We start from the raw sequence: 57,671 nt of genomic DNA on the forward strand, positions 1-57,671 counted from the left end.
ATTTTCCACAGTCTCGCAACACAAATTTATTTGTTCGCTGTCGCTCACATAAATTTGGTGCTCGTTGCGTTTGACCTACCATCGATTTTCTGATAAAAGCGTTCAGAAAATCGGGTTAGGTCATAAAAAATCCCTAGGTCAAAAATACCTAGGGACGATTGTTTACCGTGTTACCACCCAAATTATAGGATAGCTTAGCTTTCCTATCACTCATTACAGTTTAACGCATATAAACGTAATGCTTTACTTTGTTTCAAGCATTAAGCTCGAAGGTGATATTCATAAAAGGCTTAATAATAATCTCTCACCAATGATTATTTCTCTGTATATTACTTCCCTTTACTACTGTCCTCGTCATAGCTTTTAAATATTATATTGTCTAAATAATATACTACAATATCAATATTTAATAATATACCATATTATCAATTTTTGTCAAGTCAACATTTGCTAATTTGTATTTATTGAGTGACTTCAATCTTAAGCTTTACGTGTTTTGACTAAATTGTTGGATAGTTATTTAATCATATAGTCCTTTTATTATTTCTGTATCAGAGTTTAGTTTATATACTATATCTTTTCTTTCTACTATTATTGTAGTTTTTTTAGAAAGTTCTGAGTCATTCTTTATTGCATTAAATAGCTCTTTGTTAGGATTAATTGCTATAGGATTTCCTACCATTCTGAGCATAGATAAATCTCCTTGTGTATCTCCATAGGCAAAACTATTTGACAAGTCTACATCATACTTATTAACAAATTCATCTATAGTCTTTTGCTTATTATCAGAATCCCACATTTTAAAAATATCTCCTGTAAAGTTATTGTTTTTGTCTACTTGGTATACCGTTCCTCTAAATTCAGTTACACCATATTTTTCTGCCATCTTAGATACTAAAAAATCAGGGCTTCCCGATATAAAGAAAATCTTATGTCCTTGCTTCTTATGCCAGTCAATTCTTGTTCTAGAGTATTTGTATACCTTATCACCATTGAGATTTATAACTTGGCTTGCTATAAATTCAATATAGGATTTATTTACTCCTTTTAATTCTTTGACATACACGTCTGCTAATTCCTCTAAATAATCTTCAAAGTCTCCATATCTTTTTTCCCATTCATTATAAGTGTGTTTCACTCTACTGTGCCATATATATGGGTCTATAACCTCATATTTTATTAGCTTTTTAAAATGTTGAATCATCAATGAGTTTCTGTAAATGGTACCGTCTATATCAAAAAAAGCTGCTACATTACCCATTTTAATCACCCCTTTATGAAATTAAATAATACTATTATATTCTGTTAATTCTGAAAATGCAATTGCTTTTTATATTATATATACCCATTATAATATTTCTTCCCTATTATATATGTACTATTCAAAAAAATTTACTTCTTTTTCACCAAAAGAACTACATTACATATAATGTATTAACAACATAATAAAATGTTTGATTTTAATATAAAGGAGGTCTTCTTATGACAGAAGCAACTGGCAAACAAGGATGTGGATTCTTTGGAGGAGAATTTATATGGCTAATCTTCATCATCATAATTATCTGTTTCTGTTTCTCTGGTCCTAGCTGTGGGTTTGGTAAATTTTAATTACTAAAATAATAAGGAGGTTATATTATGGTAGAAACTAATTGGAAAGGTGGCTGTGAAAGTAGCGGAAGTGAACTTTTGTTTTTCTTCATACTACTAGTAATTATATTCTGTTCATGTGGAACAGGTAGAGGATTTGGTAAATTCTAAGCTATAAAAACAAAAGCTTTCAGATGTTACATCATGGTTGAATAAACAATATAGGAAAAGAGGTGTCTTAATGAGACTCCTCTTTTCCTTTGTCATTAAATATTAATTCTTTGAATCTAGCACATCCTCCACAAGACCAATTACAAGTACTATTCTTACAATAGCATTCGCCATCTAAAAAATATAAGTCTGTTCCACATAAAGGGCAAAAGGCAGTGCAATGCTCAAATTCATTGCTGGTATTTTCCCTCATTTAAATACCTCCTCTACTTGTTAAATTAATATCTATTTGTTTACTATTATGTTCTTAGATATTCATATATGTAGAAATGTACAAAAAAGTTAGAAAAGAGATGACAAGCCACCTCTTTTTTCAATAAACTAATAAATCTATATATAAAAAAATAACAAGTACTGTAAAAAACTAAAGCTGACAACACATAAAGAGCGTACTTCAAGAACTTTGATTCAGGCTTAATCTCTTTTCCAAACCATTTTTCATATGTTTTCTAAATTGGTAAAAAACTTATTAACTGAAACTATTGTAAATTATTAATAATTTTGTGCTTACTAATTTCAGTCTTCACGTAACTATGGTTAAAATGTGATGTATTTGCAGCAGACAATATAAACTCTTTTTTAAAGCTTCTTATTACACCTTTATCAATATCAATAGCTTTAATAAGGTCTTTTTCAATCTTGTAAACCTTTATTCTTCTCCGAGTTATTTCCATACCCTTCATATATATAATATCTATTGGTCTACGATTTTTAAGTGAATAATTGATAACTTTTTCTATCATAATATCACTCCTCGTAATATCCTTTTATTACATTATATCAGAACATATGTTCTGTGTAAAGGATAAAAGGTAGATCTTTCTAGTATATCTAATCAAAACTCTATACCCACCATATTATTACAAAAATATTTATATGAGTGAAGCACAAAGACTATGATATAATAAATATAATACTTTAAATATTCAAACAACTTTTTAGCCAATGAGGGGGATAAAAAATGAAAATTCAATTTTTTGGAGCTGCTAGAGTAGTAACTGGTTCATGTTTTCTATTAACCACTGAAAAAAGTAAAATACTGATTGATTGTGGACTATTTCAAGGTAGCAAGAGCCTTGAAAAGCTAAATTATGAAGAGTTTCAGTTTAACCCTGCTGAGATAGATTTTTTGATTTTAAGTCATGCACATATTGACCATAGTGGTAGAATCCCTAAGCTAGTAAAAGAAGGTTTTGAAGGAAAAATAATATCTACTAAAGCAACTAGTGATTTGTGTGAAATAATGCTAGTAGATAGTGGCCATATACAGGAATCTGATGCAAAATGGGAAAATAAAAAAAGAAGCAGAGCTGGTAAACCTTTAGTTGAGCCTCTTTATACTGCAAAGGATGCTTCTGCAAGCTTAAGATATTTTAGACCTATACTGTATGACCAAAAAATCGAACTAAATGATGAAGTATCAATTAGATTTAAAGATGCTGGCCACATATTAGGATCCTCTATAGTAGAACTTTGGATAAAAGAAAAAAATAAGACAGTAAAGATTGTATTTTCTGGTGACTTAGGATTGCCAAATAAACCTATACTAAGAGATCCAGAGTTTATTGAAGAAGCTGATTATCTCATAATTGAATCTACCTATGGTAGTAGAGAGCATGAAAATGTGGAAAACAGAGTGCATGAACTTACCGATATAATAAACTCTACTATTACAAGGGGAGGCTCAGTAATAATCCCTTCTTTTGCAGTTGGCAGAACTCAAGAATTAATATATGAGCTAAATCAGTATTATGAGTATAATAACGATATTGAAACTTTTATGAAGATACCAATATATATTGACAGCCCTATGGCAGTATCTGCAACTAAAATTTTTCAAGAAAACTCAGACTGCTTTGACAATGAGGCGAAAAAGCTAATATTAAGTGGGGACAATCCTTTTGAATTTCAGAACCTTCATTATATTAGATCACAAGAAGAATCTATGAGACTTAATTCTTATACCTTTCCTAAAGTAATCATCTCAGCCAGCGGTATGTGTACTGCTGGAAGAATAAGACATCATCTCAAATACAATCTTTGGAAAAAATTAAATAGCATAGTATTTGTAGGATACCAAGCTGAAGGTACTTTAGGTAGGATACTAAAAGATGGAGCAAAGAAGGTAAAATTACTAGGAGATGAGATAGCTGTAGAAGCTGAAGTCCATAGTATTGAAGGATTTTCAGGGCATACTGATAGAAAAGGCCTTTTAAACTGGATAAGAGGTTTCAAAAAGATTCCTAATAATATTTTTATTGTCCATGGCGAAAAGGAATCTACTTTAGGTCTTGCACAAGCCATTGAGGAAAACTTTAATATTAAGACTACTATTCCAACTTTGAATTCAATATATGAATTAGATACCAATATAATTAGAGATAACCCATATGACATTGTAGAAACTATTAAACTAAAGGATGACATAAAAGAGGAGCTACAGCAAGTATATGACCAATTTGAAGGACTTGTATCAAAGACTGGAAAGATAATTGATGATAAAACATTAAAAGAAGACTATGACTCAATTAAAAATAATCTTATTGAGCTTCAGAAGAAGCTAATGGATTTGAATATTCTAATAAGTGAATAGTATATAAAAGGGCGCCCAACGAGCGCCCTACTTCTATTTATTTTCATCATTGTTTACAATTTCTTTTAGTGACATAGCTAATCCAGCTAGGTTTTGTATTTCAGAAGGAATGATTATTTTTGTAGCCTTGCCATCTGCTACTTTAGCTAATGATTCTAAACTTTTTAGAGCAATTACTGATTGGTCTGCTCCAGCTTCTTTTATCATTTTTAATCCTTCTGCAGTTGCTTGTTGAACTTTCAGAATAGCCTCAGCTTGACCTTCTGATTCTCTAATAGCTGCTTCTTTCTTTGCTTCAGCTCTTAGTATAGCTGCTTGTTTTTCAGCTTCTGCTTCTAATATAGCTGATTCTTTTTTACCCTCAGATACAAGAATAGCTGATTTCTTTTCTCCTTCTGCTCTTAGTATAGATTCTCTTCTTTCTCTTTCCGCCTTCATCTGTCTTTCCATTGCATCTTGGATTTCTCTAGGAGGTATTATGTTCTTTAACTCAACTCTATTTACTTTTATTCCCCATGGATCAGTAGCTTCGTCGAGTATTGAACGCATCTTAGTATTTATTGTATCACGGCTAGTTAATGTCTCATCTAGCTCAAGATCTCCAATTATATTTCTCAAAGTTGTAGCAGTTAAATTTTCAATTGCTGCAATAGGATTCTCAACACCATAAGTAAATAATTTTGGGTCAGTTATTTGAAAAAATACAACTGTGTCTATTTGCATAGTTACATTGTCTTTAGTTATAACTGGTTGTGGTGGAAAATCTGCTACTTGTTCCTTTAAAGATACTCTTTTTGCTACTCTATCAATTAGAGGTATTTTAACATGTAGACCTACTTTCCATGTATCCTGATATGCTCCTAGCCTTTCAACAACAAAAGCATATGCTTGAGGTACTATTCTGATGTTTGTCATAATTAAAATTAAAGCAATAAAAATTAAACCAATAAGTGTTATAAATCCTGTCATTATAATTCCTCCCCTTTATTTTTTTGTGTAACTACTAGTTTTACACCTTGAATATCTAATACTTTTATTATACTTTCTTCAGGTATTTTTTCATCATCAAAAGTCTTTGCTGACCATATCTGACCTGAAACCTTAACTTGGCCAGTTCCTTGTATATTATCTATTTCTTTAATTACAATTCCAGTTTTTCCCTTCAAAGTCTCGGCATTAGTTTTAGTATGCCCTATTTTCAGAACTTTTTGTGCAATAGGCCTAGTGAAATAAAGCAACACACTTGATGAAATCAAAAATACTAGAATCTGAGCCAATAATGGTGCATTAAACATTGCAAAAACCCAGGCAATCAAAGCTCCTATTGCAAACCATATTGTAGCTATTCCAAGAGTTATTGCTTCAATAAATCCACATGCTATTGCCACTATCAACCATAACGCACTATTAGTTAGTTGAAAACCCAACTTTAAGCCCCCTTTCAACTATAAGTATAAAATTAGTTACATTAATAATATACCACATTTTTATTAGATTAAAAACTTTTTGATAAAATTATAACAAAGAAAAAAGCTGAAAATCACTTCAGCCTAAATCAATCCTTATTTATTAACTGCTTTTGTCCAATTTCAACTAGATTTCTAGTCATCATTCCGCCTACTGGCCCAGCAGTAAAAATATTATTTATTGGATTCATATTATTTAAATCATTTATCAATCCCATTTCATTTGCTATTTCTAGTTTCATCTCTTCTAACGCTTTTGCAGCATTAGGATTTAATGGTTTTCTTGCCACATAAATCACCTCAATATAAAAATTATTAAGAACTTTTTCATTACTATTTTGTATATTTTAGTGATTTTAGATACTAGGTAATTTTATGAAAGCTAGTAATTATGTTTAGCAAAATAATCAAAAACATCAATTTTTTATAGTATATAATAATAGCTTTATTGCAGATAATAATTGTGTAAGTTATAATACTTACTAAAACTTTAATTGGAGGAGTGAGCTAATGAAAAATACTACAGGTAGAGTTCCTAGTTTGAAAAATTCTCAAACTGTAAACCAAGGCGAGCTACAAAATGCAAAGCAAAAGATGAATACTAGTATGAATATGGGGCAAAGCTTCTCTACTGGTATGACATCAGGTATGGTTCCAAGTCTAAGTAATTCTACCTCAATAGGACAAAATGAAAAGCAAAAAGTAAAGCAAAAAATGCAAAACTCTAATAGCTCAAACTCTAATAGGTTTTATTAGTAAACAAGTTGTGAGTAAAATAGATTTCAGCCCTCTAGTCAAGTAGAGGGCTTTTAGCATTATATATAATCAAAATGCAGAGCAGGCTCCTAGAAGAAGGGCCAAAACTAATCCAATTCCTATAAGTATTAAAGCAGCTTTTCCATAATTTCTTATGTTTTCATTATCTACTCCAAAAGCCATAACAAGTACTGATATAATATTTACAATAGGAATACCTGTCAAAATCAGTATTAAAACCCATGTACCAATAGATACAATCTCATCACTGCCTCCACCGCCTCTGTTCCCACTATCATAGTAATTTGGTTTATTGTGGTTATTCGAGTAGTTCCCTGGATCATAAAAATTATTATAGCTCAATCCTATTCCCCCTCAATTTATTTATTCTCTATTGTTATGATTTTCTATAATAGATATGCTTTTTCCTTCTATTTTTGTTCAATAACTTTTTTCTTCTTAATATTCGAAAATGAAATCTATTAAAGTATTTTACTATTATAATTATATTATTGCACAGATATTATGATATTCGGTTACAATGTATATATTATTATACTCAGAAAATTAGGTATAAACATTTAAAACTATAGTAAATATGTAGAAATAATAGCTTAGCTTGAGAAATATGAGTTTAAGGAATTTATAGGAACTAATAAGAAGAAAGAATCCTGCTTGTTTTTTAAATAAAATCTATAAGAGGATTGCATCAGATATGCAATCCTCTATTTGTTTAATATGAAGTAATAACCTAGTTCCCTTGCTTCATATTTCACTTATTTATTATTAGTTATTTTACCTATATTTTTTATTAATATGGAAATGGTTCCGTCCGCATTGTTAATAAATTCAACTCTGTTATTGCTCCCGTAGTATTCTATTGGTAGGCTAATCTCTATACCTGTATCTGTTTTTATTTTCTGTTTTCTAAAGTTTTTTTCTACTATTTTCTCATTATCAACAGGAATGCTTTTTTCTTGTAGCCCAGCTTTTTCTACATGTTCTATATACTCCTGTTTTAGCTGCGGATTTTGTGTAAATACGGATTTAGCAACCTTTTCAATGTCTATTGCCTCATTTTCCTCTATACTTTCAACTACAGCTTTTTTTATTTCTGCATGAATAACTGGATCTTCATCGAAATATGTTTCACTAAATTTTTTTGTAGCCTTTGTGAAAATTTTTACTTTTTCATTTAAGGAAATTTGACTGCTACATTTTAAAAACATAGATGAAAAGTAAAATATTTTCTCATCATTTATGCTGTATTTCTTCTCATAAAGATTTAAAGAAAAGTTCTCTAAGTTAATTAGAGCACATTCATCTACTCTTTGGCTTATTGAAGGTAAGGTAGTTTTTTGCTTAATAATTGAATTTAATATTCCGTCTTCTGTAGTTTCAACATGATGTATATAGGAATGTTTATAATTAAGTTTCAATATTCCAAGGTGCATTACATTATCAAGACTAAATAATACGAATATTACATCTGCTGGTGGTATCTCTACATTTTCATGCATTATTTTGAATAAAGTATTTGCCATGCTAATTGTACCATCTAGAAAAAATTCATGTTCTATTGATATTTTCTCACAGATGGCTTTAATTTTATTGTCACCTTCAATGAAAGTAGCGAGTTTAAGATTATCATCATTAATTGTTTTTTCAATATGTTTGCTAACAAATTCAATTATATCATCGTTAAGCTGGCTCTCCACTTCCGAAAAAACAGGCATTTGTAAATTGCTATCTAATATATGTACAGCTATCTTTTTGATAATCATATTTTCTACGACCACTATATCATACCTTTCGCAAAAAATTTTTCCTACATTATTATATACCTGATTATTATACGATATTTGTTTTTCATTAGCAATTGGCTTTAGTGTATATTTATTGCAAGAAACTCACCGATAATATTTTATGTACCTTTCCGCTAGACAATAAACCTAATAAAGATATATTATATTACTTGAATAATATATGATATCATAAAATGAAGTAAGACTTTTTGCTCTAGTTTAAATTGGAGGTCTGCAAATGTCGAATGATAAACAATTAACTATATATGAATTAATAGAAAAATCAAAAACAGTTAAAACAGAAAAAATACCTGAAAATATTAATTTAAAACTAGGACAAAGTTGGTGCCCATATTGCAGCAATATAGTTGTATTTATCAAGGATAAAAGATTGAACGTTAAGAGATGTCCCCTTTGTGGAATTTCTGAAAACGATTTTTGGGTTAAAAAAGTTAATTGTAAAGTAAAATATCGAGTAGCTAGAAAATAGGATAATACATCCTATTTTCTTTGCTCTCACAGAACCGGACTTACATTTGCCGTATCCGGCTCCTGAAATTTCTCTCCTAACTAGTAATAGTTAGACAACAATCCAACTTCGTATTTGCTAAATCAATGAGTCCAAGTTCTTCAAATAATTTATTTGAAAGAAGAATATGCATGATGTGGGTATTGGAGTTCTTCCACTTTCTCATGGACATCTTTTCATCATTTCTTTTATGCCTTGTCTTCTCATTTCTTTGTGCATAACTTTGTAGGTTTTCCAATGTCTAATCCTTATCATACGTAATCGTCTTCTTATCCATCCCATTAAATCCCTTATCAGGGATTTGATATTGGCTATCCTGTAATAGTTCATCCAACCCCTTAGCAACGGATTTAATTCCTTGATGATATCTTCAATCTTTCTTCCCGTGTTTCGTTTTGTCTTTTCTCGAATTTTATCCTTAAATCTTTTTATTCGTTTAGGGTTTACTTTTACCCATGTTTCATGAATGATAAATCCTAGAAACTCCACTCCTTCGTAAACACTTGTGGTTTTTGTCTTATGCCTTTTGCCATCATCTTTTGGTCAAATTTGTTTAGATAGATGTTACTAATTAATGGAGATATGACTCCACATTGTGGGCTTCCAACTTCAGTTTCACTAAATTTTCCATCTTGTAGCACTCCTGAATTTAAGAATACTTTAATTAGATTTAATACCCTACCATCGCTTATCTTTTCTGCAATTGCATCTATGATAATTTTATGGTCTAGGGTGTCAAAACATTTACTTAAATCCATATCTTCCACATGTACTAAGCCATATTTATTCATAAATCGTTCTGCTTTTGCTACTGCTTGATGTTGTGAACGATTAGGTCGATACCCATAGCTGGATGGATGAAATGTTTCGTCAAATATTGGTTCTATTACATTTACAACAGCTTGTTGCACTACCCTGTCCTTGACAGTGGGAATTCCTAAGGGTCATTTGACGTCTCTAGCTCTGTGCCAATCTTATCTTCGTTTTCCCTAACTACTTCATATCTGTGTCGTCATTATCCCTCGCAAGTTATTTTATACCAAGAATACGTACCTTTAAGCATTTCAGCTTTCTTTTAACACTTTCATTCTCGCTTAAAATCCCTTTTGATACACTTTGAAATTTCTTCCGCCCTTCACATCTACCATAAACTTTTGGTCTATGGCAGTCACACCAACTCTGTGATGTGTCTCCTATATTTTCTCCTCCAGTCTATTGCTAGCCTTCATTGGTATAGGTTTAATCACTACTACGGCTTCATCTGCATACTGCACCCTAATTTCACCTCTTACTTTCGCTTGTAAATGAAATCTACAGCTTCGAGTACAGTAATTCCGAGGTTAAGTTACTCCGCCTGTTATTAATACGACCATCAAAACATATGTAGTTCGGCTAATTTTAGGACGTTCCCATTTTTCGGAGGGTTATCCACTACATCTGCCAACACTGGTTCGCTTTCGCTTCGTTCCAATAACCGCCATCAGCTCCCTTCAGACCCTTTCGTCACCGAAAGCGCCCTTGCTTACAGCTTATCTTCCCATTAGCTAGGTGATAGGTTTTCTTTCAAACCATCGGCTCGGCAACATGCCTCGCAAACAAAAAAAGAGCCATTTAAGGCTCTTTCAAAAATAACATACGCTAAATACTAAAATACTATTATAACTCAATAATAGTACATAAAGGTACTCTAACTAGAATAAGTTCATCTGTGTCATTTTCAATATTGAATACTAAGAATACATTTTCTCCTACTACGAATGCACAGATAAGATTTACTTCTGTTCCTGGTGTCGAGGTTGGAATTCTGTTCACTATTTCACAAAGTTCAACTCCTGAGCTTAATAATTGTGCTGCAAGTGCTGCTGATATTCTAATTACAAATACCCGTTCCAAATTTCCTATTTCTATTTCAATTAACAGAAAAAACATCCCGTTTATTTCAGCAATACAGCTTGCTCCTATACCTGATATTTCATTAATAAGTGTTTCTTTACTGCTCATTTGTTCAACAACCTGATTAAGTTCATGATTAAAATTCACCTTTTAAACATCCTTTTTTTTATTATTTGGAAAAGTTTTGTCACTTTCCGATATAAATATATTCAAAAATATATAAAAGGTTACTTAATTCACATCACAGGATCATATTTTACCTTAGTTTACACTAATCCTATGTTCCTTTGATTTTGCTTATTTTGGTGGTAAAATAAAAAAATCCCAATGCCTTGATAGCATTGGGATTACTTATTGTTTACTGGTGCATCTTCAGGGACTCGAACCCTGGGCCCACTGATTAAGAGTCAGTTGCTCTACCAACTGAGCTAAAGATGCATTATTGACCACAAAGAACATTATACTACTATTCTTTACACTTGTCTATAGAAAATTTTAGAACTTTTAAAGTATATAAAAAGCCCTAGAATATGTACTTCCTAGCTGTTACTAAATAAAATTACATATAATATCTTTATTTATTGACACTATCAGGTTTTTAATGCTAATCAAGTTTCTAGAAAATATGAAATTGAAAGTTTGATAATCATAATTATTAAGTGCTTTTAATTAATTTTAATAATGTTTTAATAAAATCTACATACATATGTAATGAGACAGAATTGATTGACTATTCAATAAAAGTATTATAAAATATATATACTTAAATTATCTAAAAAAAAATAGCAAACATTTAATATAATACTATTGTATGTAATATTTTTTAAAATTAGTCGAATGTTACAATTATATTACATAATAAAACATTGAATTTTTCCAGTTTATGAACCATATTCTTGATTACTGCCAAAAATGAGTTGAATTATTTTAAAATATGTATTAGAATATAACAAAGCTACCATAAACAAGCATTGATGGCTTATGTAGGTATACAAGTTTCCACTTTAATTAAATAAATCATAAAAAAACAATTTGTTTTATGTAAGACTTGTTTTTGAGCATCGAAGATAACAAAATAATATTAAAAATAAGACAAACTATGAAAGCGGAAATATTATTGTGGCTTGATTCAATAATAGGGGAATAATCTGCTTTTTGTCTGTATAAGTACTTACATATCATTAGTTTTTAGAAGTAATATGAGCTAATCATATCTACTTTTAAAATAAAATAATAATTTATTAAGGGGGAAGAAAAAGAATGATGAAAAAAAGTTTTATCTTTTTACTAGTGCTAACACTAGCATTTTCAGCGTTTTTAGTTGGATGTACTCCAAAGGATACAACAACTGACACACCAACTGACACACCAACTGATACACCAGCTGATACACCAGCTGATGACACACCAACAGCTCCTACAAGTCCAACCGGACAAATTACAATTGGAAATACTACAGAATTATCAGGTGACTGGGCACCTTACTGGCAAAACAATGCTGCAGACTATGATATCTGGAATTTCATTAATGGTTATAGCACTGTTGATATGACATTTGGCGGTGAGTATGTAATTAATGAAACTGTAGTAGAAAAACATGAAGTTACAGAAAATGAAGATGGTTCTAAGACTCATGCATGGACTATTAAAGATGGCTTAGTATATAATGATGGAACTCCTATCACAGCTAAAGACTATGTTGCATCAGTAATGTTCTGGTCATCACCTGTTGTAGGTGAAATGGCTGCAAGTAACGACTACGGCTATTACTTTACAGGATGGAAAGATTTCTCTACAGGTGCAAAAAAGGAATTTACAGGCGTTAGATTAATTGATGACAAAACTTTTGCTGTTACTATATCTGCAGAAAATCTTCCATACTTCTATGAGTTACCACTTGCAAGTGTTGCTCCTACAAAGTTATCATTCTGGACTGATGATTCAGTAGAAATCAAAGATGATGGTAATGGTTGCTACTTCTCAGAAAACTTTACTAAGGATGCTTATGAAGCTAGAATTTCTGAAGCAAGAATGTCAATACTTTTCCCATCAAGTGGTGCTTATGTAGTTGAAAGTTATGATGAAGCTGCTAAGACTGCTGTTCTTCAAGTAAATGATAAATTTGCTGGAGATTATACAGGTCAAAAACCTATGATTCAAACAATTATTTATAAGAAAGTTAACCAAGAAACTTCATTAGACGAGTTAGCTACAGGCTCAGTAGATTTATTGTCAGGTATGGCAAGTGGGGATGAAATCAATGCTGGTCTTGACCTTGTAGATAAAGGTGGATTTGCTTTTACTGAATACCCACGTTCAGGATATGGAAAGTTAGTATTTGCATGCGACTTCGGGCCTACTGCTGATGTTAATGTTCGTCAAGCAATCGCTCACCTTCTAGATAGAAACGATTTTGCTAAGGCTTTCACTGGTGGTTTCGGTTCTGTAGTTAACGGACCTTATGGTGAGTCAATGTGGTTCTATCAAGAAACTAAATCTCAGTTAAATGAAAAGTTAAATCAATATCCATACAGCCTTGAGAGTGCAGTTAAGCTTCTAGAAGAAGGCGGATGGATATACGATGCTAATGGAAATGAATATAAAGATGGTATTCGTTATAAGAAATTAGAAGACGGCACATTAATGCCACTTATTATAGAATGGGCTTCTACAGAACAAAATGCTGTATCTGACCTGCTAGTAGTTAAACTACAAGAAAATCCTGACGTAGCAGCAGCAGGTATGCAAATTAATCAAACTGTTATGACTTTCACAGAGTTATTAAACTATATGTATCGTGATAGCAGTGTAGATGCTAAGTATGGAGTTCCTACATATGGAATGTTTAACTTAGCAACAAACTATACTCCACGTTATGATTTATCTACAACATATACAACAGACCCAGATATGATTAAACAAGGATACAACAACAACTATATCATCGACGAAAAACTAGAACAACTTGCTAAAGATATGGTATTAACTGATCCAACAGATAGAGATGGATTCAAAGCTAAATTTGTTGAATTCGTTGATAGATGGAATGAATTATTACCTGACGTACCACTTTATTCAAATATGTATCATGATTTCTATAATGAAAAATTACAAAATTACAATATAAATTCACTTGTAGAAATAACTCAAGCAATTCTTTACTCATATGTAACAGAATAATTATAGTAATCAACAAAAATAAATATAATAAATCAGTAGAAATAGGGTATGAAAATACCCTATTTCTACATAAAAAATAAACGCTTTAATGTAATAAAACGTTAAAAGTCTATTATTAAAGTCTATTATTCATGATGTTCAAATATATATACATTAAAACGATTAAAATAAATTTTGAATAAGGCAGGTAATAAAATGACTAAATACATTTTAAAAAGAATTTTATATATGATATTTGTATTTGCTGTTATGTCTGTCCTCCTGTTCTTCTTATATAATATGATACCTGGAGACCGAGCTAGAGCTGAAGTAGAACCTCTAAAAGACAAACTAACACCGCAAGAGTATCAATTTAGGTATCAACAAGCAAGAGAAAGATTGGGATTAGACGATCCTACTATAGTAAGATATGGTAAATGGATTAGCGGAGTACTACAAGGAAATCTAGGAATGTCTTCTAAGTTTAAGCAACCAGTCGTCGAAGTAGTAAAAACACCTCTTAAGGTAACCGTATTTATAAACATATTTTCAATTGCTTTAGCATTTATTATAACCATCCCATTAGGGATAATATGTGCAGTAAAGAAAAACTCTACATTCGATAAAGTAGTACAAGTACTTACCATCATAGGTTATAGTATTCCTGTGTTTATATTTGGATTGCTATTCATTTTCGCTTTTGCTGTAAAATTAGGATGGTTCCCTGTTAGTGGTATGAACACACCTAATTTCAAAGGAACAGAGTTTCAATTATTCTTAGATACTATGTATCATTTAACTTTACCTTTAATGGTTTTAACTTTAGCTTCTCTTGGTGGATTAACTAGGTATGTGCGTGCAGCAATGGGCGATGCACTTACAATGGATTGTATAAAGACTGCAAGAGCTAAAGGATTAAAAGAAAAAGTAGTAATACTATCACATGCGTGGAGAAACGCACTTCTTCCAGTTGTCACATTGCTTATCGGTTGGATTATGAGTGTATTCTCTGGTGCAATGATTACTGAAAGAATGTTTAACATAAATGGTATGGGAAAATTCTTTTATGATTCATTAGTGAATCAAGATTATGACGTCACTATGGCAATTCAGTTGTTTTATGTTGTACTCGCTTTACTTGGTAATTTAATTACTGACATAAGCTACGGATTTGTAGATCCACGTGTAAGAGTAAATCGTTAAGAGGAGGTAAATAGATATGAGCGTAAAAGAATTTAACGAAAATAAGAAAGACAATAAAAAGAAGCCTAGTTTTCTATCCCTCCTCTTTTCAAATCTGTTTGGAGGAAAGAAAAAATTATCTTTACTTGAAGAAGAACAAGTCCAAAGTCCCTTACGAACTATTGTAAAAACCTATAGAGATAATAAAGTAGGTATGTTTGCCCTAGGAGTATTCTTATTAATGTTAATTACGGTAATAGTAGGACCATTGATCAAGCCAGTTGACTTGTCTTTCTCTGAAACAAGTCAGCTAAATGTGGCTCCAGGATTTGATATGATGTCTGTTCCTAAAGAGTTAGTGGGAAAAGTACAAGACATAGCTATTGGACCTACATTTAGTATTGGAGTATCTACAGATGGAAAATTATACATGTGGGGTAAAACAAGGATAAGTAGTGCTATAAACATTAAAAATTTGCCTATTGATGAAGCTACAAAGAAACCTGTAGACATGGGTAAAATTACAAATATTGCAGCAGGCTACGACCACGCTCTTGCATTAAATGACCAAGGAATATTATTTGCTTGGGGTAACAATAGACAGAAGCAAGCATCTATTCCAATGGAAGTAAAAAGTCTTAAAAATATAAAAGATATTTATGCTGGTTATCAATGTTCAATAGTTTTAACTGAAGATGGTCGTAGTATCTACTTTGGTAATACAATGAATAATGATTATAACGAATTCCATCCTTACCAAGGAAAGCTACAAAAAATTGCAGTTACTGCAGATGCTGTAATGGGTTTAACTATTGATGGTCAGGCAGTTTATCTTGGCTCTCAACAAAATAGTTACTCTAATGTACCTGCCAATATGGGAAAAATAGTAGATATAGCTACTACGGCTTCAACTATGGCTGCTGTAAATGACCAAGGTAAAGTATTTGTTTGGGGTAATGTTTCTGTTGACAAAGGAGAAGGTAAAGTGCCTGAAACAGAGAGCAAAATTGTATCAATCAAAGGCGGTAGATATCACTACACTGCATTGACAGAAAATAAGGATGTTGTTGCTTGGGGTGCAAATTATTATAATCAATCAACTGTTCCAAAAAAAGTAATAAATGCAGATATCCAACAGGTTTATACAGGATTTTATCAAAATTATGCTGTTACTACACAAGGAGATGTGCTTACCTGGGGATTAAAAGGATATTTATTTGGCTCTGATGACTTAGGTAGAGATATTTTTACCAGACTATTAAATGGTGGCCGTATGACCATGACAATAGGAGCTGTTGCAGTTATTATTTCTACAGTTATTGGTGTAGTTATCGGAGGTATATCTGGTTATTTTGGCGGTAAAATAGATATGTTTTTCCAAAGAATTTCTGAAATGGTATCTTCGTTACCATTCTTACCATTTGCAATGATTTTATCTGCATTGATTGGGAACTCTATGGGAACAAATCAAAAGATATTCTTAATCATGGTTATTCTAGGAGTATTATCATGGCCAGGACTTCAAAGGCTAGTCCGTGCACAGGTTCTTTCAGTGCGTGAGCAAGAATATGTTATAGCAGCAAGATCAGTTGGTATCAAGAGAATGTCTATAGTGTTTAGACACATTTTACCGAATGTTATATCAGTTATTATAGTTTCAGCAACATTATCTTTCGGAAGTAGTATGTTGACCGAAGCATCCTTGTCTTATTTAGGTTTTGGGGTGCAGGCTCCCCAACCAACTTGGGGTAATATGCTATTTGGAGCAAACAACAGTATCGTTATCCAAAACTACTGGTGGAGATGGGTATATGCTTCTATTGCTTTAGGTATATGCGTTATTAGCATAAACCTAATTGGTGAAGGCTTGCGTGATGCAATTGACCCAAAATCTCAAGAACGTTAGGGGGAAGAGTAGATGGCACTATTAGAAATCAAAAACTTGCATACTTATTTTGAAACGAAAAGAGGAACAGTGAAAGCAGTAAACGGTGTATCTTATTCTGTTGAAGCTGGAAAAACCCTTGGCATTGTTGGTGAAAGTGGAAGCGGTAAAAGTGTTGCAGCAATGAGTATCATAAAGCTCTTAGATGGAAATGGTTATATAGATAGCGGCGAAATTATTTTTAATGGAGAAAATCTAATAGATGTTCCTATTAAAGAAATGTCAAAAATTCGAGGAAATGATATCTCTGTTATTTTTCAGGAGCCTATGACCTCTCTGAACCCTATATTTACAGTTGAAAGACAGGTTTCAGAACCATTTATAATTCACCAAAAAATGACTAAGAAACAAGCAGCTGAGAAAGTTGTAGAAATGTTGTCACTTGTTAAGATACCTAATCCAGAATCTGTTGCAAAACAATATCCTCATCAATTATCTGGTGGTATGAGGCAACGTGTTATGATAGCAATGGCTCTTGCATGTGTACCAAAGCTTTTGATTGCAGACGAGCCTACTACTGCATTGGATGTTACTATTCAGGCACAAATCTTGAAATTAATGAATGAATTAAAAGAAAAAATTGGAACTTCTATTTTATTTATCACCCATGACTTAGGTGTTATTAATGAAATGGCTGACGATGTAGCTGTTATGTACTGTGGACAGGTAGTAGAAAAAGCATCGTCTAGAACCATATTTGGTAAGGAAAGCCCTTATTCTCATCCATATACTGAAGGTTTAATGGTTTCCATACCAAGATTAGATACACCAGCTGGTACTCGTTTAGAAGCAATACCAGGTGCAGTACCTCATCCTTTAAATTTACCAAAAGGTTGCAAATTTGCTCCTAGATGCAAATATGCAACTGATAGATGTCACGAGAATGAACCTGAATATGTAGAGGTTGAAGAAGGACATCAAATTCGTTGCTTCTATCCAAAGAAAGGGGTGAGGTCCAATGGTTAAAACAGAAAAAGAAAAGAATTTGTTATTTCGTATTCAAAATTTGAAACAATATTTTCCTATTAAAAAATCATCATTTATGCAAAAAGAACAGTTATATGTTAGGGCTAATGACGATATATCAATAGATATCTATGAAGGAGAAACCTTAGGCTTAGTTGGTGAAAGTGGTTGTGGCAAATCAACTTTTGGACGTACCCTTCTGCATCTATATGATCAGACAGATGGTCGTACTATGTACTATGGCAGTGGTATTGATGAATTAGCACCTGAATATGTTTTAGATATATTAAAGAATTTAGTATCAGAACATCGTAAATTAAATGAATTACAAATAAAAGAAGAATCTGCTCGTAAAGCATATGAGGCATTACCTGAAGGCGATGAAAAATATTATGCCTTAGAAAAACTTCGTGATGCAGAAAAAGAAGCTAGAACTTTATTCTATGATATAGCTCAATTAGTTGGTGGTCTTATGGTAGCAGATGATTTGGCCCCAGTATCCGATGTCTTAGTAAAAGAATATAAGATTAGTGTAGAAGCTCGAAAACTCAAAAATAAAATTAATAAGGACAAAATAAAATTAGAAGGAATAAAATCTTCGTTAAAAGAAAAAGGTAAAAGTGAAGCGGAGATTCAAAATGATACAGCTAATTACATGTATAAGATTCAGAATACAGAAAAAGAACTTGCTAAAATCGAAAAAGAACTAGAAACTATTCAGGCAGAAATTAGAAAATTAATGGATAAATATCGTGATCATCCTGACTTTGAAAAATATGAAGCTTACAGAGATAGGGGTATTAATTTAGCCAGATTATCAGAAGAAGAAATGAGAATTCTTCGAAAAGATTTGCAGTTAATATTTCAAGACCCATATTCCTCTTTAAATCCTAGACTTACAGTAGGACAGATAATATCAGAAGGCTTATATGCTCATAAGATGTTTGCTAAGAATGACAAAAGCATACAGGATTATATCCTTGATTCTATGGATAAATGTGGCTTGGCACCATATTTCGTACATCGTTATCCACATCAATTTTCTGGTGGTCAAAGGCAACGTATTGGGATTGCACGTTCTGTGGCATTACAACCAAAATTCATTGTATGTGATGAGGCCGTTTCTGCACTAGACGTATCTATACAATCTCAAATTATTAATCTACTGTTGGATTTAAAAGAAAAGGAAGACTTAACTTACTTATTTATTTCACACGATTTAAGTGTAATCAAATATATCAGTGATAGAGTCGGTGTTATGTATCTAGGAAATATTGTAGAGCTTGCTGAGACTGCAGAGCTTTATGAGCACCCTTTGCACCCTTATACAGAAGCACTTCTTTCTGCAATACCTACTACTGATGTTGATAGTAACAGAAAAGTAGAAATACTTGAAGGCGATATCCCAAGTCCAATTAAACCGCCTCCAGGATGTAAATTCCATACAAGATGTAAATACGCTACAGACATATGTAAAAAAGTTGTACCTGAATTTGAAGAAGCTAGACCTGGCCATTTTGTAGCTTGTCACCATAAGCTTAATACAAAGGATAAATAATAGAAAGGCATTGATATCATTATGATGTTTCAAAAGAAAATAGACCGTGCTATGAACTGGTTAAAAGAAAGAAATAAATCCGTAAATAGTTCGGAATTAAATGATTTTGATCCTAAGGCGGAATGGAAAGCTCAGGAAAGTAATAAAATCGAATTAGAAAAAAATGATGTTCTGGCCATAATACTTTCTGCACTAATAGTTTTTGGACCAATCCTTTTGATTCTGATTATTATGCTTATACTGTTGTTTCCAAGTCTACGTACTCCTATATAGTAAATAACCACCCTTAAGCGGGTGGTTATTTTATTTTATTTCTAAGTAGTCTTCTCTTAAAATTGACATGATTATTTCATCATGATATTTTCCGTTTCTAAAGATTGATTGCTTTAGTCTACCTTCTACTGTAAATCCGTTTTTCTTATATGATTTTATTGCCCTTTCATTAAATGAAAATACAAAAAGCTGAATTCGGTTAATATTCATTTGATCGAAAATAAACTTGATTAATAGTGACATAGCCTCCGTTCCATAACCCTTTCCTCTAAAATCACCATCTCCAATATATATCCCTACTGTTGCAACTCTATTTTTCCAATCAATTTTATTTATTCCACATCCTCCTATGTAAAGGCCTGTTTTTATATCCTCTATGGAAAAATTATATGTATCTTCCATTTCAATTTGACTTTCAAACCATTTTCTTTCCCTTTCCAAGGTCATTGGATACGGTATTCCAGGACTTAAATTTAGTAATACCTCTGATTCTGTCATATATTGGTATGCTAGTTCTACATCTTCAATTTTAAGTCCTCTAAGCTTTACTTTTTTACCTACTAACATATTTGCTCCCCCTATTTAGTAAAATCTGTCTTCTACATTCCTTACAAGCCTTTTCTTGTCTTTTATACCATTCTTAAATAGCTCTACTATGTTATCAATGTATTTAGTTGCTTGTTCAAAATCCAAGTTTACTTCATACATATAATATTCTAATATAGATATATTTAGTGATCCAAGTAAAAATGTATTTAGTTTAATATCAATATCATCACTAATATCTCTATTGTCTATGCCCTTTAATAATAATTCTTCATATACTTTATTAACATTGTAGGTATCTCCTAATATTTCTCTTTTTAGACTATTATCATTGCTTTTTTCCAAGTCTAATATTATTATGGAAAGCTTAGGTGAATTCATGGCAAATTTCATTTCTGCAAGATAAAGCTCCTTTAGTGACTTAAAATAATTGGAGTAATATTGTTTATCAACAACATCCATCAAATATGAAAGCTTCTTCTTTTCTGCTTCTTCAATGATATACTTATATAAGTCTTTTTTGTCCTCAAAATATTGATAAAAGCTTCCTTTTGCTATATCTGCAGCTTCTACTATCCTATTAATACTTGCATTATTATATGAGTATTCTGCAAACTCATCTATTGAAACTTCAATTATTTTGTTGATTTTATCTTTAGGTAAATTGAAGAATGTGTTTTTTGGCACTTTATCAACCCCCTTTATCTTAATATATGAATACTATGACTTAATAGTCGTATTGTATCATAATATACAAAGATAATGCAATAATAAAGGTTTGATTAGTTATGTTATCTTATCTTTTTCTCGTATTTTTCATTAAATTCTTTTGTTGCTTTTACTACTAATGAAGATAAACCTACTAATGCAATAAGGTTTGGTATTACCATGAGTGCATTGAACATATCTGCCAAGCTCCATACCAACTCTACTTCTAATAAAGCTCCAATAACAATTCCTGCTAATACTAATATTCTATAAAAAAATACTCCCTTATTCCCAAACAGATATTTTATGTTTTGTTCTCCAAAGAAATACCAACCAATTATAGTGGAAAAAGCAAAGAAAAACAAACTAACTGCAATAAACTGCAATCCTAGGTTACTGGTGATACCGCTTAATCCCACACGGAATCCTTCCTGTGTAAGTTCTGCACCAGTAAGTCCAGAGCCTAATACACCTGTCGTTAATATGACTAATGCTGTTATAGTACATACTACACCTGTATCTACTATAACACCAATAATTGATACTAGACCTTGCTGAACAGGATGGTCAACCTTTGCTACTGCATGGGCATGAGGAGTTGAACCCATACCTGCTTCATTTGAAAAAAGGCCTCGAGCTATACCATATCTAATACTTTCTTTAATTGTGGCCCCTATTAATCCACCAGTAGCAGCTTTTGGATTAAATGCACCGTATATTATCATCTTTAATGCTGGTAAAAGCATATCTATATTTATAATTACTATTGCTAAACCACCTAATATATAAAGTGAAGCCATTATTGGTACTACTTTCTCCGTAAAAGAACCTATACGACTTATTCCTCCTATAAAAATCAACCCTGCTAATATTGCAATTACTATTCCAACAGCTAATGGTGGAATTTTTGGTGCTGCATTTTTTACTGCTGTGACTATTGAATTTGATTGAACGATGTTTCCCATTATTCCTAAAGCTAATACTATAGATATTGCAAAAAAACCAGCTAAAAACTTACTTTTTAGTCCCTTACTTATGTAATAAGCTGGTCCTCCTGTTAATACTCCTTCTCTCTCTTCGTTAAATAGCTGAGCTAATACTGCTTCTGCAAAAATAGTAGCCATGCCTAAAAAGCCACTAATCCACATCCAAAATATGGCACCAGGGCCCCCTGCAGCTATTGCAGTAGCAACTCCAGCTAGGTTTCCAGTTCCTACTTGTGCTGCTATAGCAGTTGTAAGCGACTGAAATGGTGATAATCCTTCTGCATCTGATTTATCCTCTTTCTTACCAAAAATTTGTCTCGCTGCTGTCCCTAACTTTGTCACTTGTAAGAATCTAAGCCTTATTGAATACATTAAACCGGTTCCTAGTAAAAGTAAAATCATTAATGGTCCCCATAAAACACTATTTATTTTATTGACTATTTCCATAATATTAGATGTCATATGTTTTCCTCCTAGATTATATTCTTATATCTAGTTTTTTCATAGTGGAAAATAATATGAATGCTAACATATGGTTCAAAAGGATATAATTATATCTTTTATTAAACATAAAAAATTTTTACTTTTTTACCCATACTTTTCAATAACATTGATAATTCACTTACTACATTAAGTTTTATACTCAAGTCTACTGGAAAACTAGGATTTTGATGTGCTGGATTTATTGCCTTACCTACCCAGAGATTTAAATGAGTACAATCATCTATGAGTATTTTAGCAAGACGTGATGCTCCATCTTTTCCATTGTAACAATTTAATGTATCCTTGTTTATATAGTTTTTAATTTTATCTACTGTTTTAATAAGAGTGAGTACTCCTTCTGTCACTAAATCTATCCCTTTTATATACGCCATAGGTGGGACATCGTTAGTCATTGAATCCAAATCTACTTCTATTTCACGATTAAGCTCTCTACCTACTATTTTGGCTGCAGTTCCCCCACATACTATCTTTTTCCCGTCTCCTTTCATAAAATCATATACTAACTGGCTATCATTTTCCTTGTTTTCTGGTGGGCCTGTAAATAAATCAATGACTTCAGGTTTTCTAATTTTTATAGTAACTACTGTTGTGTCGTCTCCTGGCTTGCCTGCATATAAGCATTTACATGTGTCTATTAGGCTTTTAGATATACCTTTTGCACTTTTTTCTATTGTTATTTGTTTTTTCAGATAGTTTAATACATTTTCTCTCTGCCAACCTAGGTTTAATATTTCACCTACTCCAGCATGTATTACTCCATCACTTACTAAAGCTATAACATCTCCTTCTTCAAGCTTTATATAGCTCTCCATTATTCTTTTCTCATTTACTATAATCTCTTTTTTTTCTATTATTTTTTCTTCATTGTTTCTAATAAAAAATATTGGCGGGTTATCATATTCAATTATATATGCTGTTCCATCCTCATGAATTTTAATTATTCCAAAGGTTGAATATGCCAGCTTTCTTACATTACATACAGGCAGGGTACTAGCTATTGTATTTACTGTTTCTAGTATACCTACTCCTTCTCTTAACATAGTTCCTGCTATTTTGGTTGTCATTGTTGCTAGTATATTAGCTTTTACGCCACTTCCTAATCCATCTGCCAGCACTATGATAATTCCATTTTCACTATCTATTAGCTCTACCTTATCTCCGCAAAGCTCCTCGCCATATTTAATTAGACTATCATATGCAATGTCTACAAAACAATCCATTAAATATCACCTGCTTCTCCTAAAGCAATATCCTTTAGTTTAGTAAGTATAACCTTTGTTTCAGCTGTAGTCTCACCTAAGAGACTTGCTATTTCTTGTGCTACTCTCATCTGTTTGTCTATTACTTCTTGTGCTGCATTTAATGTGTTTTTCTTCACTCTGGCAAGCTCTTCTTTATTTTTTTCAGCTAAAGTAACATCTGTCATTATTACCATTAATACCTTTTCTTTTTCCAGATACGTAATATTTCCTATTAGGACTAATCCATACTGAGAATATACTAGCTTATGACCTATTAAATCCTCTTTAGTTGAAATAACTCTTAGAAAAATATCTTCATCAATAAGCTTTGATATTGGTTCTCCTTTCATGGCTTCTGCCTTAATATTAAAGGCTCTCTCTGATTTTGGATTAAACTCTTTCACCTTAAGGTCTTCATCCAAAATAAAGATAATATTAGGACTGTTTTTAAAAATAACGTTTCTTAAACTCTCAGCTTCTGCTTTCATAAATGGTAAGCACATATTAATATCAGACATACCTTCGATTACAGACTTAGCTTTTTCTCTACAAGAAGCATAACCACAGGCAGTACAATTGAGTTCGTCCTCTTGACTACGCTTGCCCATTTTACCTAATATTTCTTTTATCTTATCTTCTGTAGCAGTCTTTCTACTTGCCTTTCTATTAAAAAATCTTTTAGTAAAATCAATATTTTCATAATTATATTCAATATCACCCTGGGCATAACATTTCTTTTTAATTACGTATTTCTTTATTTTGTCTTGTCTAACATAATGGTTGATGTTATCTTTAGGCATTCCTGGCCCGTCTATACAGCTATTATTACATATATTAAGTTCTGCAAAAAATCCATCTATTCCGTTATTTTCAATACACTCAAGAAACTCCTTGCAGCTTTCTACTCCATTTATCCTCATAAGTTCATATTTCTTCCTAACGAAGCTATTTTCTTCGCTTAAGCCACCCTTAACAGGAAATAAACTTCCTCGTTTATATGAGGTTTGATTAAATGGTTGAGGCTCAAGGTTTCTTAACACTATATTTTCTTCTAAAAACCAATAATCTAACTCCTCAAAGGTTAGCACTGAATCAATTATTCCTTCATGTTGAAAATCTTCTGCCTCAGCTTTTTTAGCAAGACATGGCCCTATAAATACTACTACACTATCTATTCCATATTTATGTTTTAAAAGCTTTCCATGAGCAATCATTGGAGATACTACTGGTATCATATATTTAGTCAATGAAGGATAATACTTTTCTATAAGATTATTAACAGAAGGACAACTTGTAGTAATAAGATTTTTATATTTTCCTTCTTCGTAATATTTATTATAATAATCCAATACTATTTCAGCACCTATAGCTGTTTCCTCTATAATATCGAACCCAAGTTTCTTTAAGGCTGTTACTATTTGATATTCGTCACTCATATCAAATGCACCAGCAAAAGATGGTGCTACACTAGCTATTACTCTCTTTTTACTTTGTATAGCCTTTTTCACTTGAGATACATTACTTTTTATGATTAAAGCACCTTTTTGACAAGCAATCTGACATTTCCCACATGAAATGCATAAATCATCTACTATTTCAGCATGATCTTCTAGAATAGTAATTGCCTTAGAGGGACATATTCTAAGGCATCTATTGCAGTTGTTGCAGTTTTCCTTTATAAAATTAATGAACTTCATTTTAAAGCCTCCCAGCTATATGTTTTTCAAAGAATTCCCTAACAGCTCCTTCTTCAACTGAAATTACCTTATCCTCATCGACCCTTACAGAAACCGCTTTTGTACATTCACCTAAACAGAACGCTGCTTTTACAGTAATCTTGTCCGATAGCTGTTTTTTATCAATTATCTGTTGAAGTTCCTTTATTACACTATATGCTCCTTTAAGGTGACATGCACTACCAATGCAAACGTTAATAAATATCATGATAGCATCTCCTTTGTTATTATTTTAACAATAGCGATTGAAAAATTTTGTATCTCTATTTCTAACGGACTTTCTTTAAATATAGTATATTTTATTGTTATTTTTTTGTCAAAGCTTATAAATGATTGTAATTTCTTCTTTATATATGTATATTGCCTGATTTAAGGGAAATAGCATATTTATTACGAAAAATTTAGAAAAATGTAAAAGCTTCCAACGAATCTTAAGGAAGCTTTTACATAGTACTTTATTCTAATTCATTTAAGAAAAATATTGCTAATGTGCCTGGACCAGAATGAGCGCCGATAGCACATCCTATGTCGTTAATGACAAAATCCTTGCAATTAAATCTTTCTTCCATCAATTCCTTTGCTTTCATAGCTATTTCTATATCATCACCATGGGTGATACCTATAATTTGACTGCTTAAGTTTACTCCTCTTTCTTCGATTATTTCCATCATTCTCTTTAGCACCTTATTTCGTCCTCTTACTTTTTCTAAAGGAATTAGTTTCCCATCATCTACATGTAATATTGGTTTAATATTTAGAAGAGAGCCTACTACAGCTGCAGTTCTACTTACTCTCCCTCCTCTATAAAGATATTCTAAATCATCAACTGTAAATATATGCTCCATATGTTTAGAGTAAAATTCAGCGGTTTTTACTATTTCCTCTTTTGTAATTCCTTTCATAGCCATCTGCGCAGCTTTCAAAACCACTAAGCCAAAGCCACCCGAGGCACATTTAGTATCTATTATCGATATGTCAAAATTAGGGTAATCTTCTAATACTTCGTTTTTTGCTATTAGAGACGATTGATATGTTCCTGATAATCCTGATGAAAAAGCTATGTATATACAAGGTTCATTTTTCTTTGCATATTCCTCAAATTTTTCTTTAAATACTTGTGGAGATACTTGGGAGGTCTTGTATACCTTTCCTTCTCTCATATTATCATAGAGTTCTTTAGGCTCTAGAGTTTCTCTGTCTTTATATTCTTCATCCCCTAGATAGACAAGTATTGGTAACACATCTATGCCACATCTTGAAATAATATCAGATGATAAATCGCTAGCACTATCTGTAATAATCCTGGTTTTCATAAAATCATCCTCCACATTAAAATAACTTATATCATTTATTATATTATAAATGTCCATATATGTAAATCTAAACCACTACATGTAAGCATATTCGATTACAATTTATATGTTTTATGAATATATCTTCACTCTGACAAATAGATTATAATATGGAATATTGTGCCCTAGTATTTAAATTATATCAAGGGGTGATATTATGGCTAAGATTTTCTTCATAAGAAAAAAGGTATTGTATGGTGTTATTGCCATTGTTGTGTCTATTGTAGCTTTACTTGTTATCCTTTCATTATTCTAAGTAAATGCATAGTACAGTCCAAATATCAACATGAGAAAAGCCCTAGCTTAAAGCAAGGGCTTAGGTTTTATGTCTTTATTTATTGTTTTTTTGATTATTCTTTGAATTGTTTTTCTCATTCTTTTTAGATTCTTTTTCATTATCCTTATTGTTCTTTTTCTGATTCTTATCTTTTGATTTATTGTTTGATTTATTATTATCTTTATCCTTGTCACCATTATTTCTATTTGTTTTTGTGCTTTTTATATTTTTATTATTCTTCTCATTATCCTTTTTGCTATTATTATTGCTATTTGATTCGTCTTTCTTTTTATCAGACTTAGTTGTTTTTCTATTTTCTTTCTCAGCTTTTCTATCCTCTTTTTCCTTTTCTTTTTCTATCTTCTTGTTTAGTTTGTCTAATTCTTTATTTTCTTTTTCTATGCTTTTAATTATTTTTTCTAAATTTTTATCTTCCTGATTATTTTCTTTTATGATATTCACTATTTCCTTTACTGATTTTTCCTTAATTTCCGCTGGATTTATTTTATTATTGCCACCTGCTGCTTTTTCAATTAACTTAAGCTTGCCAGGAGACAATTTGACTTTCTTTGCATCTTCAAATGATTTCTTATCACTTTCCATAACTACTACTTCAGCAGAAAGTGACGAATTCTTGATATGAGAATCTATTTCTTCTAGTATTGTTTTATCTATTTCACTTTTATTTTCTGTTATTGTAATAAGAACTGTGTTTTCTTCATTGGCTTTGATATACTTTTCTTTAATTGCACTATCTATAACCTTATTCACTACTACTTGTATAGGCTTATTTTTATAGTCCTTAACATTTTCTAGAAGATTTTCTCCATCTTCGTTAATACCTTTTATACCTATTACTCTATTGTATAGATTATATGAAAGCTCAACACTAGGGTTGATGTCTACATCTACGTAACCAAAAACCATATAATGCCCATATATTCCATAACTTCCCGATAAAAATAAAATAATTGCAGCTGCTATTGAAGCTATTCTTCTAAATACTTCAGTCTTATGAACAACAGTGTTTTTTACTTCTATCTCTTGTCCAATTTCAACTGTTCTCGTATAGTTATTTATTTCCAAATATTGGCCATCATCAGTCATTACAATTAGACCCTCATTGTTTTTTTCCATTACTATTCCTCTCATAGAATCACCTCCAATTTACATATTCTTTTAAGTAATTGTAATCACCTTTCATCACTATTACCAATGATATTATATATATTCGACCTCTTTCTAGTTTTTTTCGATGTATCCCTGTGTGATTTTCAATTTCTTTTATTGGTAGTCTTTTTCTTGATATTAAAATATCAAGAAGCTCCCTATTTTCTATTATTAGTTTTGCAACGTCTTTATAAAGATTTCTCAGCTTTTCTTGCTTAGGAGATACCTTTACTAAATCAGAAAACTCAATTTGCCAATCATTTAATTCTTTTTTATATTGAAAGATTTCAAGCTTCCTAGCCTCATTCTCTCTTTCTTTTTCATATTCTTCTATTGCCTTTGCTGCTCCTATGTCAATAGTGCTCTCGTCATCTTGCTGATTAATAACTTCTAATGAAACTACATTTCCTTCCCTCTTAGTTTTTCTATAATAGTCAATCATTCTTAAATTAATTACATGCTTTGCAAAATTTAAAAACTTTCCTTTGCTCTTATCAAAAGATTCAATTGATTCTTTAAATGCAAGCATTCCAATAGTTAGCTCATCATCATAACCATACTTTAAAAAACGCCCAGTTCTTTTTTGAATCGTGCTTGCAATAAATGGCTTGTATTCTTCAATAAGATTATTCATTTCATCTGAATTTGTTTTTGCTTTTTCTACTCTGTCCTCAAGAGAACTCTTAAAAAACATAAGATCACCTCTTTTCCAAACGGGCATCAATATATGTTCGTTATATTTTTTGTAATTATTAAGGTATATCAAATTTATTAACTATTTTAACACAATTATACTACAGTTCTAAAAAGTTATTATATTAAAATCATAAAATAGTAACCTTTTACTAATAATATATTTAGATTATATTTCTAATACTATTAACAACGGAGGTGTAATAAATGATGAAGAAGTTATTCTTTGTCCTTCTTTGCCTTATTCTAACAGTTTCCTGCGTAAGACAATCCCCAAAGCCAGGTTCTGAAGAAATGCTTAGAAATCAATCTTCAATATTCGGAACTTCAAATGTAAAAACAGTAAGGGTAACAGTAGATAATTGTGAGGTTAGAAGTGGTACTGGACTTGAATTTGATGTTATACAAACAGTTAGTAATGGAAGTTTACTTAATGTTGTTGGCAAATCTGATAATTGGTATGTTGTAAGACTAAATGGTAATAAAGTAGGAGCAGTAGTGGAAAATGATGTGGAACCAGTAGTCGATGATTTCAAGGACACTCAAATTCAAGGTGTAGTTAGACTTACTGATGACGAACAACAAATGGTAAACTTAGTAAATCAAGAAAGAAGTAAAGCTAATCTTAAGCCTCTTACTGTAGATATGGATGTGGCAAGAGTAGCCAGACTAAAGGCTAAGGATATGGTTGATAATAATTACTTCAGCCACTCTTCTCCTACTTATGGTAGTCCTTTTGAAATGCTAAAAGACCATGGAATTAAATATCTTCATGCTGGTGAAAATCTAGCAGGTAACCCTTCCATTAAAGAAGCCCACCAAGCACTGATGAATTCTGAAGGACATAGAAAAAATATATTGAACCCTGATTTTACTCATATAGGAATAGGAGCACAGAATAGTAATAAATACGGTAATGTTATTGTTGAATTATTTATAAGTAAACCAAGATAGAGCAAAATTTCTTGTCAACTTTGATTTATGCCATGGCTAATTAATTAAGAGTACTTATAGGCTAAACTCAATTTATGATTAGATTTTGTTGCCATAAAAAAGGTCAGAAAGGAATACCCTTTCTAACCTTTTTTTAATGAGTAAGTGCTGCTTCTTCTTGGTGATTTCTTTCTTCTTCTTTTTGAAGATTTTTAAATGCTACAGATAGCATTAATTTAATCCGATTAAGCTGATTAACTTCACTAGCACCTGGGTCATAGTCAATGGCTGCAATGTTAGACTCAGGATAGGCCCTTCTTAGCTCTTTTATCATGCCTTTACCGGTTATGTGATTTGGAAGGCAGGCGAAAGGCTGCAGACACACTATATTAGGTACTCCGCTATTTATTAATTCTACCATTTCAGCAGTTAAAAACCATCCTTCACCAGTCTGATTACATAGAGATAAATGCTTCTCTGCCCCTTCTGCCAATTCTTCTATAGACACAGGTGGTGTAAATCTTTTACTAGCTGCTAAGGCTTTTTTCATGTCCTTTCTATAATAGTCAATTGCTTTTATAGACAATCCACCAAGTAGAGAACCTTTATACGTTCCAGATAGCTCTTTATACTTAATTTTGCTGTCAAATGCAGTATATAGGAAAAAGTCTGTTAAATCTGGCACTACAGCTTCTGCCCCTTCTGCCTCTAGTATACTAACTATATCGTTATTTGCAGTTGGATGGAACTTTACTAATATTTCTCCTACTACTCCAACCTTTGGCTTAATCATATCATCATGAATTTCTAGTTTATCAAAGTCCTCTACTATATCATATACATTTCGTACAAAATCTTTCCGATTTCCATTTTCTAAGGACTCTATACATTTGCCTACCCAATATTCATAAAGCTTATTTGCTGATCCTGGCGCCTTTTCATAAGGCCTTACTTTATAAAGGACCCTCATTAGCAAATCTCCATATGTCATACCCATCAATAAATTATTTAATATTGGGATAGTTATCTTAAACCCAGGATTTTTTTCAAGTCCTACAGCATTAAGTGAAATTACTGGTATATGCTCCATACCTGCATCTCTTAGGGCCTTTCGTATAAAGGCAATATAGTTTGTTGCCCTGCAACCTCCACCAGTCTGAGAAATAATAACTGATGTATTGTCCAAATCATATTTTCCAGATTTTAATGCTTCCATAATCTGTCCAACAGTTATAATTGAAGGATAGCATGCATCATTATGAACACACCTTAAACCTTCATCTATAGCCCTTTTATCTACTGATGGCAATATTTCAATGTTATATCCTGCCTTTCTAAATCCAGTCTGCAAGAACTGAAAGTGAATAGGAGACATTTGTGGAGATAAAATAGTATGGTTTCTTTTCATCTCTTCTGTAAATACAATTCTTTTTGGAATACTATGCAATTCCATTGGCTCAAAATCTCTTTTTTCTCTTTCTGCTATAGCTGCCATTAATGAACGAATACGTATCCTCACTGCTCCTAAATTGTTTATTTCGTCTATTTTTATTACAGTATATATTTTGCCAAATCTTTCTAGTATTTCTTGTACCTGATCAGTAGTTACAGCATCTAATCCACATCCAAATGAGTTTAGTTGAACTAGTTCAATATTCTTCTGTCTAGCCACATATGTAGCCGCTCTATACATCCTTGAATGATATACCCATTGGTCTACGACTCTAGTAGGTCTTTCTGTCTCTGCCAAATGACTTATTGAGTCTTCCGAAATAACTGCAAAGCCATAGGACTTAATCATCTCCGGTATACCATGGTTTATCTCTGGATCTATGTGGTATGGACGACCTGCTAATAATATACCTTTAATATTATTCTTTTCTATATATTCAATTGCTTCTTCGCCTTTTTTCCTAACATCGCTCTTATATTTCTCAAGCTCCATATATGCTTTATCGATAGCATTAGATATTTCATTTCTTTTTAACCCTTCTGCTAATAATTTTTCATATATCCTTTTCTTAAGCCTTTTTGAATTATCTATTGGCAGAAATGGATGGTAGAAAACAACATCATCATTCTTTAATTCATCTACATTTGCATTTATTGTCTCAGGATAAGAAGTTACTATCGGACAATTGTAGTGGTTTCCAGCAGTTTCATCCTCTATTATATTGTGAGCTATGCAAGGGTAGAAAATCTTTTTAATCCCTTTATTCAACAAATCCATTATATGTCCATGAACTAGCTTACCTGGATAACATACTGATTCTGAAGGTATAGTTTCCATTCCCAATTCATATATTTTCTTTGAGGAACGTCCTGACAATATTACTCTATATCCTAGTTCTGTAAAGAAAGTAAACCAGAAAGGATAATCCTCATATATATTTAATACTCTAGGTATACCTATAATCCCTCTCTTTGCCTCTTCTACTTTTAGAGGTTTATAGCTAAAAAGCCTTTTGTACTTGTATTCATATAGGTTAGGAATGCTATTCTCTATTTTTTCAATACCTGCTCCTCTTTCACATCTATTTCCTGATACATATTCTCGACCATCAGAAAAATGATTTATTGTTAGCAAGCAGTTGTTACCACACAATCCACATCGTCTCATTGAAGTCTCAGATGTAAAATCCCTTAATTTATCTTTTAATAGTAGCTGAGTTTTGTACCCTTTAGAATATCTTTCTTTAGCAATTAGTGCAGCTCCGAAGGCCCCCATTATCCCTGCTATATCAGGTCTTACTACTTCTTTTCCTACTATTAGCTCCATAGCTCTTAGTACTGCTTCATTATAGAAAGTACCACCTTGAACTACTATTTTTTCACCTAAGTCCTCTGCACTTCTAAGCCTTATTACTTTATACAATGCATTTTTAATTACTGAAATAGATATCCCTGCTGATATATCGCTTACTTCAGCACCTTCTTTTTGAGCCTGTTTTACTCTTGAATTCATAAATACAGTACATCTAGTACCTAAGTCTACAGGTTTTCTGGAAGCTAAGCCTGATTTAGCAAAATCTTTTACTTCCATATTTAATGAATTAGCAAAAGTTTCTATAAAGGAACCACAGCCAGAAGAACAAGCTTCATTAAGCATAATAGAATCAATAACTCCATCATGAACCTTTAAACTCTTCATGTCTTGTCCACCGATATCTAGGACAAAGTCTACTCCTGGAAGAAAAAATTCTGCAGCTTTATAATGTGCTACTGTCTCAATCTCTCCAATGTCTACCTTTAGTGCAGACTTTATCAAATGCTCTCCATAGCCTGTAACTGCTGAATTTACTATTTTAATATTGTCGTTTAATTTACTATATAAATCCTTTAAAGCATCCATTGTAGATTGTAATGGACTACCCATATTACTTCCATAAAAAGAGTATAATAATCCACCATCTTCATCTATTAAAGCTATTTTTGTGGTAGTAGAGCCTGCATCTATACCTAAGTATGCATTTCCACTATAATTTTCAATAGGCATTCTCTTAACCTTATGCTTACTATGTCTTTCTATAAACTCATTATACTCGCTTTCATTGGAAAATAGTGGTGTTAGCTTGTTTTCTTCATCTATATCCATTCTATTTATATCAGGTACTCTCTCATATAAACATTCAAAAGGAATAGTTTCTTCATTTCTTGATGATAATGCTGCTCCTAAAGCCACATAATATTGAGAATCCTCCGGGAATATTATATTGTCTTCTTCTAGTTTTAGTGTTTCAACAAATCTCTTTCTAAGTTCTGACATAAAAAACAAAGGCCCTCCGAGAAAGGCTACGTTTCCTCTTATGGGTTTCCCTTGTGCCAAGCCACTAATAGTTTGATTTACTACAGCCTGCAATACTGATGCTGCAATATCTTCTTTAGAAGCACCTTCGTTTAATAATGGTTGGATATCAGTCTTAGCAAAAACACCACATCTAGATGCTACAGGATATATAATCTTATGATTTTTGGCAAGATTGTTTAATCCCTCAGCATCAGTCTGCAAAAGAGAAGCCATTTGGTCTATAAATGCTCCTGTACCGCCAGCACAGGTTCCATTCATTCTCTGCTCAACTGAGTCGCCTAAATATGTTATTTTAGCATCTTCTCCACCTAGTTCTATTGCAACATCTGTATAAGGAATATAGCTTTCAATGGTATTGGTACAAGCTATAACCTCTTGTATGAATGACACATCTAGTTTTTGAGAAATAGAAAGTCCCCCTGAGCCAGTTATCATCATAGTAATCCTATTTCTCTCAAGAATTGTTTTTGCATCTTCAAGCATTGAAATTACGGTATTCTTTACGTCTGAAAAATGCCTTAAATATTTTTTGTACAGTATATTAGCCATTTCATCTAATATAACCATTTTTACTGTAGTTGAACCTACGTCTAGTCCAACATTTAACACACTGTTCATTTTGCGTTTTCCCTCCATGTGCCATGTTAAATATTTTAGGAAAGTCTCCCCAGTATTACAGGTATTGCTGTCTCTACTCTTAATATTCTTTCACCTAAATTAACTGATTCAAAGCCCTGTTTTTCTAGCATTTCTACCTCATAAGGAATAAATCCTCCTTCTGGTCCTATAGCTAAAGTCACAGGATCTTTAATGTTTCTTGGACTTTCTTTTTGTGAACCTGGATGAGCTACTATGGCCCTAGTACCCTTTATGATATCTGGTATACTATCTTCTACAAATGGTTTAAAAAGCTTAACTACTTCTATTTTAGGAAGTATAGTATCTTTTCCCTGTTCTAGACCTAATATCATGTTTTCTAATAGAATATCTTCTTTTAAAACCGGACTGCTCCAGAAACTTTTTTCAACTCTCCAAGTTTTGATTATGTATATTTGCTTTATGCCCATAGTTGTTACATCTTGAATAATTCTTTTTAATGCCTTTGGCCTTGGCATTGCAAGAATTAGCTGTACATTGAGTGGTGATGGACTTGAGTCTATTAGCTCCACTTCCATCTCCATTTCTTCATCATTTAGCTTTGTGATTAGCCCCTTCCCCATTTTGTTATTTAATAAGCCAACTTTTAGTGTATCTCCTAGATTTGCTCTATGAACAGATAACACATGCTTTAATCTTCTGTCTTTTAATCTAACTGTATTGTTTTTTACAAAATCTTTTTCAAACAAGATTATTAGGTTCATTGAGTAGTCCTTTCTTTGTTTTTTGACGAGTTTCTTCCTATATATATACGTATATTATATTTTACCACTTATTATTAATGTAAACAATATATATCATTTAGCTTAGCGAAGAATTCAAATAAATAAAAGCAACCTTTCGGTTGCTTTTATTATTTCTTTTCTTCTGTTATTTCTTTTCTTCTACTTCTCTAACTATTTTATCTACAAAATCTTGTATTTCCATCTGACCAATATCGCCCTCATCTCTTACTCTTACAGAAACTGACCCACCTTCTGCTTCTTTTTCTCCTATTATTAGCATATAAGGAGTCTTAGCAAGTTGGGCTTCTCTTATTTTAAAGCCAATTTTTTCTGCTCTTGCATCAACTTCTACTCTAATACCCTTTTCCCCAAGTTTTCTCTGTATATCATAGGCATATTCATTAAACTTATCTGATATTGGTAATATGTCTACTTGTACTGGTGACAACCATACAGGAAACTTGCCTGCATAATGCTCTATTAACACTCCAATAAATCTTTCCATACTTCCTAGTATAGTTCTATGAATCATAACAGGTCTGTGTTTTTCATTGTCTTGACCTATATATGTCAAATCAAATCTTTCTGGCATTTGGAAGTCTAATTGGATAGTAGCGCATTGCCAAGTACGTCCTATGCTGTCTTCTAAGTGGAAATCTATCTTTGGACCGTAGAATGCCCCATCACCTTCGTTGATAAAATAATCAATGCCTTTTTCTTCTAATGCTTCTCTTAAGTTATTTGTAGCTCTTTCCCATTGCTCTTCTGTTCCCATTGAATTTTCTGGTCTTGTAGAAAGTTCAACATGATATTTAAAGCCAAATATTTGATACATATAGTCAGCTAAATCTATTACTTTTATTAATTCTTCCTTTACTTGCTCTGGTAACATGAATAAATGAGCATCATCTTGAGTAAATGTTCTAACTCTCATAAGTCCATGCAATGCACCTGCCAGTTCATGGCGGTGAACTTGACCTAGTTCAGCCCATCTAAGTGGTAAGTCTCTATAGCTATACATTTGAGATTTATATATTAACATTGCTCCAGGACAGTTCATAGGCTTAATAGCATATTGTCCTTCATCAATTGTTGTAAAATACATATTCTCTTTGTAATGATCCCAGTGTCCTGATTGATGCCATAGCTGTTCATTTAGTATAAGAGGAGTCTTTACTTCTCCGTATCCTCTTTTAATATGTTCCTTTTTCCAAAAGTCTTGTATAGTATTCCATAATACCATTCCCTTTGGATGGAAGAATGGAAATCCTGGTCCCTCTCCATGCATACTAAATAAGTCAAGCTCTTTACCTAGTTTTCTATGGTCTCTTTTCTTTGCTTCTTCAAGGAATTCTAGATATGCATCTAAGTCTTTTTGTTTTTCAAAAGATATTCCATATATTCTTTGGAGCATAGGTCTTTTTTCATCGCCTCTCCAGTAAGCCCCTGCAATGCTTGTAAGTTTAACTGCTTTTACTTTTTTAGTGCTTGGTAGATGAGGCCCTCTACATAGGTCAATAAAATCACCTTGTTGATAAAATGAAATTATAGAATCTTCTGGCAAATCTTCTATAAGTTCTACCTTGTAGTTTTCATCATGTTTTTTTACAAATTCTAATGCTTCATCTCTTGGAAGAACAAATTTCTTAATCTCTAAATCTTCTTTTGCTATTTTAGCCATTTCCTTTTCTAGTATTTCCAAATCCTCTGGTGTAAATCTATGCTCTACATCTATATCGTAGTAGAATCCATCCTTAATTGCAGGACCAATAGCTAACTTTGCATCTGGAAAATGTCTTTTTACTGCTTGAGCCAATATATGAGCACTTGTATGTCTAAATACTTCACGTCCACCTTCATCTTCAAATTTTAATAACTGTATCTTTGCATCTTCATTAATTTCATCATTTAGACCAAGTAATTCTCCATTTACATTTGCTCCTAAAACTACTCTTGAAAGTCCTTCACTTATGTCCTTTGCTATATCTATGACTTTTACTCCACTGTCGTATTGTCTAACAGAACCATCTGGTAAGGTAATATTTATTTTTGACATTTTGAAACCTCCTCATTTAAAATTGGATATGTCACCCTAAGTAAAGCGAACGGGTCTCTCTCTAAAAGCTAGATCCTCCACTGCGTTCAGGATGACAAGAAACATATAAAAAAGCTCTCGCTCCTAGATTTATTTCTAGGGGCGAGAGCTACATTTCCCACGGTACCACCCTAATTAGAACTTTCAATAAATTAAAAATTCCACTCATATGATTGTAACGTTATCAACGGAAATCCTTACCCAGTAATACTGGCTTCAGACACAACTCAAGGGTAGTTTTCAATTAGTCTATTCTAGGGTGCTTCCAGCCACGACAACCCCTCTCTTTAGTCAGTTCCTAATTTACTCGTCCTATCATTGCTTTACATTTTTGGTTTTAATATATTATAGTTTTATTTTAATGTTCTGTCAAGGAATTTTTCTATATATTTCAATTTATACTCCTTTATTATCTTCGCTAATGTCAATCTTTTCATTTAGCTTATCATGAAACTTATCTACATATAGTTTACCACTTTGATCCATGCTAGCATACATTACTTCTTCAATTCTATTTACTCCATACATTTTTAATTCGTTTAATAATGTTCTGCCATTTATATTCTTCTTTTTTAAGTTTTCATATATAATTTGACCACCAATAATTAATTCTGTAGGTATAGTTTCAGGACTAGGCTGTAAATTTAAATCTCCTACTGTCACATTTCTTTTATCTCCTCTTTTTATTATACTCAACTTTCCATTTATCTCTAAAAGTCCATACTCCACATCATCAGGTGAAAAACAATCTGCTTGTCTTAAAAGTACATTAAGCTCATCTATGTGATATCTGGCACGTTTTAAATTTTTTTCAAGTATCTTGCCATTTTGTATTACTAGTATAGGTTCTCCCTCTAACACTTTGCTTATTGTTCTATGCTTCATAGTAAAATAGGAAACTGAAAAAGTAAGGATTCCAAATAATACTAGTCCAATAAAGTGTTGCCATGTCCTTTGATCCACATCTGTAGCTAATGTAGCAGCTATTGAACCAAAAGTTATGCCATTTATGTATTCATGAAAGGTTAATTGATCTACCTGCTGTCTTCCTAGTATTCTTGTTAGATATAGAATTGAAAAAAAAGCCAAAAATGTTTGAACTATAACTTCTATGAAAGTTTTCAAAAGCTATCAGCTCCTAATATATATTAATATCTATATTTTGCTCCTATGTTGACTATACTATTCTGTAATAGATATTTTCATGAGGTGAAAGCTAATGAGAAGGTTAATCATTGAAGTTATATTTTCAATAGTATTTATAATAGTAGGGTATATAATTCTTTATATATTAAACAAAAAAGAGTGGATATAAAAAAATAATAGAAAGCATCACACTTTCTATTATTTTTTCTTATATTGCTACAAAATCTATATATCATCAAACTAGAATATGGGGATTATTCTAGTTTGTAGGGGGCATTACATCAAGGGTTATATCTACATCTGTGTATTTACCATCTCTATATATAGTCAATCTAATAGTATCTCCAACCTTATGCTCTTCAATAATTCCTGATAAGTCAGCTGTGGTCTCTACTTTTATCTCATCTATTTTTACTATTATATCATTTGGCCTAAGCCCTGCTTCTGCAGCTGGACTGTTATAATAAACTTGACCTATATATATTCCAACTGGAAGATTGTATTGTTTAGATATATATTCTGTAATATCTGATATACCAACGCCAATCCAAGGTCTCTTTACATATCCATTTTGCATCAATTCATTTATAATTGGTAATGCATCGTTTATTGGAATAGCAAATCCCATGCCTTCAATTTCTGGTGATGAAAGTTTTACGCTGTTTATCCCAATTACTTCACTGTTTTGATTAACCAATGCTCCTCCACTATTTCCAGGGTTTATAGCTGCATCAGTTTGTATAAGCTTCATTTTCTTTTCTCCAATAGATAGGGAACGATTTAAAGCACTAATTATACCTGCTGTTACAGTTCCAGAAAACTCTTCACCTGCAGGGTTTCCAATGGCAACTGCTAGTTCTCCTACCATTAGATTATCTGAATTTCCAAACTTAGCTGCTGGAAGATTGCTAGCCTCGACTTTAACTACTGCTAAATCAGTTTTTGTATCCTGTCCTAATACTCTTCCCTTATATTCAGTTCCATCATGTAGAGTTACTACTAGCTCTGTAGCACCATCAATAACGTGCTGGTTTGTTATTATATATCCATCTTTTCTGTATATGATTCCTGAACCAGTACCTTTATCTACCTGTTGAATTTCAAATCCCCTATTTATATTTACCTTGTTTTTGATCATAACTATCGATGGAAGAACTTCATCTGCTACCTTTGCCACTGGATTTGTATACCAATCTGTGCTTAATAGTTTTTTCTTAGTAGTATTGCTATTAGTAATATTATTATCAGGAGATGCGGCTTCTGCAGATTTTGATATATCTATATTATTAAGCTGCAACATTCCATAAGTAAAAACTCCGCCTACTATAACACCTATAAGTAATGAGACAAAAATGATATTTAAAAATCTACTCTTCTTATATTTTTTTTCATATCGTCTTATTTGGTCAAAATCATTATAAGGATTAAAATTACTGTTTACATCATAATTATCACTAGCAAAATAATTATTTTTAGTGCTGTTGTTATCATTCATATTGAAATCATCCATATTAAATCCTCCTTCTAGATTACTTTCATACTTATTTTAATATTACCCTCTTTAAGTGTATTATAGACAAAAGATTTTAATAAAATATGAATAAATTGTAAACAAATAGAGTCTGCTATATTTTTTTGACATCACTATGCATTGTCACAAAGTTTCAGTGTAAACACAAACACAGCTCCTTCTCCAACTTTACTTTCTACCCAGATTTGTTCATTGTGGCTTTTTATTATCTCTTTTACTATAGAAAGCCCTAAACCCGTTCCGCTTACTTGCCTAGACCTTGACTTGTCCCCTTTATAAAACCTATGCCATATATTAGTTAGGTCACTTGCTGGTATTCCTATACCAGTATCTCTAATTGATATTAGGGCCTTATTTTCTTTTATATCCGTATTAATTATTAAGCTATCGCCATCATTCATAAATTTAACAGAATTATCTACTAAATTCGATATTACCTGGGAAATACTTTCCTTATCTGCCATTACCCACATGGGGTCATGCTTAAAGTTAGCCTCTACATTAATGTTTTTTTCTTCTAACTTGTTGCTGTAATTTACTATGTTCCTTCTAATAAGTTCGTTTATGTCAAATTTCTTCATATTCAATATATTTTTCCCCGATTCCATCCTTGATAAATCAAGAAGATCATTTATAAGCTCAGTAAGTCTACCTGTTTCTTTATAAATTATGTCTAAGTATTCTCCTCTCTTTTCCTCAGATAATTCTACATCCATAAGACCTTTTACATATCCTGTTATTAATGTTAATGGTGTTCTGAGTTCATGGGAAACATCTGCTATAAAACCTTTTCTCATTTCCTCAAGTTTGTTTAATTCTTCAGCCATGTGATTAAATGAAACTGCTAGCTGTCCTATTTCATCTTTTGACATTATTGCTACTCTCTTATCAAATTCTCCTGATGCTATTACTTTTGTTATTTTATTTATTTCCATTATTGGCTTTGAAATCTTTTGGGAAATGAAATATAGTAGTGCTACTGCAATTAACATAGATATTAGAATAGAATAAATGATTATTTTATATGTTTCTTTTAATGTTTCTTTAATTTCGTATATTGGCGAATGCATAAAGATTCCGTTTTCCACTTTACCATTTACAAATATTGGAATGCCTACTGTCATAACTGGACTATCAAAATATTCATCATAGTCTCCTCTTTTAGCAATAATATTACCTTTTAAAACTTTTACAATATCATTTTCTGTAAGCTGCCTGCCTATTAATTTTGTCTCAGACTTACTAGATACTCCATATATATATCCCATTTTGTCAACAACCCATATTTTGGCATTTAGAAATCTTTCTGTAGACTCCATTTCCATACCAAGTCTTTCATAGCTTACTTGATTGTTAAGATATTTTATTACTGTGGAATTAAGCTTCTGTCCCGCATCTATTAGAGCTTCGCTTTTCTTGTCAAAATGATAGTTCTCAAACATTTTTAACATTGAAACACCTAATACAACGAATATAATTAATATTACAATAAGATATACTGATACTAATCTTTTAAACACTGTGTTAAACACCTTTTTTCACCTCAAACTTATAGCCTACTCCCCATACTGTCTTAATTTCATATTTATCTTCAACGTTTTTAAGTTTTTCTCTTAATCTTTTTACATGAACATCTACAGTTCTAGTCTCTCCCAGGAAATCATACCCCCAAATTTGCTCTATTAGCTGTTCTCTTGTAAATAGCTTGTTAGGATTTGAAGCTAGAAAATATAAAAGTTCCATTTCTTTTTTAGGCAAACTTATTATTTCGTCATTTACCTTTATACTAAAATCGTCCATATCTACCATTAATGATGGAAAAATTACTTTCTCTCCCTTGTTATATTCTTTTGGGTTAGTTCTTCTTAAAACCGCCCTTATTCTTGCAATAAGCTCTTCGGGTTCAAATGGCTTTACCATATAATCATCTGCGCCAAGCCTAAGACCTAATACTTTATCAAAAGTTTCTCCCTTTGCAGTAAGCATTATTATAGGAACCTGACTTATTTTCTTTATTTCTCTACATACATCATATCCATCCATTTTAGGAAGCATAATATCTAATATGACTATACTCGGCATTTCTGTAGTAAATTTTTTTATTGCCTCTTCACCATCATATGCCTTTACTACCTGAAATTTTTCCTTTTCTAAAAACATCTCAATCATGTTACATATTTCTATATCATCATCAACTACTAACACCTTATCAAAATCACTTGACATAGAATCACCTCGTTTGAAATCTATAATTTTATATTATCAAATAAAGCATTTATTGTGAACTTTTTGATATAATATCTAAATGTAGGGTAATAATTAATTTAGAAGTTATACCCATGGTCTATAACAAAATTTGTTCTTTAGATTTTTATAAAAAATTATATCAGAAAGGGGAGTCTTATGGACGCTATTTTAAACCCAGAAAATGTTATACTAGTTGGAATTATAACCAGTATACTAGCTGGCTTTTCTACTGGAATAGGAGCTCTTCCTATTTTTTTTACAAAAAAAGTTTCAAATAAAACACTTGATATGATGTTAGGTTTTGCCGCAGGAGTAATGCTAGCCGCTACATCATTTTCTTTAGTAATTCCTGCTGTAGAAGCTGGCGGTGGCGGATTTAGGGGAGCTGGTATTACACTAATAGGGATACTACTTGGGGGGATTTTTTTAGATTTTACAGATAAACACTCTCCACACGTTCACTTGCTTGATAAACGTGAAGAAGGAAACAAATCATCATTAGCTAAGATGTGGCTATTTATAATAGCTATAACTATCCACAATTTCCCTGAAGGTCTTGCTGTAGGTGTTGGATTTGGAGATGGAAATGTGTCTAATGGATTATCCATTGCCATTGGCATAAGCCTTCAAAACCTCCCAGAGGGATTAGCTGTAGCATTGGCACTTGTAAGAGAAAAATACTCTACGAAAAAGGCCTTCTTAATAGCTATGCTAACGGGATTAGTAGAGCCTATAGGAGCTTTTATTGGACTGTTGTTAGTAAATATAGCTAAACCTTTATTGCCGCTTATATTAGCCTTTGCTGCGGGAGCAATGTTATTCGTTATTAGTGATGAGATAATACCCGAAACTCATAAAAATGGTTACGAAAGAGAAGCTACTTACGGAGTACTTATTGGATTTGTTATAATGATGTTTTTAGATGTAACTTTGGTATAAGCAAAGCGGCGAATATTCGCCGCTTTTTTATCATTCAACATTTTTTATAACTTACAACTCTATGAAGCACTATTAAAAAAAGTGAGAACTACATAACCCTATGGATTACTATACCCTAAGGTCACTTAATAGCTCTAACACTTAGTTAAATAGGAGCTTTCAATAGATAAAGCGTTAAACAATCTACATAATATAAGAATAATATTTATATATAAGCTTGTCCAATTCAACACTTAGATTTAGAGCTTTTGCTTTGTCTAATGTTTCACTTTCTAAAAGTTTGTTTAGCTCTTGTTGCTTACTTTCTATAATATCTTTTATATCTTCAGTAGAACAATCACACATTAAAATTCACTTCCTCGCAATATAATGACAATAAATGATAAAACTCTGCTAAGTACTGTTTTTTTTTGATTGTCTGTCTACATATAGTATGAATTATAGCATTTTTCATCAAAAAACACAATATAAACGAAGACATTTGTCATGTTTTTCATACAACAATATGCGACATTTTCTGATATCAGTCATTGCTAACTAATTTACACCCACTAAATCGTCATATTTATGGACAAGTGCTGACCTAAGCTGTATGTAGCTCTCGTCCTAAATTATATGTATTTAAATAAACCAGTATCTGTTTTATTGTATTTTCTTGAGTCTTCTCGTCAGCAAGAATTCCATCTGTACTTTGCCTTTCTCTTTTGCTATTTATCTTTATCTCCAATTGAGCCTTTTTCCTTAGTAATATTTAATAATTTTACCTATTCCCCATCTTCAATCACAATTACTTTTTCTATTTTCAAGTTTATCTATTTTTGCACCAAAAGAAGATTTAATTTTATTCCACTCCTTATTCTATCAGTTATTTCTTTAGTTTCAAGACTAAAATCAAATTTTTCTATATTTACATTATGATTCCATAAGTCTAAATATAATTAGTCCTGTCACGTAAAAATAGTACAAAATTAATTGCCAAAATAAATGATGCTATTTTTCCCATTTATGCATCTCATTGGTTTCTCAGTTATATTATATCAGTTCTTGTCTATCTTTTGACTAATTAATGGTTACATTTCAATTACAATTCCATTACTTTTTGAATAAGTACCATTTGAAGGTATCCACCTCATATTTAATCTCATATATGTCTTTTCCATTATGTAGGCAAACAAAAACTATTCTCCTGTTTCCAGCAAACTTTTCTTCATATGTTTTATATATTTTTTGTATCTTTATAGGAATATCATTATATTTAAACTTAAAAGGTGTTACTTTCCCCGAGTCTGAATTAAATAGTGCTATCATATCAATAGGTGTATTTAATATTTTCATTAATATTTCCTCCTTATAATATTTTATGAAATTATAGAATACTAGACATAACTGGATAATCTTCTGCTCCAAATCCTCCTATCATAGGTCTTAGACCACTGTGTACGAAAACTCCTCTCATTATAGAATAGTCTCCATACTTTTCTCTTATGGTATCTACAGCTTTGTCTACCTTTTCCAGCTTTAATTTATTCTTTTTATCAAACAAAGTTAGTTGCGTCATAAGATTACTTACAAGCTCAGATGCCCTAACATTGAACTTTCTGATAGGCAGTCCATCCCACATTTCATCAAAAAGCTTCTTTGATATTTGGTATATCTCATATGTACTGTCTGTAGGTGACAATAGTTTTCTTTGATGAACCTTATATACAAAAGACGAACTAGTTAAAGAAACAGCCACTACATTACATTTAACCTCTCCTTGTCTGAGCCTTCTCGAAACAGTTTCTATAAGACTTAGTAATATTATATATGCCGTTTCACTATCCTCTACATCAAAAGAAACTGTAGTGCCATTACTTATGCTTTTGAAAGGTATATTTTGTTGCCAGTTAATATTAGAGTCATCTATGCCCCATGCATATTGATAAATTAGTCTCCCATGTGATTTAAACTTATTTGATATTAATTTGTAATCACTATTTGCCAAATCACCTATTGTGTATATTCCTATTTCATTAAGCTTAGGTTTAGTTTTAGAGCCTACCATAAATAACTCTTCTACAGGAAGAGGCCAAAGCTTTTTCTTTATTTCTTCTGGATAAAGTGTATGAACCTTGTTAGGTTTAGAAAGTTCACCTGCTTGCTTGGCAAGAAGCTTGTTTGTAGATATGCCTATGTTTACTGTAAATCCTAATTCCTTATGTATTCGTTCTTTTATGGTATATGCTCCATCTACAGGTGTTCCAAAATGCTCCTCCATTCCTGTATAATCAAGAAAACATTCATCTATACTAAAGATTGATATATTTGGAGAGTATTCTCTTAAAAGAGATATAAGAGCCTTGCTACATTTAATATATAAATTATAATTTGGAGGAACGATAATTAAATCCTTGCACTTGGTTCTTGCTTCCATAATGCTTTCTCCAGTTTTTATTCCTGCTTTTTTAGCTATAGTAGATTTTGCTAAAACTATACCATGCCTCGCTTCTTGATTGCCTCCTATTATGGAAGGAAGTTCTCTTAGATCCCTATCTACACCTATTTGCTTTTCATATGCAGCCTGCCATGATAAAAAAGCTGAGTTCACATCTACATGCATTATAATTTTGTTTTTGCCTTTATTCATACTATCCCCACCAAATATTTTATCGAACATATGTTCGTATTTCTATTATATCACTAAATTTAAATTTTTAGAAGTAAAAAACAATAAAAAAACTACAGGGGGGGTAGCCCTGTAGTCAAAGGGGGGAATCATTATTAATTTTGGGGGTAGTTTATATAATTGATAATAGTTATCAACTATTTATTATAATATTACCCAGGGTTAATAATACTAAACATTTATATACAAATTTTTTTATTATTCTTAGTATTATTCTGTCTAACCATGGTTTAACAATAGTTAACGATAGTTTAACTACTGTTCAACTACTGCTTAACTATATTTTTTGTCCCAAGTTCTTCTATTTCTTTTATGAATGCATTATAATAGATATTAAATGAAATAGTATATATTAATATATTTTAAGAGGTGAAATATGTAATGAAAAAGGTAGTTGATAGGTTTTTAAATTATGTGGCTATAGATACGAAATCAGAAGATGATTCTCCAAACTTTCCTAGTTCAAAAAAACAATTTGAACTGGCAAATCTTTTAGTTAAGGAATTAAAAGAACTAGGACTTAATGATGCTTCAGTAGATGAAAACTGCTATGTAATGGCTACTCTTCCTTCAAACACGGATAAATCTGTGCCTGCTATTGGTTTTATTGCCCACATGGATACTAGCCCTGATATGTCAGGAGAAAATGTAAAGCCTAAAATAGTTGAAAACTATGATGGTGGAGATATTATTTTGAATAAAGAAAACAATATAGTTTTATCTCCAAAGGATTTCCCTGAGCTTAAAGATTACATAGGCAAAACTTTAATTACTACAGATGGTACTACTCTACTAGGTGCAGATGACAAAGCAGGCATAGCAGAAATAATGAGTGCTATAGAGTACCTAGTTAATAATCCAGAAATAAAGCATGGTGATATTAAGGTCGCTTTTACACCAGATGAAGAAGTGGGGAGAGGTGCAGACTATTTTAATGTAGAAAAGTTTAATGCGGATTTTGCTTATACTGTAGACGGTGGTGGATTAGGAGAACTAGAGTATGAAAACTTCAATGCCGCTGGGGTTAAGCTAGTTATTAAAGGTAGAAATGTACATCCTGGAACTGCTAAAAATAAGATGATAAATTCAATAGAAATAGCTATGGAGCTAAATTCTATGCTACCTGAAAATCAAAAGCCAAAGTATACAGAAGGCTATGAAGGATTTTTCCTTCTTTCATCTTTAAATGGAGATGTTGAAGAAACAAAAGCAAGCTATATTATAAGAGACCATTTTAAAGATAAATTCGAAGAGAAAAAAGCACTTATGCAAAAAGTAGTTGATTTCTTAAATACTAAGTACGGAGAAGGTACTGTTCAAGTAGAAATTAAGGACCAATACTACAACATGAAGGAAAAAATAGAACCAGCCATGCATATAGTTGACACTGCTAAAAAAGCTATGGAAAAGCTAGGCATCACCCCTATAATAACTCCTGTACGTGGTGGTACTGATGGTGCAAGACTATCATACATGGGACTACCTTGCCCTAATTTATTTACTGGCGGACATAATTATCATGGAAAATATGAGTTTATCTGTACGGAATCTATGGAAAAAGCAGTTGAAGTGATTTTAAAGATTATAGAATTATATAGTAAATAGTAAAGTAAGATGTTTCATGACTCAACAGTCATTTTGCGAATAAAATACTCTTCTCTAGCAAAAGCAATTAATATGACAGCTAGAGAAGAGTATTTTTGTTGTTAATAATAGAATTATATCACTCTGTTTTGTGGATTTCCTTCAATCCAACAAAGTATGTTTTCAAAGGTGATTTGTGCTCTTCTTTTCATAGCTTCTTTTGTTGCGAATCCTATATGTGGAGTTAGTACTGTATTTGGAGAATTGAGTAATGGATATTCCAATGGAAGTGGTGGTTCCATATCAAATACATCTATACCTGCTCCTCCTAAGTTTCCATTCTTTAGTGCTTTAGCTAATGCCTCATTATCAATAATAGGTCCTCTAGCTGTATTTATGAGCAATGAATTTTTCTTCATTAGTTTTAATTTTTCTGCATCTATTAGACCTCTTGTTTCTGTTGTAAGTGGAATATGAACAGTTACTATATCACTTTCTTTTAATAACTCTTCTAAAGGCAGGTATCTTACCCCTTTACTTACAAGGTCTTTATTCTCACTTCTGTTGTAAGCTAATACATTACAACCAAAAGCTAATCCTATTTCTGCCACTTTGCTTCCTATAGATCCAGTTCCTATTACTCCTAAGGTTTTACCGTATAAATCTGTTTGACTAAATCCAGCCATGGTTTTTTCTTTTCTTGTGACATCATCTAGCGGAACTATCTTTCTAAGTAACGAAATAATTAATCCATATGTAAGTTCTGCTACTGATGAAGTACTATATCCTGCTGAATTTGAGACTATTATGTGATTTTCTTTGCAAGCCTCTAAATCTATATGGTCTACCCCTGTAAATGCTACTGAAATCATTTTTAGTCTGTCATTTGAATGAATAACTTCTCCTTTTAATGGCATATTAGCTAGCACTACTACATCTATTTCTTTAACCCTTTCCTTCAGTGCTTCAACTTCTGTTACTTTGTTATTATATACTATTAGTTCATGTCCCTTATCAGTAATAGGTTTTGCTATAGCTCTAATTTCTTCTTCTGATATTCCTAAAGGTTCTAGTACAGCTATTTTCATTTAAAAACAACTCCTTTATTTATTGTTTCAATATATTAATACCCTATATTCCAAGACATTAATAATTTTCTCTATATTTTTCTATGTTTTATTATAGCATTTTGAAAAAGAAAATCATAGGCTATTAGGACAAGAAGAGATAAAAAGCAAAAACTAAGTCAAGGGCGAAATTTCGCCCTTGACTTAGTTTTTAGTTACCAGCTATCATTAAGCTGTCTATTTTAATTGAGGGGGATCCAAAATAATTTCCGCCTGGGAATGAGAATTTAGTGTCATTTCCTATGGCTTTTATATCATTTAGCAGTTTATAGAAGTTTCCTGAAATGACTATCTGGCACAATGGTTTTGTTATCTGTCCTTTCTCTATTAAAAATCCATTAGATGACAATGAAAAATCTCCTGATGTTGGATTTATACCAGCATGAAGTCCTTGTATATCTGTGATTATAATTCCTTCATCTACAGTACTTATCATATCTTTTAGAGTGTGCTCTCCTTCTTCAATATACATATTAGTAGCCACTACTCCGATAGAGCTTTTATGAGAGTTTCTAAAACCATTTCCAGTTGACTTTAGTCCCTCTTTTTCTCCTGTCTTTTCATTGTGAAGAAAGGTTTTTAATATACCCTTCTCAATTATATGCTTAGAATAAGTAGGAGTGCCTTCGTCATCAAAGGTTCTGCGCATTATTCCATTATTCATTAAAGGATCTTCTATTATATTTAAGCTGCTAGCTCCTACCTTTTTACCTATTTTGCCTTTCATTAATGATAGATTTCTTTGGACTATATTTCCTAAAAATATTTGAGACATATTACTAAACAAATTTGCTACTACATTATTTCTTAGTATTATTTCATAGTTTCTAGACTCTATTGAAGTAGCTCCTAACATATTCACAGCGTCAGAAGCTGCTTCTTTAACTAGGATATCTTTATATTCATCTAATAAATCGTCTACAACCATATGAGTATAGCCTGTCTGTACATCTTTTCCGTCTTTAGCTACAATAGAAAGATCTATAATTCCTACACTATAGCTGTCCTCTAGCTCTAAGCCTTTTGTGTTTTTTATAAAAACATAATTAGTACGTTCATAATAACTACAAGATTCTACTACCTTTACCCTTTCGTCAAAGGTAAATGCTTCTTTTTCCATAGATTTTAAATAGTCTATTTTCTTTTCATCTGTATAATTACCTAATTTATTGGACTTTTCTTTAATATTTACATATTTATTATCTGGAGCAGATAATACTTCTATGTCCTCTCTATCATTATTTTCTGCATACTGGATTAAATTCTTAAGTAACTCATCAATGGAATCCTCTGTAAACTTTTCAGTATATGAGTACCCCATTTTCCCTTTATAAATACCCCTAAGAGATAGGGCTCTTTCCTCTGCTATTTTATATCCTTCTAGATTCCCTTCATAAATATTGAAGCCAGTAGATGAGTTTTTCACAATAAAGACTTCCATATCTTTGATTTCGTGTTTTTTCCCTTTATTGAATAATAATTCTATATCCATTATGCTTCCTCCCTTCCACCTACAGTCATTGATTTTACTCTAATGGTAGGCTGTCCTGCTCCAATAAATAATGCTCCACTAGCTGCATAACAATAGCCCTGTCCTATTCGAAGGTTGTTAGCTACCATATCTACATCCTGAAGAATCTTGCTACCATTTCCAATTAGAGTAGCACCTTTAACAGGCTTAGTTATCTTTCCATTTTCAATTAAGTAAGCTTCTGAAAGGGAGAAGTTAAAGTCTCCAGTAGCAGGGTTTACAGAACCTGCACTTAAATATTTTGCAAATAATCCGTACTCAGTGTTTGCTATTATTTCTTCTCTTGTGCTACTTCCGTTATCTATATAAGTATTAGTCATTCTAGAAGTTGGTGCAAAGCGATAATTTTGTCTTCGTCCTGATGCTGTTGGCTCAACTCCCATTCTTCTGCCATTTAACTTGTCTACCATATAGCTCTTTAAAATTCCATTTTCAATAAGTATATTCTTTTGAGTTCTTTTACCTTCATCATCTACTCCAAGGGAGCCCCATGAATTAGTAATAGAGCCATCATCAACTAGAGTAACTATGCTTGAAGCAATTTGTTCTTCTAATTTATTGGAAAATACTGAGAGCCCCTTTGCAACTGACGAAGCCTCTAGACTATGACCACAAGCTTCGTGGAACATTAGTCCTCCAAATCCATTGTCAACTACTACTGGCATAACATCTGCTGGACTGTAATCTGCAAGTACCATGGTCTTAGCAGTTCTAGCTGCTTCCCTTGCATAATCTTCAATATTTATTGTGTCGTAAAATTCCAATCCCATTAAAGCACCTGGTCCTATATAACCTGTTTCCATTTGCCCTCCATGCTCCGCTGCTACTAGGATTAACATCCTAGTTCTTACTCTTTTATCCTCTACAAATATTCCTTCTGTATTTGCTATAAGTACATTTTGCTCTTGATCTAAATAATTTACAGTTACTTGAGATATTAGCTCATCATAGTTTTTTGCAGCAGTTGTAGCTCTTTTCATGAGAGCAATCTTTTTTGACAAATCTACATTACTTGGTAATATGCTATATTTATGATTGTTAGGCTCTACTAATTTATCAAAGTTAAATACTAAGTCTTTTTGAGCTCTTTTAAGTGTTTTTGATGCCTTTTTAGTTATGTTTATTAAATTATCCTTTGATAGATCATTGGTATAGGCATACATACTATTTAGGCCATTAAATATTCTGATACCTATTCCATAGTCTCTACCGCTCATACCTCTTTCAATATGTCCTCCTACAGTGGCTATTTCTGTAGAATAATTGTCTTCTATAAATACTTCTGCAAAATCTCCACCACTTGATAAGGCTACATTAAATATATCCTCTATAGTTGCTTTACTTAACATTTTATTGCCCCCTTAATCTGTCCACTTAATTAACAAAAGCTTCAATAAGAACTCTGAATTCAGTGAAAGTTTTTGTTAAAACGCATTTTACTAGAAGTGCAAATTATAGAATCTTTGCTTCCCTGTGCGTTTAAAATAGATGACAAGCAACAAAGTGATCCTTGTCTACTTCCTTTAGTATTGGGGTTACTTTGCCACATATATCTTCAGCATACATACATCTTTGCCTAAATTTACATCCTTCTGGTGGATTAATAGGACTTGGTACTTCTCCTTCAAGCTTAATTCTATTTCTCTTTTCTTCTACTTCTGGGTCTGGTATTGGTATTGCAGAAATCAAAGCTTGAGTATAAGGATGCAACGGCTTTTCATATAAAACCTTATTGCTAGCTAATTCAGCCATTGAACCTAAATACATAACACCTACTCTATCTGAAATGTGTTTAACCATTGATAAATCATGAGAAATAAATAAATATGTTAATCCCATTTCCTTTTGTAGCTTAATCAGCAAATTAACTATTTGTGCCTGAATAGATACGTCTAATGCAGAAATAGGCTCATCACACATTATAAATTCTGGTTCTACCGCCAAGGCTCTTGCTATGCCTATTCTCTGTCTTTGTCCGCCAGAAAGCTCATGAGGAAATCTTAATCTATGCTCAGAGTTTAGCCCTACCTTATTAAGCAGGTCCTCTATTTTTTCACGTCTTTCTGCAGGGCGAAAACTGAGATGAACATCCATACCCTCTGCAATAATATCACCTATGGTCATTCTAGGGTCTAATGAAGCATAAGGGTCTTGAAATATAATCTGAGCTCTACTTTTAAAATTTAATTTTTCACTGCGATTCATAGAGTGAACATCTTTTCCATCAAAATAAACATGTCCACCTGTTGTTTTATAAATGCCTAGTATGGTTCTACCACAAGTAGTTTTTCCACATCCTGACTCTCCTACCAAACCTAATGTCTCACCTTTTTTTATGTTAAATGACACTCCATCTACTGCCTTTAATGTTGCATTTCTGCCTACTTGAAAGTGTTTTTTCAAATCTACTACTTCTATTAAGTTATTATTACTCATATATTTCACCTCTCAATGACTTAGGTCTTTCTACTTTAGGTACATCTGGATGCTGAAGCCAGCAAGATAGTCTATGAGTGCTAGATAATACAGTTACTTCAGGTTTTTCTTCTAAGCATATTTCCATTGCATGTTCACATCTAGACGCAAATGGACATCCTTGTAAAGGAAGTATTAAATCAGGTGGGGTACCACCTAAGGAATATAGCTCCTCTTTGCTCTTAGTATCAAGTCTTGGTACAGAATTTAATAAGGCCCAAGTATATGGGTGTTGACTGTTATAGAAAATCTCTCTCTTAGTTCCTGTTTCTATAATGCTACCTGCATACATAACTTGGATTCTGTCAGCAAAGTTTGCAACTACTCCAAGGTCATGAGTTACAAGGATAATTGCTGTATTAAACTTCACTTTTAATTCATTAAGCAAGTCCATAATCTGTGCTTGAATAGTAACGTCAAGAGCAGTAGTTGGCTCATCAGCTATAAGAATCTTTGGGTTACAAGACAGCGCTATTGCAATCATTACCCTCTGTCTCATTCCTCCAGATAGCTCATGAGGGTATGCCTTTATTCTTTCCCTTGCATTTGGTATATTAACTAATTCAAGAAGTCTAATAGACTCTGCTTCTGCCTCTCTTTTATTCATTTTCTTGTGTATCTTTAAGGCTTCCATGATTTGCTTGCCTACAGTCATAGTAGGGTTTAGAGAGGTCATAGGATCTTGGAAGATCATACTTACATCTTCTCCTCTAAAAGAACCTAATCTCTTCTTGCTCATATTTATAACATTTTCACCATCAAATAAAATCTGTGAGCTAGGCTTTATTTCTGCAGGTGGTTCCTTTAATAATCTTAAAATAGCTTTTGCTGTAACAGTCTTTCCACAGCCAGACTCTCCTACAAGAGCTAACGTCTCTCCTCTTTCTAGGTCAAAACTAATACCTCTTACAGCTTTTACTTCACCTGCATAAGTATGAAATGATATATTTAAATCTTTAACATCTAATATCTTGTCCATAGTCGCTCCTCCTTATTGTCTTAGTTTAGGATCTAGAGCATCTCTAAGTCCATCACCTAATAATGTAAATGACAACATAGTCAAAGCAATCATAAGTCCTGGGAAAAACATTTGATAAGGATAGAAGATAAAGTTTTGCTGTGCTGCTGAAGCTAATGCACCCCAAGAAGTATTTGGTGCTTGAATACCTAGCCCTATATAGGATAGGAAGGTTTCTGAGAATATATAGCCTGGAATATCAAATGTAATAGAAACTAGAATTATCCCAAGAGAGTTTGGTATTAGGTGTTTAGTAATTATGTTCCATGGTCTAACACCCAATGCTTCTGCTGCCATAATATATTCTTGTTGCTTTATCTGTAGCATTTGCCCTCTAACAAGTCTTGCCATACCACACCAACCAGTTAGGGTTAAAGATACAAGCATAGTGCCTAGGCTTTTGCTATCTGTAATTATAGAAATTAATATAACAACTATTAGGTAAGGTATAGAAATTAGAACCTCAACGATTCTCATCATAATTGTATCGACTTTTCCACCAAAATAAGCTGCTATAGCGCCATAAATACTACCTACTACAGTTGCTATTAAAGCACCAGTAATACCTATAATTATAGATACTCGTCCTCCTTGCCAAACTCTAGAGAACATGTCACGACCTAAGGTATCTGTTCCAAACCAATGCTCAGAATTTGGTTTCACATTCTTCATGATAATGCCATTTTCGTCTTCAATCAATTTTTCATATTTGTAACCATTTATATGTGGTCCTATTATCGTCATAATCACTATAAATAAAAGTATTGCAATAGCCAGCATAGCAACTTTATTGGTTTTTAACCTTCTCCAAGCATCCTGCCAATAGCTCATACTTGGTCGAGCAATTGTCTCAGCTGATGAAGCATCTATGCCAACTTTTCTAAATTTATTTGTTGAAATACTTTCCATGTTCTAAGCCCTCCTATCTGCTGTTTTTAGAAACTCTGATCCTAGGATCTACAACCCCATAAAGTAAATCTACCACTAGTTGAGAAACTACAAATAATGCTGCATAGAAAACTGTAGTACCAATAATCATAGTAAAATCTCTATCATTAATAGAATTTATATAGTAAAATCCTAAGCCAGGAATACCAAATATTCTTTCAATTACAAAAGAACCTGTAAAAACACCAGCAATTTGTGGTCCAAGAATTGTAATTGCAGGAAGTATAGCATTTCTAAGTACGTGTTTTCTTACAACATTAAATGGAGTAACACCCTTAGCTTGTGCTGTAAGTATATAATCCTGATTTATTACCTCTAGTACATTTGAACGCATATATCTTCCATATGTAGCTATAGAGCCTAGACACATAGCAGCTGTAGGAAGTATTGTATGCTTGAACTTACCCCAACCAGTAGTTGGTAGCAGCTCAAATTTAACGGTAAATACATATTGAAGTAGTGCTGCAATAATAAACATTGGAACAGTAACTCCTAAAATCGCAATAAACATAACTAAATAATCAGGCCATTTATTTCTGTTTAATGCTGCTACTATACCAAGTGTAATACCTATAGTTACTCCGATAGCTATTGCCTGTAGACCTAGTCTTCCTGATACCTTAGCATTTTTTAATATAGTATTAGTAACTGATCTACCAGGATATCTTAATGACTCTCCTAGGTTACCCTCTGTAAGTATATTTTTCATAAACTTACCATACTGTACAAGAACAGGCTGATCTAGACCATATTTTTTATAATAGTTAATTTTAATTTGCTCTGGTAAATTTTTAGCCATATGTGCCAGTGGATCACCAGGTATGCTATGCATCAAGAAAAATGTCAGCGTTGTGATAATCCATAAAGTAAGCAGCATATAACCAACTCTTTTTATAATATACCTGCTCATAATCTTCCTCCTTACCCTATTTGATAAAATAGCAGTTTATAGGCACAGCCCACAAACTGCTATTAAAGTACTTTTCCTATCTGCCTTGAGTGTATGAGTATTTATATCCTTGAGTACCAAATGGTGTAACTCCTAAATCATGAACATATTTATATCTAAATACATTTGATCTTGGATATACTACTGGCGCTAATGCTGCTTCGTCATATAATAATATCTTTTCAGCTTCTTTAAAGTATTCTAAACGTTTAGTTTGATCCATTTCTTTAGTTGCTAAATTTATAAGCTCATCATATCTATCACTTGCCCAACCAGTTGCTATCGCACCTGCATCTGATTTCAATAAGCTAAGCATTGATATTGGATCGTTAAAGTCTGCTCCCCATGCCATATAGCCTATTTGAAATTCACCTTTTTCAGCTGCTGCATTAAATACTGGCCAGTCAAGTGTTTCTATTTCAAGATTAACTCCTAGGTTTTTAATATACATTTGTTGTAAATATTCACCATAAGTTCTAAACCATTGATCTGTTCCACCTAAACTAATCTTTACAGTAAGCTTAGCTGGATCTGGGTCTAAACCTAGTTCTTCTAATCCTTTAGCTAATAGAGCTTTAGGATCTGGATTATCATTAACTAGTGTTTTAACTGGTTCTTCAACAACAGAACGATATTCTTGGTCGCCAATTGATATACTTGGTGGAACCCAACCTTGAGCTGGTACGTTAACTCCATCGAAAATAACATTAGCTAACTCTTCTCTATTAATAGCAGCGGAGAAAGCTTTTCTTATATTAGCATTTTTAAATACTTCATCTTGAGTATTGAAGAATATAAAGAAGGTAGTAGGATTAATTATTTCAATATGATCTAAGTTTTCATCTGCCATAAATTTTTCTTTCCATTCTGGTCTATTAGCACCTGCCTGGTCAACAGAACCATTAGCTAAAGAGTTATAGACAGCATTTTCATCTTGTATTATTTTAAGGTTAATGTTTTGTAATTTTACTGTATCTTTGTCCCAATAATTATCATTCTTAGTAAGAATTAGTTCACTATTGTGAGCCCATGTTGTTAGTGTAAATGGTCCATTATAAACTAATGTATCAAGCTCTGAACCATATTTGTCACCATGTTGTTTAACTATATCTTCTCTTTGTGGTAGAGTAACTCTTTGATAAGTTAGCTCTAAGAAGTATGGAGTTGTAGATTCAAGAGTTATTTCAAGAGTCTTCTCGTCTATTGATTTAACTCCAAGCTCATCTACTGGAAGCTCACCACGGTTAACCTTAGTTGCATTTTTAATAGACTCTAATAAAAATGCATATGGAGATGCTGTTTCTTGAGCTAGTGATCTCTTAATACCATATTCATAGTCTTGTGCTCTTACAGGTTGCCCATCTGACCACATATTGTCTCTTATTTTAAATGTCCAAACAGTACCTTCTTCATTAGATTCCCAAGACTCAGCACCAGCTGGTGCAATGAAGTTAACAAAGTTCCCATTTTCCTCTTTTTCTTCCAGTCTTGTAAGTGGCTCTAGTACGTTGTTAAGTACTCCATTTGAATACATATCTGCGCCTTTAGATGGGTCTAGTGTACTTGGCTCAGCCACTAAAATTAAATTTAAATATTGTTCACTGTCAATTTCTTTTTTAGTTCCTTGTTCTTGATTTGTAGATTGTTCGCCTTCAGCTCCTTGTTTTGAAACATCAACATCGGAATCGTTTTCCCCACAACCAACAAGAGTTGTTAGGAGTAATACTAATACAATAGCTAGAGATAAATACTTTTTCATATTCATGTACTGTCCCTCCATTTTAATTTTTTGGGCAAGAAAAATTTCTCTTAACCCTAAATATGGTAGCTTTCTGCCAAGTCTGACTTTAATATAAAGATATTTATGTATCTTATTTTCAAGTATAGAATATTTTCTAACATTAGTCAATATTTTTCTAACAATATTTTCGTTAAATTTCTACCTGATCTTGTTAACAACTTTAATCTTCTATAACTGTTTTTTCAATAGTAATTAGTTTCGATTATTCCGTAATAGATGCTTCATTTGCTGTTGTTATATATTCATCATTATTAGAAGAACCTGTTAATTTGCTTAAGGATAGCATTATTACTAAAATAAGCATACTAAATCTTGTGATTCTCTTATTATTCA

54 protein-coding genes, 1 tRNA gene and 2 other annotated features (1 of these 57 running past the window's edge) are annotated in these 57,671 nt (G+C 32.2%); of the genes, 14 read left to right on the forward strand and 41 right to left on the reverse strand.

The window, feature by feature from the left end:
- Positions 1-147: 147 nt before the first annotated feature.
- Positions 148-367 (reverse strand) — a binding site (T-box leader).
- Between the two features lie 153 nt (positions 368-520).
- On the reverse strand, positions 521-1,261 hold the full coding sequence (locus ABV008_RS15665; protein ID WP_352420783.1) for an HAD family hydrolase: 741 nt from the start codon (positions 1,259-1,261) through the stop codon (positions 521-523).
- Between the two features lie 221 nt (positions 1,262-1,482).
- Between ABV008_RS15665 and ABV008_RS15670 the strand changes: the two genes are divergently transcribed.
- The gene (locus tag ABV008_RS15670; RefSeq protein ID WP_352420784.1) at positions 1,483-1,608 is read left to right on the forward strand and encodes a hypothetical protein; all 126 of its coding nucleotides are present in this window, start codon (positions 1,483-1,485) and stop codon (positions 1,606-1,608) included.
- A gap of 27 nt (positions 1,609-1,635) precedes the next feature.
- Complete coding sequence (locus ABV008_RS15675) at positions 1,636-1,758, forward strand: hypothetical protein (protein ID WP_352420785.1); 123 nt, start codon at positions 1,636-1,638, stop codon at positions 1,756-1,758.
- Between the two features lie 67 nt (positions 1,759-1,825).
- Here ABV008_RS15675 and ABV008_RS15680 read toward each other — a convergent pair whose 3' ends face one another.
- Together ABV008_RS15680 and ABV008_RS15685 are read right to left on the reverse strand one after the other, a co-directional pair.
- Positions 1,826-2,011 carry a hypothetical protein gene (locus ABV008_RS15680; RefSeq protein ID WP_352420786.1) on the reverse strand — a complete coding sequence of 62 codons (186 nt, stop codon included), beginning with the start codon at positions 2,009-2,011 and terminating at the stop codon, positions 1,826-1,828.
- Positions 2,012-2,297: 286 nt separating this feature from the next.
- On the reverse strand, positions 2,298-2,561 hold the full coding sequence (locus ABV008_RS15685; protein ID WP_352420787.1) for a hypothetical protein: 264 nt from the start codon (positions 2,559-2,561) through the stop codon (positions 2,298-2,300).
- Between the two features lie 218 nt (positions 2,562-2,779).
- Here ABV008_RS15685 and ABV008_RS15690 point away from each other — a divergent pair, with 218 nt between their 5' ends.
- Positions 2,780-4,411: an MBL fold metallo-hydrolase RNA specificity domain-containing protein gene (locus ABV008_RS15690; protein ID WP_352420788.1), complete on the forward strand. Its 1,632-nt coding sequence runs from the start codon at positions 2,780-2,782 to the stop codon at positions 4,409-4,411.
- A 33-nt stretch (positions 4,412-4,444) separates the two neighbouring features.
- Here the strand turns inward: ABV008_RS15690 and ABV008_RS15695 are convergent, their stop codons facing one another.
- The 3 genes from ABV008_RS15695 to ABV008_RS15705 all read right to left on the reverse strand — a co-directional run bounded on the left by ABV008_RS15695 (position 4,445) and on the right by ABV008_RS15705 (position 6,167).
- Positions 4,445-5,380 carry an SPFH domain-containing protein gene (locus ABV008_RS15695; protein ID WP_352420789.1) on the reverse strand — a complete coding sequence of 312 codons (936 nt, stop codon included), beginning with the start codon at positions 5,378-5,380 and terminating at the stop codon, positions 4,445-4,447.
- Positions 5,380-5,838 (reverse strand): NfeD family protein, encoded by a 459-nt coding sequence (locus ABV008_RS15700; RefSeq protein ID WP_352420790.1) that lies wholly within the window; start codon positions 5,836-5,838, stop codon positions 5,380-5,382. The genes ABV008_RS15695 and ABV008_RS15700 overlap by 1 nt, the downstream gene beginning before the upstream one ends.
- 128 nt (positions 5,839-5,966) lie before the next feature.
- Positions 5,967-6,167 (reverse strand): alpha/beta-type small acid-soluble spore protein, encoded by a 201-nt coding sequence (locus tag ABV008_RS15705; RefSeq protein WP_352420791.1) that lies wholly within the window; start codon positions 6,165-6,167, stop codon positions 5,967-5,969.
- Between the two features lie 220 nt (positions 6,168-6,387).
- Between ABV008_RS15705 and ABV008_RS15710 the strand changes: the two genes are divergently transcribed.
- Positions 6,388-6,633, forward strand: a complete 246-nt coding sequence (locus ABV008_RS15710) for a hypothetical protein (RefSeq protein WP_352420792.1) — start codon at positions 6,388-6,390, stop codon at positions 6,631-6,633.
- 69 nt (positions 6,634-6,702) lie between these two features.
- Here the strand turns inward: ABV008_RS15710 and ABV008_RS15715 are convergent, their stop codons facing one another.
- The gene (locus tag ABV008_RS15715; protein ID WP_352420793.1) at positions 6,703-6,996 is read right to left on the reverse strand and encodes a hypothetical protein; all 294 of its coding nucleotides are present in this window, start codon (positions 6,994-6,996) and stop codon (positions 6,703-6,705) included.
- 413 nt (positions 6,997-7,409) lie between these two features.
- A complete protein-coding gene (locus ABV008_RS15720; protein WP_352420794.1) occupies positions 7,410-8,417 on the reverse strand; it encodes a nucleoid-associated protein in 1,008 nt (335 codons plus the stop codon).
- 259 nt (positions 8,418-8,676) lie between these two features.
- On the opposite strand from ABV008_RS15720, the gene ABV008_RS15725 reads away from it, so the two are divergent.
- Positions 8,677-8,928, forward strand: a complete 252-nt coding sequence (locus tag ABV008_RS15725) for a hypothetical protein (protein ID WP_352420795.1) — start codon at positions 8,677-8,679, stop codon at positions 8,926-8,928.
- A 201-nt stretch (positions 8,929-9,129) separates the two neighbouring features.
- Here ABV008_RS15725 and ABV008_RS15730 read toward each other — a convergent pair whose 3' ends face one another.
- The 4 genes from ABV008_RS15730 to ABV008_RS15745 all read right to left on the reverse strand — a co-directional run bounded on the left by ABV008_RS15730 (position 9,130) and on the right by ABV008_RS15745 (position 11,298).
- Positions 9,130-9,456, reverse strand: coding sequence for a group II intron maturase-specific domain-containing protein (locus tag ABV008_RS15730; protein ID WP_352420796.1), 327 nt, complete (start codon positions 9,454-9,456; stop codon positions 9,130-9,132).
- Positions 9,444-9,902, reverse strand: coding sequence for a reverse transcriptase domain-containing protein (locus ABV008_RS15735; RefSeq protein WP_352420848.1), 459 nt, complete (start codon positions 9,900-9,902; stop codon positions 9,444-9,446). The genes ABV008_RS15730 and ABV008_RS15735 overlap by 13 nt, the downstream gene beginning before the upstream one ends.
- A 721-nt stretch (positions 9,903-10,623) precedes the next feature.
- A complete protein-coding gene (locus ABV008_RS15740) occupies positions 10,624-11,007 on the reverse strand; it encodes a spore coat protein (protein WP_352420797.1) in 384 nt (127 codons plus the stop codon).
- A 215-nt stretch (positions 11,008-11,222) separates the two neighbouring features.
- A tRNA-Lys gene (locus ABV008_RS15745) sits at positions 11,223-11,298 on the reverse strand.
- Between the two features lie 822 nt (positions 11,299-12,120).
- On the opposite strand from ABV008_RS15745, the gene ABV008_RS15750 reads away from it, so the two are divergent.
- From ABV008_RS15750 to ABV008_RS15775, 6 genes are all read left to right on the forward strand, one after another.
- Positions 12,121-14,040, forward strand: coding sequence for an ABC transporter substrate-binding protein (locus tag ABV008_RS15750; RefSeq protein ID WP_352420798.1), 1,920 nt, complete (start codon positions 12,121-12,123; stop codon positions 14,038-14,040).
- 195 nt (positions 14,041-14,235) lie between these two features.
- Positions 14,236-15,222 (forward strand): ABC transporter permease, encoded by a 987-nt coding sequence (locus ABV008_RS15755; RefSeq protein WP_352420799.1) that lies wholly within the window; start codon positions 14,236-14,238, stop codon positions 15,220-15,222.
- A 16-nt stretch (positions 15,223-15,238) separates the two neighbouring features.
- Positions 15,239-17,107, forward strand: a complete 1,869-nt coding sequence (locus ABV008_RS15760; protein WP_352420800.1) for an ABC transporter permease subunit — start codon at positions 15,239-15,241, stop codon at positions 17,105-17,107.
- A 12-nt stretch (positions 17,108-17,119) separates the two neighbouring features.
- Complete coding sequence (locus ABV008_RS15765; protein ID WP_352420801.1) at positions 17,120-18,112, forward strand: ABC transporter ATP-binding protein; 993 nt, start codon at positions 17,120-17,122, stop codon at positions 18,110-18,112.
- Positions 18,105-19,670 carry an oligopeptide/dipeptide ABC transporter ATP-binding protein gene (locus ABV008_RS15770; protein WP_352420802.1) on the forward strand — a complete coding sequence of 522 codons (1,566 nt, stop codon included), beginning with the start codon at positions 18,105-18,107 and terminating at the stop codon, positions 19,668-19,670. The genes ABV008_RS15765 and ABV008_RS15770 overlap by 8 nt, the downstream gene beginning before the upstream one ends.
- Positions 19,671-19,691: 21 nt before the next feature.
- Positions 19,692-19,943, forward strand: a complete 252-nt coding sequence (locus ABV008_RS15775; RefSeq protein WP_352420803.1) for a hypothetical protein — start codon at positions 19,692-19,694, stop codon at positions 19,941-19,943.
- 30 nt (positions 19,944-19,973) lie between these two features.
- On the opposite strand, the gene ABV008_RS15780 is transcribed toward ABV008_RS15775, so the two are convergent.
- The 9 genes from ABV008_RS15780 to sigI form a co-directional block, all read right to left on the reverse strand.
- Positions 19,974-20,510: a GNAT family N-acetyltransferase gene (locus ABV008_RS15780; RefSeq protein ID WP_352420804.1), complete on the reverse strand. Its 537-nt coding sequence runs from the start codon at positions 20,508-20,510 to the stop codon at positions 19,974-19,976.
- Positions 20,511-20,525: 15 nt separating this feature from the next.
- On the reverse strand, positions 20,526-21,176 hold the full coding sequence (locus ABV008_RS15785; protein ID WP_352420805.1) for a TetR/AcrR family transcriptional regulator: 651 nt from the start codon (positions 21,174-21,176) through the stop codon (positions 20,526-20,528).
- A gap of 104 nt (positions 21,177-21,280) precedes the next feature.
- A complete protein-coding gene (locus ABV008_RS15790) occupies positions 21,281-22,645 on the reverse strand; it encodes an alanine/glycine:cation symporter family protein (protein WP_352420806.1) in 1,365 nt (454 codons plus the stop codon).
- Between the two features lie 101 nt (positions 22,646-22,746).
- Positions 22,747-23,907, reverse strand: a complete 1,161-nt coding sequence (locus ABV008_RS15795) for a SpoIIE family protein phosphatase (protein ID WP_352420807.1) — start codon at positions 23,905-23,907, stop codon at positions 22,747-22,749.
- Positions 23,907-25,625, reverse strand: coding sequence for a [Fe-Fe] hydrogenase large subunit C-terminal domain-containing protein (locus ABV008_RS15800; protein WP_352420808.1), 1,719 nt, complete (start codon positions 25,623-25,625; stop codon positions 23,907-23,909). Before ABV008_RS15800 ends, ABV008_RS15795 begins: the two co-directional genes overlap by 1 nt.
- A 1-nt stretch (position 25,626) precedes the next feature.
- Positions 25,627-25,872 carry a (2Fe-2S) ferredoxin domain-containing protein gene (locus ABV008_RS15805; protein WP_352420809.1) on the reverse strand — a complete coding sequence of 82 codons (246 nt, stop codon included), beginning with the start codon at positions 25,870-25,872 and terminating at the stop codon, positions 25,627-25,629.
- Positions 25,873-26,119: 247 nt separating this feature from the next.
- Positions 26,120-26,977, reverse strand: coding sequence for a DegV family protein (locus ABV008_RS15810; protein WP_352420810.1), 858 nt, complete (start codon positions 26,975-26,977; stop codon positions 26,120-26,122).
- A 370-nt stretch (positions 26,978-27,347) separates the two neighbouring features.
- Positions 27,348-28,445 carry an anti-sigma factor domain-containing protein gene (locus tag ABV008_RS15815; RefSeq protein WP_352420811.1) on the reverse strand — a complete coding sequence of 366 codons (1,098 nt, stop codon included), beginning with the start codon at positions 28,443-28,445 and terminating at the stop codon, positions 27,348-27,350.
- Between the two features lie 4 nt (positions 28,446-28,449).
- Positions 28,450-29,157, reverse strand: coding sequence for an RNA polymerase sigma-I factor (gene sigI / locus ABV008_RS15820; protein WP_352420812.1), 708 nt, complete (start codon positions 29,155-29,157; stop codon positions 28,450-28,452).
- Positions 29,158-29,363: 206 nt separating this feature from the next.
- On the opposite strand from sigI, the gene ABV008_RS15825 reads away from it, so the two are divergent.
- The gene (locus ABV008_RS15825; RefSeq protein ID WP_352420813.1) at positions 29,364-30,110 is read left to right on the forward strand and encodes a CAP domain-containing protein; all 747 of its coding nucleotides are present in this window, start codon (positions 29,364-29,366) and stop codon (positions 30,108-30,110) included.
- A gap of 133 nt (positions 30,111-30,243) precedes the next feature.
- Here ABV008_RS15825 and ABV008_RS15830 read toward each other — a convergent pair whose 3' ends face one another.
- The 7 genes from ABV008_RS15830 to ABV008_RS15860 form a co-directional block, all read right to left on the reverse strand.
- Positions 30,244-34,515, reverse strand: coding sequence for an acyl-CoA dehydratase activase-related protein (locus tag ABV008_RS15830; RefSeq protein ID WP_352420814.1), 4,272 nt, complete (start codon positions 34,513-34,515; stop codon positions 30,244-30,246).
- A gap of 35 nt (positions 34,516-34,550) precedes the next feature.
- Positions 34,551-35,258, reverse strand: coding sequence for a 16S rRNA (uracil(1498)-N(3))-methyltransferase (locus tag ABV008_RS15835; protein WP_352420815.1), 708 nt, complete (start codon positions 35,256-35,258; stop codon positions 34,551-34,553).
- Positions 35,259-35,424: 166 nt separating this feature from the next.
- On the reverse strand, positions 35,425-37,335 hold the full coding sequence (gene thrS / locus ABV008_RS15840; protein ID WP_352420816.1) for a threonine--tRNA ligase: 1,911 nt from the start codon (positions 37,333-37,335) through the stop codon (positions 35,425-35,427).
- A 134-nt stretch (positions 37,336-37,469) separates the two neighbouring features.
- Positions 37,470-37,702 (reverse strand) — a binding site (T-box leader).
- 68 nt (positions 37,703-37,770) lie between these two features.
- Entirely contained in the window at positions 37,771-38,499 is a 729-nt protein-coding gene (locus ABV008_RS15845; RefSeq protein ID WP_352420817.1) for a YetF domain-containing protein, read from the reverse strand.
- Between the two features lie 280 nt (positions 38,500-38,779).
- Positions 38,780-40,030 (reverse strand): S1C family serine protease, encoded by a 1,251-nt coding sequence (locus tag ABV008_RS15850; RefSeq protein WP_352420818.1) that lies wholly within the window; start codon positions 40,028-40,030, stop codon positions 38,780-38,782.
- A gap of 134 nt (positions 40,031-40,164) precedes the next feature.
- Positions 40,165-41,571: a sensor histidine kinase gene (locus ABV008_RS15855; RefSeq protein ID WP_352420819.1), complete on the reverse strand. Its 1,407-nt coding sequence runs from the start codon at positions 41,569-41,571 to the stop codon at positions 40,165-40,167.
- 4 nt (positions 41,572-41,575) lie between these two features.
- Positions 41,576-42,277: a response regulator transcription factor gene (locus ABV008_RS15860; RefSeq protein ID WP_352420820.1), complete on the reverse strand. Its 702-nt coding sequence runs from the start codon at positions 42,275-42,277 to the stop codon at positions 41,576-41,578.
- Positions 42,278-42,454: 177 nt separating this feature from the next.
- On the opposite strand from ABV008_RS15860, the gene ABV008_RS15865 reads away from it, so the two are divergent.
- Complete coding sequence (locus ABV008_RS15865) at positions 42,455-43,237, forward strand: ZIP family metal transporter (RefSeq protein ID WP_352420821.1); 783 nt, start codon at positions 42,455-42,457, stop codon at positions 43,235-43,237.
- A 183-nt stretch (positions 43,238-43,420) separates the two neighbouring features.
- On the opposite strand, the gene ABV008_RS15870 is transcribed toward ABV008_RS15865, so the two are convergent.
- From ABV008_RS15870 to ABV008_RS15885, 4 genes are all read right to left on the reverse strand, one after another.
- Positions 43,421-43,582, reverse strand: a complete 162-nt coding sequence (locus tag ABV008_RS15870) for an aspartyl-phosphate phosphatase Spo0E family protein (RefSeq protein ID WP_352420822.1) — start codon at positions 43,580-43,582, stop codon at positions 43,421-43,423.
- A 238-nt stretch (positions 43,583-43,820) separates the two neighbouring features.
- Entirely contained in the window at positions 43,821-43,964 is a 144-nt protein-coding gene (locus ABV008_RS15875) for a hypothetical protein (RefSeq protein WP_352420823.1), read from the reverse strand.
- 365 nt (positions 43,965-44,329) lie between these two features.
- Positions 44,330-44,572, reverse strand: coding sequence for a hypothetical protein (locus tag ABV008_RS15880; RefSeq protein ID WP_352420824.1), 243 nt, complete (start codon positions 44,570-44,572; stop codon positions 44,330-44,332).
- Positions 44,573-44,603: 31 nt separating this feature from the next.
- Positions 44,604-45,866: a DNA polymerase Y family protein gene (locus ABV008_RS15885; protein ID WP_352420825.1), complete on the reverse strand. Its 1,263-nt coding sequence runs from the start codon at positions 45,864-45,866 to the stop codon at positions 44,604-44,606.
- Between the two features lie 420 nt (positions 45,867-46,286).
- Here ABV008_RS15885 and pepT point away from each other — a divergent pair, with 420 nt between their 5' ends.
- Positions 46,287-47,510, forward strand: a complete 1,224-nt coding sequence (pepT, locus tag ABV008_RS15890) for a peptidase T (RefSeq protein WP_352420826.1) — start codon at positions 46,287-46,289, stop codon at positions 47,508-47,510.
- A 113-nt stretch (positions 47,511-47,623) separates the two neighbouring features.
- Here pepT and ABV008_RS15895 read toward each other — a convergent pair whose 3' ends face one another.
- The 9 genes from ABV008_RS15895 to ABV008_RS15935 all read right to left on the reverse strand — a co-directional run.
- Positions 47,624-48,577, reverse strand: coding sequence for an NAD(P)-dependent oxidoreductase (locus ABV008_RS15895; protein WP_352420827.1), 954 nt, complete (start codon positions 48,575-48,577; stop codon positions 47,624-47,626).
- A gap of 190 nt (positions 48,578-48,767) precedes the next feature.
- Complete coding sequence (locus ABV008_RS15900) at positions 48,768-50,108, reverse strand: TldD/PmbA family protein (protein ID WP_352420828.1); 1,341 nt, start codon at positions 50,106-50,108, stop codon at positions 48,768-48,770.
- Entirely contained in the window at positions 50,108-51,496 is a 1,389-nt protein-coding gene (locus ABV008_RS15905; RefSeq protein WP_352420829.1) for a TldD/PmbA family protein, read from the reverse strand. The genes ABV008_RS15900 and ABV008_RS15905 overlap by 1 nt, the downstream gene beginning before the upstream one ends.
- Positions 51,497-51,626: 130 nt before the next feature.
- Entirely contained in the window at positions 51,627-52,583 is a 957-nt protein-coding gene (locus ABV008_RS15910) for an ABC transporter ATP-binding protein (protein WP_352420830.1), read from the reverse strand.
- Positions 52,576-53,601 carry an ABC transporter ATP-binding protein gene (locus ABV008_RS15915; protein ID WP_352420831.1) on the reverse strand — a complete coding sequence of 342 codons (1,026 nt, stop codon included), beginning with the start codon at positions 53,599-53,601 and terminating at the stop codon, positions 52,576-52,578. The genes ABV008_RS15910 and ABV008_RS15915 overlap by 8 nt, the downstream gene beginning before the upstream one ends.
- A 12-nt stretch (positions 53,602-53,613) precedes the next feature.
- Entirely contained in the window at positions 53,614-54,549 is a 936-nt protein-coding gene (locus tag ABV008_RS15920; RefSeq protein ID WP_352420832.1) for an ABC transporter permease, read from the reverse strand.
- A gap of 13 nt (positions 54,550-54,562) precedes the next feature.
- A complete protein-coding gene (locus ABV008_RS15925; RefSeq protein ID WP_352420833.1) occupies positions 54,563-55,498 on the reverse strand; it encodes an ABC transporter permease in 936 nt (311 codons plus the stop codon).
- Positions 55,499-55,574: 76 nt separating this feature from the next.
- Positions 55,575-57,302, reverse strand: a complete 1,728-nt coding sequence (locus ABV008_RS15930) for a peptide ABC transporter substrate-binding protein (protein ID WP_352420834.1) — start codon at positions 57,300-57,302, stop codon at positions 55,575-55,577.
- A gap of 238 nt (positions 57,303-57,540) precedes the next feature.
- Positions 57,541-57,671, reverse strand: the 3' portion of a protein-coding gene (locus ABV008_RS15935; RefSeq protein ID WP_352420835.1) for a hypothetical protein. Its footprint extends 7 nt past the window's final position; 131 of the gene's 138 nt are visible here — the last part of the coding sequence; its start codon lies beyond the right edge, outside the window; the stop codon is at positions 57,541-57,543.

The organism is Proteiniborus sp. (genome assembly GCF_040308045.1).
GTDB lineage: Bacteria > Bacillota > Clostridia > Tissierellales > Proteiniboraceae > Proteiniborus.

Excerpts from the sequence above, each read along its gene's own strand:
- ABV008_RS15665 (WP_352420783.1), bottom strand. The coding sequence starts at position 1,261 with ATGGGTAATGTAGCAGCTTTTTTTGATATAGACGGTACCATTTACAGA.
- ABV008_RS15670 (WP_352420784.1), top strand. The coding sequence starts at position 1,483 with ATGACAGAAGCAACTGGCAAACAAGGATGTGGATTCTTTGGAGGAGAA.
- ABV008_RS15675 (WP_352420785.1), top strand. The coding sequence starts at position 1,636 with ATGGTAGAAACTAATTGGAAAGGTGGCTGTGAAAGTAGCGGAAGTGAA.
- ABV008_RS15680 (WP_352420786.1), bottom strand. The coding sequence starts at position 2,011 with ATGAGGGAAAATACCAGCAATGAATTTGAGCATTGCACTGCCTTTTGC.
- ABV008_RS15685 (WP_352420787.1), bottom strand. The coding sequence starts at position 2,561 with ATGATAGAAAAAGTTATCAATTATTCACTTAAAAATCGTAGACCAATA.
- ABV008_RS15690 (WP_352420788.1), top strand. The coding sequence starts at position 2,780 with ATGAAAATTCAATTTTTTGGAGCTGCTAGAGTAGTAACTGGTTCATGT.
- ABV008_RS15695 (WP_352420789.1), bottom strand. The coding sequence starts at position 5,380 with ATGACAGGATTTATAACACTTATTGGTTTAATTTTTATTGCTTTAATT.
- ABV008_RS15710 (WP_352420792.1), top strand. The coding sequence starts at position 6,388 with ATGAAAAATACTACAGGTAGAGTTCCTAGTTTGAAAAATTCTCAAACT.
- ABV008_RS15720 (WP_352420794.1), bottom strand. The coding sequence starts at position 8,417 with ATGATTATCAAAAAGATAGCTGTACATATATTAGATAGCAATTTACAA.
- ABV008_RS15725 (WP_352420795.1), top strand. The coding sequence starts at position 8,677 with ATGTCGAATGATAAACAATTAACTATATATGAATTAATAGAAAAATCA.
- ABV008_RS15750 (WP_352420798.1), top strand. The coding sequence starts at position 12,121 with ATGATGAAAAAAAGTTTTATCTTTTTACTAGTGCTAACACTAGCATTT.
- ABV008_RS15755 (WP_352420799.1), top strand. The coding sequence starts at position 14,236 with ATGACTAAATACATTTTAAAAAGAATTTTATATATGATATTTGTATTT.
- ABV008_RS15760 (WP_352420800.1), top strand. The coding sequence starts at position 15,239 with ATGAGCGTAAAAGAATTTAACGAAAATAAGAAAGACAATAAAAAGAAG.
- ABV008_RS15765 (WP_352420801.1), top strand. The coding sequence starts at position 17,120 with ATGGCACTATTAGAAATCAAAAACTTGCATACTTATTTTGAAACGAAA.
- ABV008_RS15770 (WP_352420802.1), top strand. The coding sequence starts at position 18,105 with ATGGTTAAAACAGAAAAAGAAAAGAATTTGTTATTTCGTATTCAAAAT.
- ABV008_RS15775 (WP_352420803.1), top strand. The coding sequence starts at position 19,692 with ATGATGTTTCAAAAGAAAATAGACCGTGCTATGAACTGGTTAAAAGAA.
- ABV008_RS15780 (WP_352420804.1), bottom strand. The coding sequence starts at position 20,510 with ATGTTAGTAGGTAAAAAAGTAAAGCTTAGAGGACTTAAAATTGAAGAT.
- ABV008_RS15790 (WP_352420806.1), bottom strand. The coding sequence starts at position 22,645 with ATGACATCTAATATTATGGAAATAGTCAATAAAATAAATAGTGTTTTA.
- ABV008_RS15795 (WP_352420807.1), bottom strand. The coding sequence starts at position 23,907 with ATGGATTGTTTTGTAGACATTGCATATGATAGTCTAATTAAATATGGC.
- ABV008_RS15800 (WP_352420808.1), bottom strand. The coding sequence starts at position 25,625 with ATGAAGTTCATTAATTTTATAAAGGAAAACTGCAACAACTGCAATAGA.
- ABV008_RS15805 (WP_352420809.1), bottom strand. The coding sequence starts at position 25,872 with ATGATATTTATTAACGTTTGCATTGGTAGTGCATGTCACCTTAAAGGA.
- ABV008_RS15810 (WP_352420810.1), bottom strand. The coding sequence starts at position 26,977 with ATGAAAACCAGGATTATTACAGATAGTGCTAGCGATTTATCATCTGAT.
- ABV008_RS15815 (WP_352420811.1), bottom strand. The coding sequence starts at position 28,445 with ATGAGAGGAATAGTAATGGAAAAAAACAATGAGGGTCTAATTGTAATG.
- sigI (WP_352420812.1), bottom strand. The coding sequence starts at position 29,157 with ATGTTTTTTAAGAGTTCTCTTGAGGACAGAGTAGAAAAAGCAAAAACA.
- ABV008_RS15825 (WP_352420813.1), top strand. The coding sequence starts at position 29,364 with ATGATGAAGAAGTTATTCTTTGTCCTTCTTTGCCTTATTCTAACAGTT.
- ABV008_RS15830 (WP_352420814.1), bottom strand. The coding sequence starts at position 34,515 with ATGAACAGTGTGTTAAATGTTGGACTAGACGTAGGTTCAACTACAGTA.
- ABV008_RS15835 (WP_352420815.1), bottom strand. The coding sequence starts at position 35,258 with ATGAACCTAATAATCTTGTTTGAAAAAGATTTTGTAAAAAACAATACA.
- thrS (WP_352420816.1), bottom strand. The coding sequence starts at position 37,335 with ATGTCAAAAATAAATATTACCTTACCAGATGGTTCTGTTAGACAATAC.
- ABV008_RS15850 (WP_352420818.1), bottom strand. The coding sequence starts at position 40,030 with ATGGATGATTTCAATATGAATGATAACAACAGCACTAAAAATAATTAT.
- ABV008_RS15860 (WP_352420820.1), bottom strand. The coding sequence starts at position 42,277 with ATGTCAAGTGATTTTGATAAGGTGTTAGTAGTTGATGATGATATAGAA.
- ABV008_RS15865 (WP_352420821.1), top strand. The coding sequence starts at position 42,455 with ATGGACGCTATTTTAAACCCAGAAAATGTTATACTAGTTGGAATTATA.
- ABV008_RS15870 (WP_352420822.1), bottom strand. The coding sequence starts at position 43,582 with ATGTGTGATTGTTCTACTGAAGATATAAAAGATATTATAGAAAGTAAG.
- ABV008_RS15880 (WP_352420824.1), bottom strand. The coding sequence starts at position 44,572 with ATGAAAATATTAAATACACCTATTGATATGATAGCACTATTTAATTCA.
- ABV008_RS15885 (WP_352420825.1), bottom strand. The coding sequence starts at position 45,866 with ATGAATAAAGGCAAAAACAAAATTATAATGCATGTAGATGTGAACTCA.
- pepT (WP_352420826.1), top strand. The coding sequence starts at position 46,287 with ATGAAAAAGGTAGTTGATAGGTTTTTAAATTATGTGGCTATAGATACG.
- ABV008_RS15895 (WP_352420827.1), bottom strand. The coding sequence starts at position 48,577 with ATGAAAATAGCTGTACTAGAACCTTTAGGAATATCAGAAGAAGAAATT.
- ABV008_RS15900 (WP_352420828.1), bottom strand. The coding sequence starts at position 50,108 with ATGGATATAGAATTATTATTCAATAAAGGGAAAAAACACGAAATCAAA.
- ABV008_RS15905 (WP_352420829.1), bottom strand. The coding sequence starts at position 51,496 with ATGTTAAGTAAAGCAACTATAGAGGATATATTTAATGTAGCCTTATCA.
- ABV008_RS15910 (WP_352420830.1), bottom strand. The coding sequence starts at position 52,583 with ATGAGTAATAATAACTTAATAGAAGTAGTAGATTTGAAAAAACACTTT.
- ABV008_RS15915 (WP_352420831.1), bottom strand. The coding sequence starts at position 53,601 with ATGGACAAGATATTAGATGTTAAAGATTTAAATATATCATTTCATACT.
- ABV008_RS15920 (WP_352420832.1), bottom strand. The coding sequence starts at position 54,549 with ATGGAAAGTATTTCAACAAATAAATTTAGAAAAGTTGGCATAGATGCT.
- ABV008_RS15925 (WP_352420833.1), bottom strand. The coding sequence starts at position 55,498 with ATGAGCAGGTATATTATAAAAAGAGTTGGTTATATGCTGCTTACTTTA.
- ABV008_RS15930 (WP_352420834.1), bottom strand. The coding sequence starts at position 57,302 with ATGAATATGAAAAAGTATTTATCTCTAGCTATTGTATTAGTATTACTC.